The sequence below is a fragment of the Succinimonas amylolytica DSM 2873 genome (assembly GCF_000378405.1).
GTDB lineage: Bacteria > Pseudomonadota > Gammaproteobacteria > Enterobacterales > Succinivibrionaceae > Succinimonas > Succinimonas amylolytica.
On the sequence record NZ_KB899636.1, the window covers coordinates 1,002,657 to 1,060,327 of the forward strand.

Consider the following 57,671-nt stretch of genomic DNA (forward strand, 5'->3'; position numbering starts at 1 on the left):
TGAGAGAACTCGGGTGAAGGAACTAGGCAAAATAGTACCGTAACTTAGGGAGAAGGTATGCTGACGAAAGTGAAGGACTGCGCGTCCGGAGCAAGAGTCAGTCGCAGCGAAGAGGTGGCTGGGACTGTTTAACAAAAACACAGCACACTGCGAACACGGAAGTGGAAGTATAGTGTGTGACACCTGCCCGGTGCTGGAAGGTTAAATGATGATGTCATCGCAAGAGAAGCATCTGATTGAAGCCCCAGTAAACGGCGGCCGTAACTATAACGGTCCTAAGGTAGCGAAATTCCTTGTCGGGCAAGTTCCGACCTGCACGAATGGTGTAACCATGGCCACGCTGTCTCCACCCGAGACTCAGTGAAATCGAAATTGCTGTGAAGATGCAGTGTACCCGCGGCTAGACGGAAAGACCCCGTGAACCTTTACTATAGCTTGACACTGAACATTGAGTACATTTGTGTAGGATAGATGGGAGACAGAGAAACCTGTACGCCAGTATGGGCGGAGTCGACGTTGAAATACCATTCTGATGTGCTTGGTGTTCTAACTTCGGAAGGAGGACAGTGTCTGGTGGGTAGTTTGACTGGGGCGGTCTCCTCCCAAAGGGTAACGGAGGAGCACGAAGGTTGGCTAATCACGGTCGGACATCGTGAGGATAGTGCAATGGCAGAAGCCAGCTTAACTGCGAGACAGACGAGTCGAGCAGATGCGAAAGCAGGTCATAGTGATCCGGTGGTTCTGAATGGAAGGGCCATCGCTCAACGGATAAAAGGTACTCTGGGGATAACAGGCTGATACCGCCCAAGAGTTCATATCGACGGCGGTGTTTGGCACCTCGATGTCGGCTCATCACATCCTGGGGCTGCAGCAGGTCCCAAGGGTATGGCTGTTCGCCATTTAAAGTGGTACGCGAGCTGGGTTCAAAACGTCGTGAGACAGTTTGGTCCCTATCTGCCGTGGGCGCAGGAAGATTGAAGGGGATTGCTCCTAGTACGAGAGGACCGGAGTGAACGAACCGCTGGTGAGAGGATTGTAATGCCAATTGCATAGTCCGGTAGCTAAGTTCGGGATCGATAACCGCTGAAAGCATCTAAGCGGGAAGCGAGCCCTGAGATGAGTCTTCCCAGACCTTGAGTCTGTAAGGACCGTCAGAGACGATGACGTTGATAGGTGAGGAGTGGAAGCGTTGCGAGGCGTGGAGCGGACTCATACTAATGATCCGAGAGGCTTAACCATACAACGCCCGGAAAGTTTGGCGCTTGCGGGTTTGAACGGAAGAAGTGATTTGAGGCGAGATTAGATTTTTAAACCGGATTGCCTGATGAAGATAACGTTCTGGAACCACCTGTATCCATTCCGAACACAGAAGTGAAACGGAACAGTGCCGATGGTAGTGTAGCATTCGCTATGTGAGAGTAGGTCATTGTCAGGCATTATTATTTTATATAAAAGGGTTCGCCCGGCGACCATAGTGCTGTTGCACCACCTGTATCCATTCCGAACACAGAAGTGAAAAGCAGTAACGCCGATGGTAGTGTAGCATTCGCTATGTGAGAGTAGGTCATCGCCGGGCAGTTATTAAAAGAGAAGAGCCTCCTTTTGGGAGGCTTTTTTCGTCACTGGATTTCTGAAAAGTTCTGTTGTACGTTTTTTCTTTTCTTCCTTCTTTTCCTGATTTACCGGAAATTCCCGCTGACTGTATGTAATTATGTATTTCTGTTTGGTAAATGTCAGGCGGGTCAGCCGGCTTTTAGGGTTGATTATCACTGCGGGGATTATGGTAATAAATCGAAAGCCGCTCATTTATCCCTTTCTGACTGATATGTCTGACGCGCTATGAGATCTGGTGCTGACAGGAATTGCCTGACAACGGGTGTTACGTACTCGCAAAAATGTTTATGGCATGATTATTGCTTCCGTAATGATGAGAGATATTTGTTTTGGCGGAGGCGTTATGGATATTAAGTCAGGCACCCCTGATTTTGGTCTGGTACAGGATGTTCGCAGTCTGAACCGTCTTCGCGATATGGGACGGGATGATTCTTATGAAGCCCGAAAGCAGGCGCTTTATACGGCTGCGGAACAGTTTGAGTCCTTGCTGAATCAGTTCTGGTTCCGGGGGATGCGCGAGTCCAATGATGAAATCTGTCCGGACAGTCCTTTGAAAACCTCTGATGGAGGCGTTTTTCAGTCAATGCTGGATGAACAGATTATTACTGGGGTTGCAAAAGCTAATGCCGGAAACAGATCCTCCATTACCAACCTTCTTGTTAAGCAGTTTGCCAGGAGTCTCGGAGATGACGGCAAAAAGATCATTGCCGAGATTGACGGTAATCCTGCCGATTCCAAATATTCCGGCACCGCCGGGGACATTCCAGGGCGGCAGAATTTTGTCGCCGGCGCTTCCGGAATGCCTTCTCCTCTGTCAGAAAGTCCACTTCCGGATCATCTCCGGATGACTGATGCGCGACCGGATGCGAATATTCATGCCAATAATGAAGTACGGGATCGGATTCTTGACATGGAGCTCGGCAGAAGAGGAGGGGAGAATCGTATTAAGGCCTATAGCAATACCGATGATACTCGTTATGATTCTGACATGACATTTGACAGTCCTCGGGATTTTGTTACCAAGCTAATGCCTTTGGCTCGTAAGGTTGCCAGAAAGTTCGGTCTCAATCCTGTGGTTATCGTCTGTCAGGCAGCTCTGGAAACCGGCTGGGGCAAACATATTGGAGCTGACAACAACTTCTTTGGTATCAAGGGTAACTCCTCCTGGAAGGGCCGCACAGCTGTCAAATCTTCGCCGGAATTTGAAAATGGCCGGATGGTTAACGAGCTTTCTTCTTTCCGGGCCTACAATTCTCCTAGGAAGAGCTTTGAGGATTATGCCAGCCTGATATCTACCAATACCAGATATGCCAAAGCAGCTTCGGTCAGTAGTGATCCGGATCAATATTTTGAAGAAATTCAGAAGGCAGGGTATGCAACTGACCCGAATTATGCAAAGAAACTTAAAAGAATATACAGAAATGACGCTTTCAGTGGTTTTACTGAAAACTGATCGGGAGAGAGAGAATTATGTCTGACATGCTGAAAATCGGAACCAGCGGAGTTCTTGCCCAGCGCGCCTTGCTGCAGACTACCAGTAATAACATCAGTAATGTCAATACCGAGGGGTATTCGAGGCAGCGCTCCATAATTCGTACCAACGTTCTGGATCAGGGAACTGGGGTGATTACCACTTCCCGGGTTATTAACACCTATGCTGAACGGGAGCTTCTTAGGGATAATGCCAGGGTGGGGTATTATACCGCCAAAACCGAAGGACTCAGCTCCATTGACAGCATGCTGTCAAGCGATGCCACCGGCCTTAATCCTGTGATTTCCGATCTGTTCGCTTCCATACAGGGCGCCAATTCTGCTCCTACTGAACTTTCTGCCCGTAACTCCCTTATGGGCAATCTGGAGGTTTTTACCAATAGGGTTAACAGTATAGGGAATAATATCCAGGAGCAGTACATTACTAATAACCGCAAGATTCTGGAATCAGTAAACAGGGTTAACGATCTTCTGGAAAGCATTTACAAGTTTAACAGTCAGATTGTGGAGTCCAGTACTGACACCAGCTCTGCCGCTTATCTTCAGATGCAGGATCAGCGGGATCATCTTATTGAAGAGCTTTCGGAAATTATTGATATCAAGACCGTGGATCAGCCAAATGGCTCCTGCTACGTAAACATGGCTTCCGGTCCTACCCTGGTTCTGGGGGATGGCTGTGCTACTCTGGCTGCGCTACCATCTAGCCTTGATGAATCAGAGTACCAGCTGGGTTTTACCTATAACGCCAGCAGGAGCTATACCATGCTCAGTGATGATGTGGGCGGCAAACTGGGGGGGTATTTTGATGCCGGTGATTCTCTGAGAGAAGTGCAGAGATCTCTCGGAAAGCTGACCGTAGCTCTGGCAGACAGCCTTAACAAGCAGAACAAGTCCGGTATTACCCTGGAAAACAATGCCGGAGATGCCCTGTTCAATTTTCCGGAAACTCGGGTTTTTACCAAGAGCACCACTGCCGGCATGACCATGTCATTTATGGAGGGGTATGCCGGAAATGTTACCGGAAAAGACTATCTTATCAAGATCAATGAAGATGGCACCTATGCACTGAATGAAAAGAACGGCAATACATTAACGGAAATTTTTCAGGGAAACACCGCAGACCTTAACGGTACTATTACCATACCAGGGCTGGGTTTTCAGTTGGAGGTGGCCGGAACTCCCTCTGTGGGGGATGAGTTTCTGATCCAGCCTACGGCCAATGTCAGCTACAACCTGAGCATGAAAATCAACCGTCCAGAGGACTTTGCCTTCGCCAGTGTTGTCCGGGCCAGCGAAAATTCCCAAAACCTGGGGAACGCCACCATCTCAATTAACGGGGTTACCAACACCGATGCCACTTCGGCGTTTTCAATGGAGCCTTCCCGCAGCATTTCCGGTGCCAATTTTGCTGCCACTGCTCCGGTAAAGGTGGTAATCAATGCCACCGGAGATTATGAGGTATATGATACCAACGACAATCTTCTTGGCACGACTCTTGCTTCTACCAAAGGGGGCAATATTTTGGCAAACATGCTGAGCGATGTTTCCGATCCGGACAGCCGTGTATATGCGGATCCGGACATGACTCCCGGTTATGATTTCAGCATTACCGGTACTGTCAGAAATGGGGACAGCTTTTCTATAGAGCTTAACACCAACGGTTTTGCGGATAATTCCAACGGCATTATGATGCAGGATCTGGAACAGGCGCAGCTGGTGCAGGGAAAAATCAATCAGACAGTTTCGGCTTCCTACAGCGATATGGTCAGCAATCTCGGCAGCACTATCGCTGTCTCCAATGTTAATCTGGAAGCGGCTACGGCTAAGAGAGATCAGACTCTGACCATTACCGAGGAATCCAGCGGTGTCGATTTGAATGAAGAGGCCTCTAATCTGGTCAGATATCAGCAGTGCTATCAGGCCAGTGCCAGAATAATAGCTGCTTCGCAGACTGTTTTTGAATCACTGATGAGTGCGCTGGGGTAATTGATTATGCGGGTAACTACAGGTTTAAGCTTTGACAGAAGTGTTCGCTACATGCAGGAGTCAAATTCCCGTCTGGAGACACTTAACCGTCAGTACAACACCGGAGCCAAATTTGCTGTAGCTTCGGAAAATCCGATCGGCATGGGTACCAAGCTGCGTCTTGATTCCGAAATTGCCAGTTACCAGCAGTACTCGGTGAATGCCGGACTGGCTTCGGATCAGCTGAGTCTTGAAGAAACGGCGCTGAGTTCCATTTACGAATCCATGCTGCATGCGGTAACCAGCATGCAGGCCGGGGTAAATGGCACCTACGACCAGGCTAATTTCAACACAGTGGCGCAGGATCTGGAGGAAGTGAGAGACATGCTGTTTGATCTCATGAATACCAAAACTGCCGGTGGTGAATATATTTTTAGCGGTAATCAGTCGCTGATACCGGCATTTTCAAAAACCTCTGACGGAGAGTTTATCTGTAATGCCGACGGCGGGCAGAGGCAGGTTAAAGTATCACCGTCTGTAACTATGACCACTTCTGACAGCGCGCTTTCTGTTTTTGAGAAGGCTCAGCTCTGTCGTACTGCTACTGCGGGAACTTCGGGAGTGTCTGTAGCCTATGACAACAGCGACGTGTTCAACAGCTTCGTAAATGGCTACTATGATGTTTATCAGAATAACGACCTCAATATTGCAGTTACCGGGAATACCTATACTGTTACCGGAAGAGGTGGCACGGTGTTGCAGAACGGCACGGTTTCCGATAAAGGAGTCATCAATTTCAGAGGAATGGAGATTACCATGGACTCAGGGGTGAACAGCGCGGTGATTTCCCTGGATCCCCCGGCCAATGACAATGTGCTGAATACGCTGTCCTCCATTATTGACGTTCTCAGGGACGATTCGGTTTCTGCCTATGATAAGGGACAGATGCTGAGAATGGGGCAGGTATCTCTGAACAGTGCCAAGGAAAATGTCAATTTGACGCTGGGGCGGGTTGGATCCCGGCTCAGTAATATAGATGCGGTAATAAGTTCCAATAATGCGCTTTCGGATATCAAGACCGAGGTCCGTGCCAATGAGTGCGAAGTGGACGTTTATGAGGTGGTTTCAGAGCTTCTGCAGGAACAGAACGCTCTCAATGTGGCGCGGCAGACCTTTAGTTCCATTCACGGATCCACGCTTTTTGACTATATTCACTGATTATCAGGATTAATCAGGGACAGGGGATGGCTTGCCCTGGCCTGGGTAGCCGGGCAGGTGTCTTTCTGTGTTCCCGGACAGGTTTTCTGTTTTTCTCATGCTGACTCTGCTTTTTTTCGAGCTTCATTGCGTAAACCATGATTTCTGAGTCTTTCGGACAATTTTCTCATTATGATTTGCTGACTCGTCCTTAATATTTTTCTATTTCCCCGAATTTATGAAACTTAGGGTAACAATTGAGGGGGATCTTTCGGTTGTTGAAAATTTCAAACTTTGTGCTAGAATTGTCTCAAAATTTAGCATTTGCTAACATGATTTAGCAAATGCTAAATTACTGAAAAATATGAACAAAGTATTTAAGGATTAAGAAATGTTGTTCAGCGAATTGAAATCGGGACAGGTCGCGGAAATCAAAGCGATAAAAGCCGGAGAACTTCATGCCCGCAGGCTTTATGAAATGGGATTTCTGCCGCATACCAGGATATCACTGGAGCATGTTGCCACCCTGGGAAGCCCGGTGATTGCGGGGATCAGAGGTTTTTGCATTGTTCTTGGAAAGAAGGATGCGGACTCTATTGAAGTGGAGGTGATTTCAGAATGACGGGGAACACCAGATCCTGCTGCGAAACTCCGGATGTTACCGGAGATGCCTCAGCAAGAAAAGTCATGTTTATCGGCAATCCCAACTGCGGCAAAAGTACTTTGTTTAACCGGCTTTGCAATCTGCATGTCCGGACGGGAAATTATTCGGGGGTGACGGTAGCCCGTCATACTGGAAGATACTCGGACTCTATTCAGATGGTGGATCTTCCAGGTATTTACTCGCTATCCACGGCTTCTGCTGAGGAGCTTATAGCCCGGGACGAGCTGCTTAACGAACATTGCGATCTTCTTGTAGATATCGTGGATGCCACTTCTCTGGAAAGAAGCCTTTACCTGACACTGGAACTCCGGCTTCTGGGACTTCCCATGGTACTTCTTCTCAATATGTGGGACGAAACCGAAAGGGAGGGGATTCAGATAGACGCTGCCGCTCTGGAAAAAGAGCTGGGTATCAGAGTTATCCCCATAAGCGCTACCAGAGGGGACGGTCTCAGGGAGTTTAGGGAATATTTGGAGCACGGAGAATGGCTGCCTTCGGCCCCGTTCTGTCCTGGAAAATCCGAACTGTCAGCCGCTCTTACCGAATTAAGATCGGCGGTATCTCCAGAATTTCAGAACCAGTCCTGTTTCTGGAGCATGAGTGCACTCCTGGGAGACGGAGTTCCCGAGAAATGCTTCCAGGATCCGGAAACGGCTAATGTGGTTGCTAAGTACCGGACTCTCCTGGCTTCAGGCAGTGAAAGCGGCAGTGTTTATGAGGCTGTAGCTGCGGAACGTTACGGATTTATTTCAGATTTTATCGCCCGTCATGTCAGGGTGATCGCTCACCGGAAAACGCTGACACAGCGCATCGATTCGGTGGTACTTAACCGCTTTTGCTCTCCAATCATTTTTATTGCTGTCATGTTTCTGGTGTACTTTGTGTCGGTAACCTGGCTGGGGAGTATTGTCACTGACTGGACCAATGATGAGCTTTTCGGGGAAATGATTATTCCCTGGACCTCTGAAATGATGGAAAAACTTGAGTTTTCCGAGCTGACCACTTCTCTGGTGAGTGACGGTATTATCGGTGGCGTGGGAGCGGTGCTGGGCTTTGTGCCGCAGATGCTGATTCTGTTTCTGATGCTGTCGCTTCTTGAGGAGTGCGGCTATATGACACGAGCCGCATTTTTTCTGGACCGGCTGTTTAACAGCTTTGGACTTAGTGGCAGGGCCTTTATCCCGTACATTATCGGTTCTGGCTGCGGAGTTCCGGCCCTTATGACGGTGCGAACCCTTCCCACCGAAAGCGAAAGAAGAGTTACGCTGTTTACGGCAACTATGATTCCCTGCAGTGCCAAGCTGCCGGTTATCGTACTCTTTGCTTCGGCCATATTCACCGACTATCCCTGGTTTCCGGTGGCTGTATATCTTGCGGCAGTGGCAATAATCATTATTTCCGCTTTGATAATGCAGAAGTTTCAGACCTTCAAAACTTCACCGGCTCCGATGCTGCTGGAAATGCCTCTCTACCATATTCCGTCTCCCAGAGTAGTTTTTCTGACGGTATATCAAAGAGTGCGCGCTTTTATTAAAAAGGCCGGTACCATTATTCTGGCGTGTTCGCTGCTTATCTGGACTCTTTCTTCCCTGGGGTACACCGGTGAAGATGGGATTCACACTGTCTCGGATCCCGATGAGAGTATTCTTGCTGATGTGGCCGGGCCGGTATCTGCAGTGTTTGCCCCCCTGGGTTTTGACGATTACCGGGCTACTGTAGCTACGGTTTCGGGGATGTCTGCCAAGGAGGTTATTGTAAGCACTCTCAGCGTGTTTGCCGGGGCTGAAGAGGATGCCATGGACAGTGAAGATGATGAGGTGGTTACCGGACTTTATGAAAGGGTGCGCAATAACATTTTTCATATTGATGAGATGGGAACAGCAGGAATTCTGGCTGCGCTGTCTTTTGTCCTGTTTAACCTCTTTACTGTGCCCTGTATCGCAGCAGTAGGAACCATGCACCGTGAAATCGGAGGCGGACGTCTTTTCTGGTACGCCATTGCCTATCAGCTCGGCTTCAGCTATGCCTTTGCTTTTATTGTATATCAGATTTCTATGATGCTGGCTGGTTATGGATTCACGTTCTTTACCGGACTGGCAATGGCTCTGACGGCGGCTATTCTGTGGCTCATGTTCAGAAAAGGCCCCTCCCAGAGTGCTGAAATTCCCTTTGTGATGGTGTCCAGATAACCGGTTCAGGTCTCTGAATATCGCCTAGATTGCCGTGTGCTAAGTAAAGCCTTCCTTTTTGTCAGGAGGGCTTTTGTTTTTTCGGGACCATTATCAATTGTTTGTGCAATTGTTTGACTTTATCTGCGCTGCCCGCATATCATACCCCCACGGCAGTGGACAGCCGTCATTGGTATATTCTTGTTTATGGAACATGCGGAGAACAGCGGTGGCGATATATATAGATTCAGAATCCGAGGAGAATTATCTAGAGACCATTCTGATTTTAAGCACCATAAGTCCTTTTGTCAGAGGGGTTGATATCGCCAGTAAGCTTAATATTTCCCGGCCGTCGGTAAGCCGGGCGGTGGGGTTACTGCGGGATAAGGGGCTGGTGATTCTGGAAAAGGGGGCTTTTATCACTCTTACCGAGGAAGGTAAAAGAATCGCCCGGAAGGTGGCGTCCTACCATCGAGTTCTGAGAAGCTTTCTGGTTCATGTGGCATGTATTTCTCAGGAAAAGGCTGATATTGATGCCTGCCGTATTGAACATGTGGTAAGTGCCAGCACCATTCAGGGCATTAAAAGCTTTCTTAAGCGGGAAAATGTTCTTCCCGGCAATACCATTGATTCCTCGCATCTTCCGGAGATTCGGGAGCTTAACGAGTCCGGAGAAAACTATATTGAGCATATCTACATGATGACCCGGGACGGAAAAAGGGTGCGTTCCACGGATCTGGCAAAAACTTTGGAGGTGTCCCGGGCATCCATCAGCCGTGCTATGGATGTGCTGTGCCATCTGGGGCTTCTGGAACGAGGGGAGAAGGGCGAACTTATTCTGACACCGGCAGGAGAGGAGAAGGCCCGCGGTATTTATGCCCGGCATGTGGTTTTGACCGGTTTTCTGGAAAAGATTTTGGGGGTATCTCCGAAAATTGCCGAAAAGGATGCCTGCCGCATTGAGCATATGCTTAGTGAGGAGACCTTTAACGGCATCAGAGCTTTCTGGGAAAAACACCAGGAGTCCTCCTGATGGGGAGTAGAAAGCTGTATGCAGAATTTTGCTGTCCTTCTGTAGTCAGTGTGAATAGATGACTGGAGTTTCTTCTGGTTCTTTCTTCCTTCATTTAGCCTGCATCTTTGCTCCGCCTCCCCCTTACAGCTAATATCCACATCCAACCATCACTCACATTTTTCCGGTTCCGCAATAATTCTGTTTGCTCCGCTCCCGTCAGAAGATTTTCACCTTAGGACAAATAGTGTTTATCTGAATGTTGAAGGTTCGGCTGAAGCCGGTTTTTCTGTAGATATGGCAGAGTATGCACAAAACAGGGCTGGTGTTGTGGACAGGTTTCTTACTGCTGTTGACAAGTTAAGAGACGTGGCTTTCCAGGAGGCTGATTCTGTATTTTCGACATCCGCAATGGCGGTTTTATCTTGTTAACAAATTGTTTTTACCCTGATTCGGGGGATAGGTATGGGTATTACCTGTTGATAACTATATTTTTCAAAAAAAATTCTTCCATGTCAGTTTCAGGCTGATTTTCTGGGAAAGAGGAAGCTGTTCTGTTCAATTTATGCTGCGGTAAATAATTGCCGCTGTCAAAAACATGACTGGCAAAGTCCCCTTATGCCGCTGTTGGTAATTCTTTTTTAATAACAAATCCCCCTTTGGCAAACAAGGCTCCGGAGGAAATATAACTCTGGAGAATTTTCATAAGAATGAGGGCTGGCATGATTCTTTCATAGAGGATAATGCATGGTAATCCGGAATCCCGGATTTTGCCTGAAAATAATAAATACTGAAGTAGCGTATCAGACAGAGCAGGCAAATACGGCTTCAGAGGATAGATAAGCTTAGGAGATTAAAAAATGGCTCTTTATGTAAATACCAATGTGTCATCGCTGAACGCAAATCGTAACCTGGCAAATTCCACCTCCGCTCTAGACGTTTCCTACAAGCGTCTCGCTTCTGGCCTTCGTATCAACAGTGCTAAGGATGATGCTGCCGGTCTTCAGATCTCAAACCGTCTGACTTCCCAGATCAACGGCCTTAATCAGGGAAACCGCAATGCGCAGGATGGCATATCCTATTCCCAGACCGCAGAAGGTGCCATGGACGAAATGACTTCTATGTACCAGCGTATCAGAACTCTGGCACTTCAGTCTGCTAACGGTAGCAACTCTGATGCTGATCGTGCGGCGATTCAGCAGGAGGTAACCCAGCTCTGTACCGAAATAACCAGAATTGCCAATGATACCACCTATGGCGGAACTCATATTCTGGATGCCTCCATTGCTACTCAGACACTGTTTCAGGTAGGTGCCAATGCCAACGAGACCATAGCCATAGATCTGACTTCGGGATTTACTCTGGATCAGACGAAGGCCGTAGTGGCAGCAGGTACTCTTACTGCCGATGAAACGACAGCTCTGGGAACAATTACAGCTACAGGTTTTGATGTAAGTACTCAGGCCAATGCCCAGAATACGCTGATGGTTGTTGATAAGTTTGTGGCTGTAATTGATGCCAAGCGAGCTGAGCTGGGTGCTGTACAGAACCGTCTGGAATCCACTATCAGAAACCAGACCAACGTTTCCGAAAATGTCTCCGACGCCAGAAGCCGCATTCGTGACGCCGATTTTGCTACTGAAACTGCGGCCATGACGCAGCAGAACATCCTGCAGCAGGCATCTCAGAGCATTCTGAGTCAGGCTAACCAGAGACCGCAGATTGCGCTCTCTCTGCTCCAGTCGTAACCGGAAATAACAGTAATGTCTGCCGTCTGATTATCCGGCAGGCAAGCGGAAGCATTTTACCCTTTCTCTCTTGAGCTTTATAGCTCTATCCCTTTGGCCGGCGAGTTTTCTCCGGCCCTTTTTGTTTCAGGAAGGTTGGTGTAGCTGTCGTTTATCAGAGGCGGAGGCAGCATTTTTCCGGCAGATTTTCTGACAGTTCCTTCGGTTCTGGAGCGTTCGGAGTCAAAAACATGACCGGAAATTCCGGCCTCCGGAGTTCACGGTTTTGCGTGTCTTTTCCTCGAGGAGATTTTTTAATCCTTTGAAAATCAGGGAGTGCGGTTTGGCGCATTTTATAGAGATCTTTCAGATGAATATTCTGGCATGATTCTTTCATGGATAATGAAGCCCAGAGATTCCTGATAACGGAAAAATAAAAATGGAATGCAAACATTTTTATGGGCTCCCAGACAAGTTAAGCTCAGGAAATTAGCATATGGCACTTTATGTAAGTACTAACGTGTCCTCGCTGAATGCGAATCGTAATCTGGCTAATGCTACGAATTCACTCGATACCGCCTACAGGCGTCTGGCCTCCGGTCTCAGAATAAACAGTGCCAGAGATGATGCTGCGGGGCTTCAGATTTCAAACCGTCTGACTTCCCAGATCAACGGACTTCATCAGGGAAACCGCAATGCGCAGGATGGCATCTCCTATTCCCAGACTGCGGAAGGCGCCATGGATGAAATGGTTGGCATGTATCAGCGTATCAGAACTCTGGCGCTTGAGTCAGCCAATGGCAGCAATTCCGATGCTGATCGTAAAGCCATTCAGCAGGAGGTTACCCAGCTCTGTCATGAAATTACCAGAATCGCCGAAGACACTACTTTCGGCGGGATCCATATTCTCAACAAGTCTATTACGACGCCAACGGATTTTCAGGTGGGAGCCAATGCAAATGAAATAGTTAGCATTGATCTTACCTCGGGTTTCAGGCTGGACGATGCTTTTATGAAGCTATACAACGATGCCACTTCGACAGAACAGAGTCTTTTAATGAGCGCAGTTCCCAGGACAGTATCCTTTAATCAGGGCGGGACGTCACCTGTATTTGATGTGACTGCTGACTATTTTGCTCCCGAGGGACAGTATGCCATCAAGGTGTCGCAGCTGGCTGACAGCACGGCCGTTAAAAAATCATTTCCTTCATCCGGGGATACCTTTGGAGATGGCGGGACCATGACATTTTCCATTGGCTCCGGAACCGGGGCTCGGTCGTTTATTGTTGCAGTGGCAGATACAGACACACTTGCGGATATAGTGCAAAAAATCAACACGGCCTCTGGAAACTTCGGACTTGCTGCCACTTTAGTCTCCAATGCTGATGGGACATCTTCACTGACACTTACTTCATCTCTTAAGGGGGAGGCCTACAAAAACCTGACGGTAAACACTTTGGGGGCCGCCGAGCTGAGTCCTTTCTCTTTCAGTGTCTCCGGGAGCGGTGCTTCCGGAGGCTGGGATGCCGAAAAGATCGGTCAGGACACGATTGTGGATATTTCCGGAGAAACCCTTAAAAGTGCCGGTAACACTGTATATTCTTCGTCCAAGGGGCTTACTATAGCCGCCAACCGCCTGTCAGACACTCAGGACGGCACACCGAATACCCCGTTTGTGGCCACAGATATCACAGTGAATCCGGAGGCCATGTTTTCGGTGGAAACCGCGGCCAATGCCCAGAACACTCTGGCCGTGGTGGATAAGTTTATTGCCTGTATTGACAGTAAAAGAGCCGAGCTCGGTGCTGTGCAGAACCGTCTGGAATCTACCATCAGAAACCAGACTAACGTGGCCGAAAATATCTCCGATGCCAGAAGCCGTATACGCGATGCCGACTTTGCTTCGGAAACCGCGGTCATGACGCAGCAGAATATTCTGCAGCAGGCCTCTCAGAGTATTCTGAGTCAGGCCAATCAGAGAACTCAGGTGGCCCTGTCGCTGCTCCAGTCGTAACCGGCGTCATACCGGGCAGGGATGTACGGCCCAAAAGCAGGTTTTTGACAGTTTCTTGATTGTCCAGACATAAGCTCTGTTTCTTTTGCCGGAGGTTTTTTTCGGTATTTTGTTTCTGGAAGGGATTTTTCGGGCGTTTTTTTTCTGGACGGCAATAATCTGCCGCCGTCAAAATCATGACCGCCGGGTTTCTGGAATGTGAGGATCTGTACCGTCTCGAAACAGCCGCAGCACTCCTTTCATATCAGTGAACGCAAACATTTATTTCCTGATTTCTGATGACTGGCACGGTTCTTTCATATGAAACTGATGCGGGGATAGCCCCGGAATATAACAATAAACCGAAGGGGTGCGAAAGCGAAGAGCAGTTTCCGGAATCAGACAAGAGAAGAATGAAACAGATGTCTGAAAATTAGGTTTTGGTACCTGCTTCGGAAAGACAGTCAAGCTCAGGAGATTTAAAAATGGCTCTTTATGTAAATACCAACGTGTCGTCGCTGAATGCGAACCGTAATCTGGCAAATTCCACTGCCGCACTGGACGTTTCCTACAGGCGTCTTGCTTCCGGACTTCGAATTAACAGTGCCAAGGATGATGCTGCCGGTCTTCAGATCTCAAACCGTCTGACCTCCCAGATCAATGGCCTCAATCAGGGAAACCGCAACGCTCAGGATGGCATATCCTATTCCCAGACCGCAGAGGGTGCTATGGACGAAATGACTGCCATGTACCAGCGTATCAGAACCCTGGCACTTCAGTCTGCCAACGGCAGTAATTCCCAGGCAGACCGCGATGCCATTCAGCAGGAAGTAACCCAGCTTTGCACCGAGATTACCAGAATCGGTGAGGATACCACCTACGGCGGTACTCATATCCTTAACAAATCCATTACTACCTTGACTGATTTTCAGGTAGGTGCCAATGCCAATGAGGTTATCAGCATTGACCTTACCGACGGTTTCAGAATGAACGATGTTTATACGACCATTTATACGGATGCCAATACCACTGCTGCCGAAAAGACCCAGCTGGACAGTGCCGTGGCCAATACCGGAGATACATCTGCCCATGCCGCCGGCATTCACTTTGATGTATCAAGCCAGACTGCAGCCCAGGACACACTGGCTGTGGTGGATAAGTTTGTAGCAGTGATTGACGCTAAGCGGGCCGAGCTTGGTGCCGTGCAGAACCGTCTGGAATCAACCATCAGAAACCAGACCAACGTTTCTGAAAATGTCTCTGACGCCAGAAGCCGCATCCGCGATGCCGACTTTGCTACTGAAACAGCGGCTATGACCCAGCAGAATATTTTGCAGCAGGCTTCCCAGAGCATCCTGAGTCAGGCTAACCAGAGACCGCAGATTGCGCTTTCACTGCTTCAGTCCTAACAGAAAATAACAGTAATGCCTGCGTTCTTTTTCCGGCAGCTTTTTACCATTTCTCTCTTGAGCTTTATAGCTCTATCCCTTTGGCCGGCGATTTTTCTCCGGCCCTTTTTTGACTTAAGAACGGAAATATTGCCGGAATTCCGGAAAATCTGTTTTCTCAGGCGATAAAGTCCGGACATTTGTTTTTCAGTTACGGCATGGTATAAAGGTGATTAAAATCACATATTTAAGATATGTTTTGCAGGAAAAGAGTTTTTTTTAATCTTTTACTAAAGTTTAAATTTTTTTGTCCGCTAAGGGTATGTCTGAAAGTGTATTTATTGCATAATGAACAGGCGGAGGACTTATCCTCTGGTAACTTGATAGAAATACGGGTGGTGGAAATATGATTGATGCGGTAGTTAACAGTTCAGCCGATTTCCTTGCCAAAGGGAAAATACAGAATTCTCCGGCAGCAGAGGTAAATCATGCTGTGAGCACGGAGACCAATTCCAAGACCAGCAAGGCCACTGAGGTTCAGAGTCAGGCCAGGGCAGTCAATGACAAGGATAAGGTTACCGGAACTCTTGTTGAGGAACAGAAAAAGGCAGCTGAGCTCGAAAAAGAAGCGAAGCTGAAGGAGCTGGCTCAGGAAGAGGCTGAGGAAGACGGCGGTATAAAGACTCAGGAGGAGCTTGACAAGATGGCCGAGGCTATGTCCCAGCTGATTCCGGGATACGGTCTCAGCTTTGCCATGGACAAAGATCTCAACGAGGTGGTGGTTACCGTAACCAACAAAACCACCGATGAGGTTATCAGACAGATTCCCAGAGAAGAATTCCTCACTATCGCCAAAAAGTTTAACGAGCTTTTACAGGAATTCAGCGGTAAAACCTCCGACGAGGATCTGAAGGGTGTTTTCATGGACAGCCACGCGTAATATGCGCTGGCAGAAGGGCACGGTTCAGTGAATAGATTTTTAGAGGAGACAGTACTATGGTTTCATCGGTAACTTCGGCAGGCGCGGCCTCCGGCATTGATTTTGAAAGCATTATTTCAGCCAGTGTTGCCGCCAAGAAGGCATCCCTGAGTTCGCGGATTTCCTCTAAAAAGGAAAATACCCAGCTTGAAATCACCGGTGTCGGTCTTTTGAAGAGCAATCTGACTACTTTCAAGGATCTCCTGGACAACATGACTAAGGAGAATGCCTTTAACAAAAGAGCGGTGACCTCTAACCAGAGTACCACGGATCCGGTATTCAGCGTGGAGACCAAGGATTCTGCTGCCAACGGCAACTACAATCTGACCGTGAAGCAGCTGGCTCAGAGCACCTCCTTTAGTACCAGCTTTTCGTCGCTGGAGGAGACATTCGGCAGCGGTGGCAGTCTGACCTTCGCCATCGGTTCCGGAGATGATGCCAAGTCTTTCAGTGTTGAGGTTGGCGAAGGGGATACCCTTAATGATATCCGCAATAAGATCAACAACAGTGCTGACAGCTTCGGGGTGACTGCCAATATTATCACTCTGCAGGACGGCACGGCAAAGCTGGTGCTGGATTCCTGTAAAACTGGAGAGTCCTACAGCAACTTTTCGGTAACAGCCTCCGGAGACGAGTCTCTGAATGCCTTCAATGCCTCTATCACCACTGATGAGAACGGCAACAAGGTAGCTTCCGGGGATTCCTCTATGAAGCTGGTGCGGGCTGGTCAGGACGCACTTCTTGATGTGGATGGCGATACCCTTTCCAGCAGCACCAATGTCTTTGATGACACCATCAAGGGACTAAAGATTACGGTGAACCGTCTTTCCGATACTGAAAAGGTAGAAAGCGAAAACGGCACAGAGACTGGCTTCAAGTCCAATACTCTCAGTATCACCACTGATACCAGTTCGCTCAAAAAGATGATGAACGAATTTGTCAGTACCTACAATGAACTCAGAACAAATCTTGATAATCTTACCAAGAATAATACCTACTCCGAGGGCAAGAGTAATGATGATGGCGGGTATCTGGCAGGTGATTCCACCGGCAAGACTATCAAAAATGCCATGTCCAATCTTCTGACATCGTTTACCATTGGCGGAGAATCCTCCGGACTCAGTCTGTTTTCTCTGGGCCTTGAGGTTGACAACAAGGGTAATCTGTCGGTCAACAGCGAAAAGTTTGAGGATGCCATCAATAACAAGTATGACCAGGTAGTGGCGGCCTTTACCGGCAAGAACGGAGTGTGCGCGAAGCTGTCGTCGAATCTGGAAACCTATACTAAGACCGGCGGTATTCTTGACCTCAGAAAGGATTCTCTTAATTCCGAGCTTCGCAGCATTGAGAATCAGGAGAATGCCAATTCCTCCTATCTGGCCAAGTACGAGGAATCACTGAGAAACCGTTACGGCAATCTGGATACCATGATTGGTACCATGAATACTTCTCTTTCGTACCTGACTTCCGCTCTGAGCTCCATGAACGTTAACAACAGCAAATCGTCATCCTAGCGTGTTTCTGTTGCTGATTATGCGGATCTGCTTGGGTTTTTGGTGAGTGAGATGAGATATAATGCAGCACCGGCGGGTGCTGTATTTTTTCGTGAAGAATAGGTTTTACAGCTTTTGCCGGGCCCCCTGATGTCAGGTTGGGTGCTGTTTTCCCCGGTAGCGGGGGAATGGTTCGGTTTAGGCGTGATGAACGATTCACTGACGGAGCATAGCAATGTACGGACGAAATTTAAAGGCATACAAAACCACCAATCTGGAAGCTGAGATTTCTGTTGCCGATCCTCACAGGATTATTTCCATGCTCTATGAAGGGCTGTTTCAGAGAATCGCTCAGGCCAAGGGAGCTATTGAAAGAAAGGATTATGCCTACAAGGCAGATCGTATTGAAAAGGCTATTGCCATTGTTACTGGTCTCGAAACCGGTCTTGACATGAGTCAGGGGGAGATTTCCCAGAATTTCATGGATCTGTACGAATACGTCAAGCAACGGCTTCTGGATGCTTCCCTTAAGCTTGATACCGCTCCTCTGGATGAAGTTATCAAGTTGTTAATGCCCATTAAGCAGGCCTGGGACGGCATTTCCATGGAAGACAAGGAAAAAGCCTTTGCCGAAAGAGCTCGTTTGGATTCTGCCGAAGGTGCGAACTAGGGTAGGCTTAGCGGGATATAAAAGGCGAGGACAGGATTCTGCAATCGGGAGAAGCGGTATTGGCTAGCGGCGCTACGGATAATGTTTCTGACGGGAGTGGACTGCCCCGGCTGGAGCGGCATCTCAAAAATATGGAATCCCTGATGGTGGATTTCAATACTAATTTTACGATAATAGAGCAGGAGAGCAACGAGTTTTCCAGGATCTTTCCGGCAGTTGTTGATGAAATGATCCGGGCCGGAGAGATCGCCGAGCTGAGAGTCATTGAGCTTCGCATGAGGAAGATCCTGGACGAGTTCATGAGACTTCGGGCCGAGACTCAGGAGGAACTTCTCAAGTGCCGGAGATCTGCCCGTGGTATCAGCAGTTACCGCATGAACGACGGCCATCGGCGTTTCTGATTTTTGTTCCTGGCAACACTGCCAGTACCTGTTTAATAGCTTTTGGCCGCGTTTCAAGCTAAGCTTAGGTTATTCCCGTTTTTCCTGGCATGTTCTTCATTTTTCAGATCAGCCCTGTTCCTGATTTTTTTTCGGGGAATCTGCCCTGCCTGTGAACAGGCATCTCATGGCGTTCATTACCGCCAGGATCATAACACCTACATCGGCAAATACTGCCAGCCACATTCCAGCGAGCCCCAGAGCTCCCATAAGCAAGCATCCGGCTTTGATTCCGATAATGAACCAGATATTTTCCCGAACGATGCGGAGACATTTTCTGGAAATTCCGATTGCTTCTGCGATCTTGCCGGGATCGTCGTCCATAAGAACCACATCGGCGGCGGAAACAGCGATATCTGTCCCGAGCCCGCCCATAGCGATACCCGCATCTGCTCTTGCCAGCACGGGAGCGTCATTGATGCCGTCTCCCGCAAAAAGCACCTTCCCTTTGCTTTCAGAGATTATCTTTTCTAAAAATTTCAGCTTATCTTCAGGCAGAAGTCCGGCATAGAATTCCTTAATATTCAGCTTTGCAGCGATATCCCGGGCGGCATCTTCAGTATCTCCGGTGAGCATGGCAATGCGGGAAATGCCGCAGTTCCTGAGGGCGGAGAGACCGCGGGAAGCTCCGGACTTCAGGGAATCGGAGATTACTGCATAACCGAGATACCTGCCATCAAGGGCTGCATGTACTAGAGTGCCTGAAACGGCGGTGCCGCCGGATAAAATGCCGCGCTCCTGAAGGAGTTCCTGATTTCCGGCCAGGACTGCAAACTCTTTTCCGGGGGAACCTGAAAGTTCTTTAAGGCGGCATTGTACTCCACGCCCCGGAATTTCCCGGTAATCAGAGGTTTCATAGCGGAGAGCCCGTTCCCCAAAAGCCTTTTTAACTGCCCGGGCAGCCGGGTGATCCGAACAGCGTTCTGCATGGGCCAGAACGCTGAGAAGCTCCTCCTTGTCTGTTCCAGCGGCGGAATGAAGATCTGTTACCTCAAAGCTCCCGGTTGTCAGGGTACCGGTTTTGTCGAATACCACGGCATCAGTATTTGCCATAACCTCCATAAAGGCGGTACCCTTAATTAAAATTCCCTGCCTGGAAGCTCCGCCTATACCGGCAAAGAATGAGAGCGGGATGCTGATTACCAGAGCACAGGGACAGCTGATGACCAGGAACGTCAGAGCACGGTAGCACCACTCGTTCCAGTTTCCGGACTGCCCCAGGGCGGTGAGGATTAATGGTGGCAGTAAAGCCAGTGCCAGGGCGGCATAAACCACGAGCGGGGTATAGATACGGGCGAATCTGGTTACAAAGCGTTCAGAGCGGGATTTCCGGAGACCAGCGGTTTCGATAAGCTCCAGTATTTGGCTGGCTGCGGAGTCATCGAAGCTTTTGGTTGTTCTGATTTTGAGGTATCCGCTGAGATTTATCGTCCCGGAATGCACTAGGGTGCCGGGTTTTGCATCCCGGGGGAGAGATTCGCCGGTAAGAGCTGCTGTGTTAATGCCGGAATGTCCTTCGATGACGATCCCGTCCAGAGGGATGCGTTCGCCGGGTTTTACCGCAATAAGAGACCCCACAGGGACCTTCTGTGCCGGCACTGCTTCGGGTTCGCCGTTTTCGTTAAGGACGCCGGCAGTTTCCGGACGAAGATCCATAAGGGAGGTAATATTTTTACGGCTTTTGGCGACGGCCCAGTCTTCGAACAGTTCGCCTGTCTGGTAGAAAATCATGACGGCCACGGCTTCAGTGTATTCACCGGTTTTCAGGAAGGCAATGGCCAGAGCTCCGATGGTAGCAATGCTCATGAGCAGGCATTCATCGAAGGGCTCGCGGTTGAGAATTCCCAGGAGGGCTCGTTTCAGAACATCATAACCGATTAGGAGGTAGGGGATGAGGTACAGAAAGAGGAGCAGGCCTCCGGAAGCAGAAGAATAGAAAATTCCTGCTATAAGCAAGATCGCGAGACAGATTCTGAAAAGGCGGAGTTTTTGTTCCCGGTTCATAGCGGCGCACCCCTGTTTACAGGAAGATCTCAGAGTCAGGAACGGCTTTTTTGCAGTTTTTCCGTACTTCTTCCATGATGGTGGCGGTGTCGGGGAGACTGCCGTCGGCAGGTTCTGAGAATTCGACGGCCATTCTGAGCGCCATAAAGCTTACGGAGACTCTTTTAACACCGGGGGTTTTGCGGGCGGCGGTTTCCATTTTGAGGGCGCAGTTGGCGCAGTCGGTCATGATTTTGTAGATCTTTTCCATAGCGGTACCTCGGAATATTGATAGAATAGTTGAGTATATGCTCAACAGTTGTATTATACTCCCGGGGAAAGACGGGAGCAATAGGAGGTGCATATTCTGAAAAGCCAGAATGACTGGTGCGGCTATGGGCGTACGTTTCATACCTTGGTTTATCGGTTGAGAGTATCCTGATTAATTTTTAAAATGGAGAATGGTATTAAGGGAATTTTTATAATAATAAATGCTGCTATTATTATTTTTTTGCTTAGTGCAATGTTTTTTAGATAGTAATTTGGGTAATGAAGGTTGTTGCTATATAATCGTAGTAATATCAGCAGAGATTTATAGTACTATGTCTATAAAGAACATGGTGTTTGTGAGGATTTCAGAACAGTGGTGATTGTATGGCGGGATGGAATTTACAGCGCGGTGTGATTACTGATTATAATCCCGACGAAGAGAAACTGTGGTCTTTATTCAATTATGTCTTTTCCGATGCCTGTTCAAAGCGAAATACATACAAGTTCGGATTTATTAAATCATTGCTTGATAATGCCTTTAACGGTATGGAAAATTCAGAAGGGATATTTTTTTCCTATAGTCAGATTTTTGCTCGTTTCGCCGAGAACTACTGGAATCTTGTTGTTAAGTATGATTTGAGGCAGATGAGATCTGATGGAAAATCGGTTTATTCTAATGTAGAAAAAATATTAAAAGAAGCTGTTGATAATTCTGTATGTGCATTTCTCGAATTCAGCTCACTTGATGTAATAAAGCAGTCATCAGTTATTTCCAGGGTCGCATCAGAGTGTCGGAAGTACGTGGTGGGTGCCCTTTATAATGATTTTGACGGTGTAATTTACTCATTTGATTTAAAACATGATGGTTTGGTTTTGAATTATCGGGTATACGAATTTATGCTTAAATATAAGTCTGAACTTGAACGTCTGAATTATTATTCGTGGGCAAAATTTCTTGAATCTGTTAATGAAGACAATGCCGTTGTGCATCTTCTCAATAAATTGGAATTTGCAACTCCAAGACGTTCGGATCTGTCGATCTATAGGGAAATTCTCAGAATGGAGTTTGAGGAAAATACCTGTTTTTATTGCGGCAGAAAACTCGGTAATAAGATTCATGTTGATCATTTTATTCCCTGGTCATTTGTCAAGGATGATAAATTATGGAATTTTGTTCTGGCATGTCCTGCCTGCAATGAGAGAAAAAATAACCGCCTGCCGAACAGAGAATTTCTTGCGGTAATTGAAGACAGGAACAAACAGATTATCCGAAAAACTAATAATAGGATTGTACTGAACGAATTTAGCGGATATTCTGATGATTTACTGATTAAAATGTGGAATTATGCCAAAATGAGCGGTGTTAAAGAATATTCCCTCAAAACATGAATCTGCTGACATCTTTCAGGAGAATCTAAGCGTCATCTGTTACTTTTAAGGGACTGCTCTGGTATTGATGGTATACTGCAAAAAAATACCGGAGTCATGCTCCGGTATCATTCATTATATTCCAAAGGGGCTGTATCCAGTTCCCTCCAGCGCTGTTTAAAGCTGATTAGTTATCGCTAACCTGGGGAATGTCAGGATTAACCCCGTTATTGCCCTTATACTTAGCTTTCAGTTTTTTCAGGTTTTCTTTTTCCTTCTCCATAATTTCCTGGTAGTTATTAATTACTGCGCCTACAACCAGGTTGATGAGCAGGAAGGCCGCAAACATGTACCAGAGAATATGGAAGCCGGTAACCAGTGCCGGGGAAGCCTGAATCAGATTGAGTCTGGAAGCGGTTACCAGATTGTAGCGGAGGTCGGTCCAGTCGTCGCCGGTCATGCATCTGAGCAGGGAAAACAGAGCTTCCGGGAGAGTGCCGTACGGATCATCGGAATTAGCCGGGGCATGAGGAGCTATTTCATAGAGCTGTACCAGAGCCTGCTGCTGTTCCGGAGTGGCGGTGGCGGCGTTGGGCAGTTTGAAGAAGTAGATGCCGGCGATGGCGAAGACGTACATGAAGATAAACATGACCAGGGCGTTGTAGGTCAGGGATTTCAGTGACCGGATCATTACCGATATTATCAGCCGGAATTCCAGGCTGGTCTTGAAAATCTTGAGAATTCGGAATACGCGGAGTACTCGAACCGCGGTGATAACCGAGGAGTTTGAGGAAATATCCTCAGGAATGTAGCCTGAGATTACGATCAGAAGGTCAAAAATGTTCCAGCCGTCCTTGAAGAAATCCTTCAGGGATTTACGAACGATAAACCTCAGGACTATTTCGATGGTGTAGATGATCAGACAAGCCATGTTTATGTTTTTGATGGCCTCTGTGGACTGATAGGTTTCTGCGCCGATAGCTGTACAGTTAATGAGGATAACTCCCATTATGAACAGTTCGAATTTTTTATTGTAAACAAAGCTGTGAATTTTTTCTTTAAGTGCAGGGTTCATGATTACCTCCTTTGAAGCCGGAATTTTATCACAAAATGGACAGAGGACTCACCGAAGAATTCCAGCAAAAAAAAAGGCCGCATGATGCGACCTTTTCACAGAGCAGTACGCTTAAAGCTTTTGCAAAGCTTCACGAACCTTCTTGCTAAGAAGTCCCATATCAGTCTTGCCTGCAGCCTGGGGTTTCAGTATCGCCATGACCTTGCCCATGTCGGACATGCCGGCGGCATCAGATTCCCTGACAGCATTTGAAATCAGATCATCAACCTCCGCTTCGGAAAGCTGGGGAGGCAGGAAAGCCCTGAGTACATCAGCCTCAAAATTTTCATGATCCGCAAGATCAGTACGGCCGGCAGCGGCGAACTCCTTTGATGATTCCTCGTGCTGCTTTATCAGCTTGACCACGAGAGAAAGAAAGAGAGAATCGTCCACTGCATCGATCCGCTGATCCACTTCAACTTTCTTAACCTCAGAGAGCAACATACGAAGGGCGGCAGTGCGCTCCTTATCTTTTGCCAGCATTGATTTTTTCAGTGCGGCATTCAAATCTTCGCGTAATGACATATCTCCAAGACCTCAAAAGATTTCAGCAGGATTAATACAGACGGCTGTGGCGTGCGTTCTCGCGAGCCAGCTTCTTAGCCTGACGCTTGGCAGCAGAAGCCTTCTGACGCTTGCGAATGGTAGTAGGCTTCTCATAGAATTCGCGGCTGCGAACATCTGCAAGAATACCAGCCTTTTCACAGGCGCGCTTGAAACGGCGTAATGCTACGTCAAACTGTTCATTTTCACGTACTTTAATAATTGGCATGAGCCATCACCTCGATAGAATATTAAAAATTACGCAGATCTCCACGTGAATAGAGAAACTGCAGAAAATAACGCTGCGCGGATTTTAATATTAAACGGTCATAAAGTAAACGTTTTTTAACGGTTTTTCTGGTATTTTTTGAGAGAAAGTCTCGAAGAACCCTGAAAAATTGTGAAATGTCCTCCGGGGGCGCCGGAAGTAGCTCCTGCGGTTTACTTTTCTGCTATGCTGCCATTTCCGCCGTATTCCCACAGTTTCCCCATAAGATAGTATAATTCCCTGTTTTCTGATTTTAAGGGGGGTCGTCCGTATGCGTATTCTTGGAATTGAAAGCTCCTGTGATGAAACCGGAGCAGCGGTATATGACGATAAACTGGGACTTTTGAGCAATGCTCTCTATTCTCAGATAGCCATGCACGCCGAATATGGCGGGGTGGTGCCGGAGCTTGCCAGCCGGGATCATATCAAAAAGGCGCTGCCGCTTATCAGTAAGGCTCTAAATGATTCCGGATCATCACCAGCCGATATTGACGCTGTGGCCTATACTGCTGGGCCTGGTCTCGTGGGGGCTCTCATGGTAGGAGCTGCGGTAGCCCGCAGTCTTGCCTATGCCTGGAACCGGCCGGCCGTTCCGGTGAACCATATGGAGGGGCATCTTCTCGCCCCCATGCTGGAGGAACGTAAGCCGGAGTTTCCGTTTCTGGCGCTACTGGTGTCTGGCGGTCATACCATGATTATTCAGGTGGCGGCTCCCGGTTCCTACCGGATTCTGGGGCAGTCTGTGGACGATGCTGCCGGAGAGGCCTTTGACAAGACGGCAAAGCTTCTGGGAATTCCCTATCCCGGAGGACCTCTCCTGTCCCGGCTGGCGGAGCAGGGCGTTCCCGGCAGATTCCATTTTCCGAGACCGATGGCAGACAGTCCTAATCTGGACTTTTCATTCTCGGGCCTGAAAACCCACGCAGCCAACACTATCAGGGAAGTAGAAGATTCCCAGCAGGCAAGAGCCGATATTGCCAGAGCATTCGAGGAGGCTGTTACTGATATCCTGGCCATAAAGGTACGAAAGGCCCTCAGGCAGACCAGTTACAGAAGATTGGTGGTGGCCGGAGGTGTCAGTGCCAACAGGGGTATCAGAAAGGGGCTTGCCGATCTTATGACGGAGCTAGGAGGCGAGGTGTTTTATCCCAGAACGGAGTTTTGCACCGATAACGGCGCCATGATCGCTTATGCGGGTATGTTCCGGTTCAAAATGGGGACTCGGGCGGATTTATCCGTGGAGGTACGCCCCCGCTGGCCGCTGGACACTCTGGAGCAGAATAATGGCTGAGATGTTTTCTGAAAAAGCTTTTGCCGCCTTTGGATCTTCTTGGGGGAAAGCGGACTATGACACCGTGCTTATTCGGGATCTCAGAACACAGTGCATTCTGGGCATCCTCCCTGAGGAGAGGGTAACGCCCCAGACGGTGGTGTTCAATGCCGAACTTTATACGGATCTCACCCGGGCTCTTTCCTGCGATGACATTTCAGAAACCCTGAACTATGCCCGTGCCGCGGAAATTATTACCGCCACTGCCGCCAGTGTCAGAGCCGGTACTGCGGAATATCTGGCCGGAAGAATCATCGCAGCTCTTCGGCAGGAATTCGGAGAAAGGCTTCAGGGAATTCTTCTGGAGATTCAGAAGCCCGAGATTCTTCCAGATGTCTCGGGAGTAGGAGTACGGGTCAGAAGAATGTTCGGAGGCGGTAATGACTGAGGTGTATCTTGCTCTTGGAAGCAACATAAAGAGAACCGCCAGCCTTGTTCATGCCGTAAAGCGTCTTTCCGGAGTTCTTGTGAGCTGGAAGTGTTCCCGGGTTTACAGGAGCGTTCCTCATAACAATGCCCGGGGGCCGGAGTTTTTCAATGCTGTGATAGCCGGCTGTACGGATCTTTCTCTTCCGGATCTTTTTAATTTTACCAAGGCTGCGGAAGCCGAAATGGGCCGGGAAAACTGGATATCTCCCGAGGGAGAAACGTTCTCGCTACGGTGTCTGGACATCGATATCCTGACCTACGGGGATACCGTATCCGTAAATCCGGAGCTCCCGCGTTCGGATCTTACCAATTATTCCTTTGTCATTCAGCCGGTTCTGGAGCTTAAGCCGGATTTTCGGATGCCGGGAAGAGACGGATTTCTTAGAGAACTGGCGGATCCGGCATGTCTGAGGCCATTGCCTGTCGTTCCGGAATTGGATCTGGAACTGCTGTCCCGGAGCTGATCTAAGGGAAATTGCGGTGTCCGTAATTATTTAAAACTGTTGGGTGTGCAATCATGGATTTCTATCAGGCTTTTATTCTTGCAGTGATTCAGGGACTAACCGAATTCCTCCCTGTTTCCAGTTCGGCTCATCTAATTCTGCCTTCTCAGCTTCTGGGGTGGCCGGATCAGGGGCTGGTTTTTGACATTTCCGTTCATGTTGGGACGCTGCTGGCAGTTCTTATCTATTTCAGAAAGGAGCTCCGGCTGATGGTGGCGAATCTTCTGTGCTGGCTGTTCCGAAAAGATGCTCTTGATACCGACGGCCGTTTGCTTCTCTGCGTGCTTCTGGGAACGGTTCCAGTGGGACTGGCGGGGCTTCTGTTCAAGGGATTTATCGAAACGGCTCTTCGCAGTGACTACGTTATTGCTGTAACTACCATTGTGTTTGGCATTGTTCTTCTGATTTCGGAAATCTATAACCGCCGGGCTCTTAAAAATCCGGAGCGGGAGAACAGAACCTTTGAGCTGATGAATTCCGGTACTGGCGGTTCGGCAGCCTCCGCAGATCCTAAAGAGTCGTCTGCCATGGCAGCTTCGGAATCTTTGAAGACTCCCGGCTATGTCGGACATATTACGGAAACTGTAAAGGATCGGGATAATGTCCGAGCCTTTGTTCTGGCGCTTATTATTGGCTGTGCCCAGGCGATAGCACTGATTCCGGGAACCTCCCGATCCGGTATTACCATGACGGCCGGGTATTTTCTAAGAATGTCTCCGGAAAATGCCGCCCGATTCAGTTTTCTGTTGTCTATCCCGGTGATCATTCTCTCAGGACTTATGGGAGTTAAGGATCTCATTACTGGCGGTGCCGGGACTGAAGGCGGTGCCGGTATTATGATGATTGCCGTGGGCACTCTGGTGTCCTTTGCGGTGGCGCTACTGGTGATTAAGCTTTTTCTGAAGTTCCTTACCAGAATTGGCCTGCTTCCTTACGTCATATACCGCATTCTTCTGGGGATAGCCCTTTTTGCCGTGCTTGGTGCCGCTGATTAATCCGGTGCCTGGGAGGATCTGTCCGGGGTTTAGTCAGAACAGCTCCTCTGATATTCCCTGTTCTTTCCAGAATCTTTTTAGCCATTCCTGTGCTGCGGCAATGACCTTCTGTCTTCTTCTGGAAAGCTCTGTCTGAATTTCCGCGCCCTGAAAGCCGTCCTGAATTACCGGGGCGGGGGTGATTTTTCTGGCCTGGTTGAAGAGGTACACCAGATTGTAACTTTGGGTAAAATGCTCCGGGGTTTTCTTGTCCCGGCCGCGAAAGTCGGCGGTGAGACATTCTGCCAGAATGAAGATGTTTTCCGGCTTCTTGTAGCCTCCCATTTTGAAAAATACCCGATCCAGAATAGCCGGATCCTTGCTGTTAAGTCTGGTGTAGCTGTGGTTTTCGGAGATTTTTACGGCAAAGTCCCGGTAGAGGGACGGAATTTTGAGAGCCGCGGCCATGGCCCTGATTCGGGGGGCTCCCTTTTCAGTATGCTTTTCGTGCCGTGGAAGGCTTTCCGGAGGAGTTTCCAGCTTCCCGAAATCGTGAGTCAGCATGGCAAATCTGGTAACCGGATTCCGAGTAATACGGGAAATTTCCCGGAGTGTAAGCATGGTATGGTCAAATACGGTACCTTCAGGGTGAAAGTCCGGAGGTTCCGGGATACCGTGAAGGGCGGCAATATCGGGCATGACACATTTCAAAGCCCCGGTTTTTTCCAGAAATATGAAGTACTGTTCCGGATTGTCAGTAGAGAGTGCCTTTTCCGTTTCAAGCCAGATTCTTTCAGGTGTCAGTGCTTCAAGTTCTCCCGAAGCGGCCATCTCGGTGCAGAGTTTTTCCGTTTCCGGCGCTACCCGAAACCCCATCCGGAAAAAACGGGCATAGAATCTGGCTAGCCGGAGCACCCGGAGGGGATCTTCAGAGAAGGCCGGTCCCGCATGTCTCAGAATGCGGTTCGCAATATCCTGGGCTCCGTTCAGGGGATCTACCAGATTGCCATGTTCATCCTCGGCAATGGCATTGATGGTGAGATCCCGGCGTTTCAGATCCTCAGTTATGGAGATGTCCGGAGAAAAGTCGCACACAAAGCCGTTATAGCCATGTCCGCTTTTTCTCTCGGTGCGGCAGAGGGCATACTCCTCTCCGGTTTTTGGGTGGATAAATACCGGAAAATCGTGTCCTACCTGCCGGTAGCCCAGCCGGAGAAGATCCTCGGGAGTTGCTCCTTCAACGCAGTAGTCGCGATCCTTGCCTTTGATACTAAGAATTCTGTCGCGGACAGCGCCGCCTACCAGATAAATCCGCATTATTCCTCCCGGGTGTTGAGCATTTTTGTTTGAGATAATTCATGATAAAACCCGTTTACAGTGTAAAATATCATCCTTCTACGAACAACTGAATATTATTCGGTATTCCTCAAGTTTTGCATGATAAAGGTTGAGACCATGTACAAGAGTTTTTTCGGACTGAACGAGCTTCCCTTCAGTATCTCTCCGAATCCTAAATACTTTTATCTCAGCAGCCACCATAAGGAGGCCCTGTCCATGCTGCGGCACGGCATCATGGATTCCGGAGGCTTTGTGCTGTTCACCGGAGAGGTGGGAACCGGAAAGACGGTGATTTTAAGGACTCTTCTGAACTCCATGCCTGAGGATATTGCTACTGCCGTTATCTATGATCCTGCGCTGCCGCTTCTGGAAATGCTGGAGAAAATCTGTGAAGAGTTTGGCATTCAGATTCCGGACAATGCCGGTAAAAGAGCGCTGACCGATCTTATCAGTGATTTCCTCAAGGGACTTCATGCACAGGGGAAAAGGGCTGTTCTCCTTATAGACGAAGCTCAGCTGATTCCTGATGAAGTGGTAGAGCAGGTAAGACTGCTGACCAACATTGAAACCGACAATAAAAAGATTCTGCAGGTGATTTTGGTGGGGCAGCCGGAACTTCAGGAAAAATTTCGTCAGTCCCATATGCGTCAGGTGGCTCAGCGTATTACCGCCAGATTTCACCTGCTGCCGCTATCCCTGGAAGAGGTTGATGCCTACCTCAGATACCGGATGCAGGCTGCGGGATGTGTGCAGATCATTTTTTCGAACGCTGCGGTCTCTGAGCTTTACCGTTTTTCCCACGGTATTCCAAGAATAATCAATGTGGTAGCTGACCGGGCACTTCTGGCGGCCTTTGTGGATCGTTCCCCGAAGGTGGAGCGTCGCCATATGCAGCGGGCGGCTCGGGAGGTTTTAGGAACCAAGACTCTGCCGGAAAGGGTGAAGGAGAGACTTCAGGTGCTGCAGTTTTCCGGAAAGCTGCTTCCTCTGGCGGTTACTGCCGTGCTTATGATCGGGACGGGCTATTTTTTGGGAACCTGCACCGGGAAGTCCCTTAATGATTTTTCAGAGCGGGAGGTTATTCAGGAGCTTAAGACGGATCCGGATGTTATGGCCCTTGCCGAAGAGCTTCAGGAGCTCAGGACCCGGCAGAAGAATTTCGAGACAGTAAAAAGAGAGCAGACCCGCTTTGCTGCCGATATCCTTAACAACAGCTTTGAGGAATCATCCTGGAAGAATCTGGTACAGCTCTGGGGAGTTACCAGCATTCCGGATGATGCACGGGAAGCCTGGAAGTATCTCGGTGCGCTGGGCTACCGCTGTCTCAGGGGCAAGTCGTCTCTCAGCGATCTTGAACGTTACAACGTTCCGGCGGTGGTGCAGCTAATGGATAAAAAGCTGACACCGTTCTATGCCGTGCTTCTTAAAATGAACGAGCAGTATGCAGTGATTCTTATGAATGGCCGGGAGTGGATCATGCCCCGGGAATGGCTGGAGGATTCCTTTGAAGGAGACTTCACCCTGATCTGGCCTTTGCCGGACGGTTTTGCCGAGGTGGACGAAAACAGCTCCCATAAGGCTCAGGAACAGGTCTTTAACATGCTGAGGCGTTATGATTCAGGTGATGAAACCGAGTTCAGGACCTGGGATTCCGATGTGCAGAATATGGTTTCTGCATTTCAGCGTGATTCAGGTCTTCCTGAAACCGGAGTTGCCAGTATTGAAACCCTGTGGGCTCTTCTGCCGTATGCAGACACCGATAACCCTCTCTACAATCAGTACATTCTGCCGGAAGATCTGGAACGGGCCAGAAGAGGAGAGCCCGTTTCCGCAGGAGAGGTTCCGGAAGCTTCCCGTTCCGGAGAAATGACAGATGACGATAATACCGGAAATCCCGGTCATGAGCCGTCTCCGGCGGATCTGGCGCTTTCGGAAATTCTGGAAGGCTCTGATTCCTCTACCTCCGGAGGCGAGGGAGCAGGGGCGGATTCTGAAGCAGACCTTTCACCAAAAACTATAAAGGAGCCCCATAATAATTCCGGGCCCGGGGGGACGGAACAGCCCCGGAATGTTTCTGATAGTGTTTCCGGTTCTGAAGCTCCTGAAGCCGTGAAATCCGGTCATCACGATGGTTCCGAACAGCAGCTTTCTCCGGAAAAGAATCCGGAGCCTGATGCCGGGAAAGATAAGTCTTCCCAGAAGGTTCCGGAACCGGTAAGCGGCACCGTCATGGCAGCTAATCCTGCGGAAGTACGGGATCGCACCCTGAACGGGGTTAATCTCAGGACCGAAGCACTGACAGCAAAGCCCGAGGCAGATTCGGCCAAGAAATCTGGCAAAACTTCCAGTGCGGGAAAAACGTCAGGAAAGGCTCCTGAAAAACCGGCAGAAAAGCCGCACGGGAAATCAGCGGCTGCAAACAGGGCGGCTGACAAAAAAAATGACAGGCCTGCTGATAAAAATAATGAAAAAGTCCCTGAGAAACCAGCGGAAACGACAGGTGGGGCGCCGGCTATGAATGCTCCTGCCGCTAATACTCAAAAATCCCAGCAGAAGGTGCTGTCGAGTCCGGGAGTTCCCGGGGGCGAAGCGCTGCCTCCCGCTTTCAGAGGGGAGGCTGATATGGGGCTGGACATGCTTAATATTCTGGAGAGCGAAGCCAGCAGATCCGGTGTTCCTCTGAGCACGGATCAGGAAACGGTCAATGCAGAAAATGGAGGAGAGTGATTATGTCATTGTTTTCAGAAGCGGACAGTCTCAAAAACGAAGCCTCCGGCATTGATCTCATGCCAGGAAGGGATGCCCGGATTGTATGGCTGTGGAGAGCCGTTTTCGGGGGGGTGGCAGTGCTGACTCTGTCCTACGGCTATATTTTGGGATACCGCAGCAACAGCAGTGAATACAGTGCTTTTTACGAACAGGAGAAGGTTCAGGTGCTGGAGGGGCTTCGGAAGTCTGCTGACAGTATCCGGGTAGCCATGGAGTCTGATGATGCCGAGGATTATCCATTTATAGACAAGCCCCGTATTCACAATTTCAATATTCGCTACAGCGAGGATGATTTTGCCAGCACCAGCGGTGATCCCCGGAGGACCGACTCTGCTGCGAAGTCAGGCAGGGATGATTTTTATGCTGATGAATACGAGACCTCCATTCCCAAAAGCTCTCGGGATCGGAAGAAGGATGATACGGCAAATTCCGGAATCGAAATAGCCGCCAGACAGGATAAAAAGAGTCCGGCCAGACAGCCTGACACCAAACCCAGACAGGAGAACCGGGTTGAGACCAAAAAGCCTTCTGTTCAGGATCTTTTTTATGAAGCTGTTGAAAGCACCGGCGGCATGGAATCCTTCCAGCCGGAGGCCGGACGATCCCAGAAGGCCCGGGATCGTAAAATGTCTCAGGAGGCCATCCCCCTGGGATCACTTCCGGACAGTATCAAAAACCAGATTCCTTCATTTGTCTACAATGCACACAACTATTCTACTGACAGCTCTCGCCGTTCAGTAACTCTTAACGGAGTAAGCGTTAAGGAAGGGGGGCGCTTCAGAAATCTGGATGTGGTGAAAATCGGCGAGGATTATGTGGTATTCCGGGTGCAGGGACAGAGCTTCAGCTGGAAAGCTATGGACGACTACCGCTAAGGGGGAGAGCTGGAAAGCGCATTGTTCTCGATAGAACGTCAGTTGGTATTATTGAGCGGTTAGATAGAAGGCCGACGCCATAGGATTCCCGGCAGCGGCCATTATGGGAGGGAAGCAAGGAATGGGTATACTTCCAGTATCTATTAGTAGTAATCGTCCCGCTTTCTTCTCGGACGGGGCAGATATACCAGAATCACCCCGATAACGGCGCCGGCACCGGCGATGAGAGCTCCGTTTTTCCACCAGCGGATCTGCATTTCCTGTTCCCTGGTCTTAAGCTGGGCGTCAAGATCGGCCTTGAGAGCCCGGGCTTCCTTGAGCTCTTCTACCTGGGACAGCTGTTCCTTCTCCAGCGCGGCGTGGGCTATCTTGAGCTGCTCTAGCTCCTTCTTTTTTTCGCGGAGCTCTCTGGCGTTTTCGCTGTCGATATTGTCAAGCTTGTACTTGAGCTCGGCGTTTTCACGGGTAAGCTCTTCAACCTGATAGCGGTAGCTCTTTTCTTCCTGGATATATTTCTTGGGAATCCATGCTTCCTGACCGTTGGGCTTGATTACCTGATAGTAGTCCTTCTTTTCGGAAATAAACTCCAGCCGGTCTCCGGGGTGAACAGTTCCGGTAAGCTTGTACTCTTTGCCGGGACCGCGGGTAGTCCAGATGCCTTCGTTTTCCGAGACATACACGAATTTTGCTCCGGCGCGGCTAGCTGGACGCGGATTGTCTGTCTGCTGACTGTCAATGCTGTCTGCGCCGGCTGCCGGGGCTGGCTTTTCAGCAGCCGGGACTGGGCTGTCTTTATTGCTATCTGCGATTTCGCCGGGCGCAGAAACCGTATCTCTGGCCTCGGCTGCTTTTTTGGCCATAACGGCATCTCTGGTCGGAATTTCTATGGTTTCCGGCGCCGGTTCAGCCAGAGCAGTTTCTGCCATCAAGATTCCTGCTGTAAGACCTAGTAGCACGGCTGATTTTAGTTTTATCATGTTTGCCTGTTTTCCATCTGTCTATCAAAAAGTGTGATTATTCTACTAAAAATGATGACAAAAGGCTATTGATGGTATCTTTCCCGGCTTCCGGATGGGAGGCTTACGAAGAGCATGGAATCCGGAAATCTGCAGTAATTTGCAGTAATTTGCAAGACTTGCCAGAGGGATCAAAAAAGGCATGACCGTTTGTCTAAAACGATCATGCCCCGAACAGCCTTATGCTTTCTTTATCAGGAGATGGCCAGAAGCACGGTTTTCATGATGAAGTAGACAATGATGGCGAAAAACGCTCCGGCCGGAACAGTTACTACCCAGGACACCACAATGTTTCGCACGATATTGAGATTTATGGCAGCAATGCCTCGAGCCAGTCCGACGCCCATGATGGCTCCCACCAGAGTCTGGGTGGTAGATATGGGGAGTCCGGTTCCTGAAGCCAGAACCACAGTACCTGCCGTAGCCAGCTGCGCTGCAAATCCGCGGCTGGGGGTGAGAGCTGTAATTCCCGAACCTACAGTGTTCATAACCTTGTAGCCGAAGGTGGCCAGACCTACCACCATTCCCAGAGCCCCCAGAAGAAGAACCCATGACGGAAAGGACACGGCTCCTGACGGCATTTCTCCGTTAGAGGAAAGAATAGCCGCCACCGAAGCCAGAGGTCCGATAGCGTTGGCCACATCGTTGGAACCGTGGGCAAAAGCCATAGCGCAGGCGGTCATCAGCATTAGTACGGAGAACAGCTTTTCGACATTGGCATAATGCTTCTTGGCTTCCAGAGTCTGATCGAAATGTAAAAAACTGAACAGAATCTTGGCAACAATTCCGGCACATATGGAAATTCCCAGTCCGAGAAGCCAGCTCTCACTGGCGGTAAGTTCAATGTTTACATGCTTAAGCCCCTTGTCCAGGGTTACTACCGAAATTATGAGAACGGTGAGAAAGACGTAGTAGGGAGCGATTCTTTTGGCATGCTTCAGGGGATGAAACTTGCAGAATATAAAACGCTGTATATGCACAAACAGGAAGAATGAGAATACTCCGGCGATGACCGGGGTGATGACCCAGGATCCGACAATTCCCCCGAAGGCATCCCACTGTACGGCTTTGATTCCGGAAGCCACCACACCAAAGCCCACCAGAGCTCCGATAATGGAGTGAGTGGTGGAAACCGGCCAGGAAAACAGTGTAGCTACTATCAGCCAGAGTCCGGCTGAAAGCATGGCGCTTATCATTCCCAGCACCAGATCCTGAGCGGGAATAGTGCATTCCGGAGAGAGAATGCCATCCTTTATGGTGGATACCACCTCGCCGCCAGCCAGATAGGCTCCGAGGAATTCAAAAATAATGGCGATGACGATTGCCTGTCTCACGGTAAGCGTTTTGGTGCCCACCGATGTTCCCATGGCGTTGGAAATATCGTTGGCTCCGATCCCCCAGGCCATAAGGAAGGCAACCACAGCGGCAAATCCGATAAACATCCCGCTGTGAGCTAACATAAATTCCATGGGTGACACCTATTATGCTTTTGAAACCATGGCTTCCAGTCTGGAGCCTACTCGTTCGGCCTGATCCGCAAGGTCTCCGATTTTTTCCAGGACCTTGTAGAGGAAAATTGCATCCACAGGATTAATTTCGTTTTCTCTGAGGTACAGCTCGTGTCTCAGATTTATCTGGATCTGGTCGGTATCATCTTCAATCATGTCAAGATCCCGCACCATGCTTTCCACTACTCTGATTTCCCGGCCGCGGAATCCTGTTTCCAGAAGATCATCAAGCTGGTGAATTACCTTTACGGCAAGCTCGGTGGCATCGAGACAGCGGTTGATGTACTTCATAAAAAGCTCTTTGACCTCGGTGGGAATATGAAGCTGCCGCCCTACCATGATTCCGGCGATATCCTTTGCCCGGTTGGCAATTTTGTCCTGCTGGTTCACCAGATCCAGAAGATCGGTCCGGGCCAGAGGCATGAAGAGAGAATTGGGGAGATTCAGACGGATTTCGCGCTTCAGGAGATCCGCCTCCTTTTCCTTGGCGCTGATTTTCTGCTGACAGGCCAAGGCCTTTTCCCAGTCGTCAGAAAAAACACATTCAAAAAATTCCGGAAGATCCTTGCAGCATTCATGAACCTTCTGAATATGGTGATACATCGGTTTGAGCGGGGACTTGGCAAACAGGCTTAGAAAGTTTACCGGCATGGGCACCTCCTTATACAGAAAACCGGTCATATTTTACCTTTCCTTCCGTATCTGAACAATAAAATTATCCCCGTCCGTCCGAGGGCCGAAATTCCTGCGTAACAGGGCTATTTTGCAGGACGGGGATATGCTCTTCCGTAATGTTCTGTGAGGTGTAATGCAATTAGCAATTGCCTGTAAATATCTTATGCAAAGTTGGTACCAATGCGCACTATGATGTGAACATATCTACCGCTGTGCGGGTATCAGGGAGCTAAGAGCCGGCGCGGGCATCAGTCCAGGCTGTTTAGAGCAGAAGCCGCAACGAAGGTCATGGTTAGAGTGAAGGAGGCGGCAGGAAAGGTCTTCTGGAAAAACAGCCAGAGCTTCCTGAAGCTTTAAACTGTTTCAGGGATTTGTCGCCTTTTCACGAGATCCGCTGGGTAGTTGCGCTGGAAAGTCAAAAGTCTGAGGGCGCTTGCAGGTGAGCTGTATGGAGAAGGAACGCTATTATCTGAAAGCAAAAGCAGCAAAATTGTATATCACAGCTGACGGTGATGGGAGTAACGGTGATCGTTACAGTTTTTGGCAATCCGAATTTCAAAAGCTTGCAAATGACCGCGGCTTTCCAATATTTAGGATTCCCATTTTTCTCCGGGAACTTTGGTGCCGTTTTTGTGGCCTAAACGCAGGAAATATCATAAAGGGCACGGATAATCTGTTTTCTGTCTGTCTGAGATTCCCCCGGAAACGGGACTTTTTCTGGAAGTGCAAAAAACGCTGCCGAATCGCTTTATGGTTATAAGAATCAGCTGAAACCTTCTTTGCTGTACTCTGGTTGCGTGGATTCTCTGGCTGATCCAGAGGGGCTGTAGCTATCAGCGTTAGGATTGATCAGCCTGATAATATGTTGCTCTGGTATACGAGCTAGTTACCAGAAACCAGCTGCTTATTGTGATAGAGTTAAGAACAGATAATCTGCCGGTGCAGCAGATTAGGATGCAGGACTGATTCAGGAGCTGCACAGACTATCATTCATTACAGCAGTCATTATCGGCATTAACTATAATTTCAAAACCAGGCCCGCCGGCGTCTGATTGAAAATCGGTCTTAATATTTATCCTCAGGAGGCATGTGCATGGCACAGGAAACAGAAGTAAAGTTTATGGTGGAATCCGGAAATCCCGGAGATGTTATTGACTGGGCGGAGAGTGCGGGGCTTCTCAGTGGAAGACCTGTGCAGCTGCATCTTGATAATTATTACTACGATACCCCTGACTTTATACTGCGTCAGGCTGGAATCGCTCTCAGGGTCAGATGTTCTGATGACAGCTGGGAGGCCACCATAAAGACCCGGGCCGGAGGAAATGAGGGAAAAACCGGAGGTGTGCACATTCATCCGGAATACACTGTTCCTTTGCCGGGGCAGCCGGAATATCCGGATCTTGGTATTTTTCCGGGGGAAATTTTTAGAGATCTTCCTTCTGGAGAGATTCAGGAAAGACTGACACGAATCATGAGTCAGAGATGTGTGCGTACCATTTTTAATGTTTTCGGTACTACACCGCTCCATGAGGACTTTATTATCGAGATCAGCTTTGACGAAGTTGTTTATCAGGGGAAAAACGGCGATATACCTGGAAGGGAACTGGAGCTGGAACTGAAGGAAGGTGGTTCCGGAGCTCTTCTTTACGTTGCCGCCATTCTTCTGGAAGCCGAAAAGGCCAGGGAAATGCCCCTGAAGCTGAGAACGGGGTCTGTTTCAAAAATGGAGCGTGCGGCCATTTATGCAGGACTTGCGGAGGCTGGAACGCCCTCCGGGGGAGACCTTTCGTCGGATCGGGGGATCTGTCAGACACTTGCGGGGCTTGAAAGACGCTGTTTTCTGGAGAGCGACAGTATCAGAGCGGCTCAGGCTTTCAGGGATCTCGGAAGTTTTTTCAGGGAGATTTCCGAATCCCCCGTTTCGTCGTCTTTGCGGGATAATCTGAAGATTCTGGCCAGAGACTATTATGACAAAAAGCTTCCGGATCTTCCTCTGGCCGAAAGAAAGAAAGCTCTGAAGCTTATGCTGACAGCTCCGGATCTGGTACTGGCTCGGCTCAGACTGGAGCTGGAGAAGAGTCTCTGATAACCAAACCGGCTATTTCAACCGAGGACATTTTCATGGCGATTACAGACGAGATGGCCGCTCAGGCGGAAAAAAATCTGACAAGACTTTTTGATGGGGTTAAGGATCCGGATCTTGAAGTTCTTGAAAAACATCGGGTGCTTATCCGGGAAGTTTTTGCCTATTCAGATTATGTGTCCTGGTATGCCATTAAGTGGCGGAGCCGTTTTGTCAGAATGCTGGAATCTGGAGAATATGAATGGTCGCACCGCTATGAATCCTACAGATCGGAGATTCGGGTGCTGATTCGGGATGTTTCAAACCTGGAATCTCTTAAAAAGGCGGTGCGGGAATTCAGGAATGACAAGATGGCGGTTATTGCCATCAGGGAGATTCTTGGCAAATCAACTCTTAACGAAAGCCTTATGCACTCGTCTTTACTGGCCGAGGCGGTGGTAGTGGAGGTTCTGGACTATCTTTACAGACTTAATGCCGGAATCAGCGGCATCCCGGTTTCGGCATCTTCCGGAGCTCCCCAGAAAATGCTGGTTATCGGCATGGGCAAACTGGGCGGGTACGAGCTGAACTTTTCTTCAGACATTGATTTGATTTTCTGCTATCCCGAAAGAGGCGAAACTATAGGCGGGCGGAAGCCGGTGGATAACCAGGTGTTTTTTACCCGCCTGGGACAGCAGCTTATCCAGGTGCTGGAACAGAAGACCGGGGATGGTTTTGCCTATCGGGTGGATATGCGGCTTCGGCCGTTCGGGGACAGCGGTCCCCTGGTAAGTTCCTTTGCCGCCCTGGAGGACTATTATCTCAGACATGGCCGTTCCTGGGAGCGCTATGCCATGGTCAAGGGACGGGTGCTGGGGGATGAGACTCCCGAAGGCGAGGAGCTTATGGACATGCTCCGTCCTTTTGTCTACCGGAGATATCTGGATTTCGGGGCTATTGAGGCACTTCGGAAGATGAAATCTCTTATCGAGGCGGAGGTGCGCCGGCGCCATTTATTCGGTAATTTCAAACTGGGTGAGGGCGGCATTCGGGAAGTGGAGTTTGTAGCCCAGGTATTTCAGCTGATGCGGGGCGGGCGGATTAAGGATCTGCAGGAAAGAACCTTGCTTAGAGTGCTGGTTTCCCTTCGGGACTGCGGCTGCATTGATGAGGCCTCCTGCAGGGTTTTGAGTCAGGGTTACGTCTTTCTCCGCAGAACAGAAAATCTCCTTCAGGAAATCCGGGACGAACAGACGCAGACTATTCCCCAGAACAGTCTGGATCGCTCACGGCTTCACCTGGCTATGGGGTTTGATACCTTTGAAGCGTTTTATGACAGGCTGACTGAGGTAATGCATGAAGTGCACCGGGAGTTTTCGGCAATCATTTCCGAGCCCGCCGAAGAAAAGGACGAAGAAGATCCGGTATTCATGGATCTCTGGCTGGTAAGTCTGACTCCTGACGAAATAGAGGAGCTCCTCGAAAAGAATTTCCGGGATGTGTCGGATATTCCGGGACTGGCCACTGAGATCGTTCATCTTAAAAAGGAGCTTCACAGCCGGAGCATTGGTCCCAACGGCCGGGAGATACTGAACCGGCTGATGCCGTATTTTCTGGGACGGCTGGCATTGTTCGACGAGGATGTGCTGCCTACTTTTAAAAGAATCTCCCGGCTTATTTGGTGTATCTGCCAGAGAACCACCTATATGCAGCTTCTTCTGGAAAACAACGGGGTGGCCGAACAGGTTCTGAAGCTATGTCATGAAAGTGAGCTTATTTCCGAACAGATAACAGAGCATCCCATTCTTCTGGATGAGCTTCTGATTCCGGAAAATCTCTACCGTCCGGTGAATCCCCTGGATTATGACAAGGAGCTTAGGGAGTTTATGCTCCGGATTGAGAATGACGATCTGGAACAGCAGATGGAGGCACTGCGGCAGTTCAAGCTGATTCAGCTGCTGCGGATCTGCGCGGCAGATCTGGCAGGCGTGCTTCCCCTGATGAAGGTCAGCGATTATCTGACATTTCTGGCCCAGTCCATCCTGAATGAGGTGGTGAATCTGGCCTGGAAGCAGGTCACTGACAAATATGGAGAGCCAGGCAATGCCAGAGTTCGGGGCGATCGCGGCTTTGCGGTAATTGCTTACGGCAAAATGGGCGGCATCGAACTGGGGTACGGAAGCGATCTGGATCTGGTATTCATGTCAGACAGTTCGCTGGACGGAGAAACCTACGGTAAACAGGTGGTTTCCGACAGAATGTTCTATGGCAGGCTGGCGCAGCGCATTATGCATCTTTTTAGTACCAGGCTTTCTTCTGGCATTCTTTATGACGTGGATGCCAGACTGCGTCCCGAAGGAGAGTCGGGACCACTGGTATGCACTCTTAATGGTTATGAAAACTATCTGGAGAAGCGGGCATGGACCTGGGAGATTCAGGCTCTGGTGCGGGCTCGGGCTGTCGTTGGTCCCGAGAGAATGATCGGTGAATTCAACAGAATCCGGGACAGGTTTTTGAGAAAGCCCCGGGATCCGGAAGTGCTCAGGAAGGAAGTGGCGGACATGCGCGTAAAGATGTCTCAGAATCTGAACCGGGCCCGGCCGGGATTTTTCGACCTTAAGCACAGCCCGGGGGGAATGATTGATGTGGAATTTACCGCCCAGTATCTGGTGCTGGCCAATGCTCCTGGAAATCCTGATATGGTGCTGTGGAGCGACAATATCAGAATTTTTGAGGAATGTGTCCGTCTCAATCTGTTAAGTCCCGAAGACGGTAATTACCTCAAGGAGGCCTATCTGGCCATCAGAAACCGCTATAACCGCCAGGCGCTTCTGGGAAAGTCGAAAGTTGTTCCGGATACGGAGCTGATACCGGAACGGGAACATGTTGCAGCGATCTGGAAAAGAATTGTCGGCGGGGTTTCCCATCATCAGGGTACCTCTGTAAAGAAAAACTCCCCGTAAGCGTACATAAGACGTATTTATGAAGATCCCGAAGCTTGCTTAAATCGGTCATCGGTTACATAGAAATTAAGCTGCCTGACAGCTCTTTCGAACAGGATCTTACATACTCGCACCTTAGTTTCCTTCCGGGCACAACGGAGTTTCTCCGGTTCGTATTAGGTCTTAAACCGTCTTTTTAAGGCTTCAGGGATTCTTGACAAAAGTGCTGGTGAATCCGTACCATATCACACAAAAAAAATCGGGATGTGCTGAAGGAATTTGCAATGGAAGCGAAGATCACAAATAACAATCTTCCTGCTAATCAGCACGATACTGACCATTCCAAACTGGATAACCTTTACTCGTTAATCGAAAAACTTACATCAACCATTCAAGAGCAGACCTCAACCATTCAGAAGCAGACTGAAGCCTTTCAAAATCAAGCTAAGGAATTGTTAAAAAATAAAGTTTAATTATCTATTAGTTTTTACCCGCCACAGTGTGCTATCATAGTGATAGTCATTGGAGGGTAGAATGATTCCGGAAAACACTAGAATTTTTGTAGGGAAAGTACTCCCTCAGCTGGATGAAAAACAAAGAAGAATTTTTCTTGGAGCTTTATCTGAAATGCTGGGGAGAGGAAGTGTCAAGGATCTCCATGAGCTAACACAGATCTCTCAGGTCACAATCATTGAGGGTAAAAAAGAGTGCGCAAATATAGAACCGAATCCTAAGTTCAAAACAACCGGTAAAAACAGGAGCGCAAGCGGTGACAGGGTAAGAGCAGAAGGTGGTGGAAGGAAATCAATCCGTGAAAAATACCCTCAGGTTATAGATGAGATAAACCTTTTACTGGAAAACAGTACAGTAGGAAATCCTGAGAATCCATTGTGCTGGACCACCAAAAGTCTTCGTAATATTGAGGCTTCACTCAAGGGAAAAGGAATGTCTGTCAGTTATGTAACCATTGGTAATATTCTAGAGGAGATGGGGTACAGTCTGCAGCAGAACCGGAAATATACAGAGAGCGGAAATGCAGGACCTGATCGGGATGCTCAGTTTCAGTACATCAACAATAAAGCCAAAGAATTCATGAACAATAAAAACCCGGTGATATCTGTTGATGCCAAGAAAAAAGAACTGATTGGCAGTTACAAGGATCCGGGAAAAGAATATGCCCCGAAAGGCAATCCGGCGAAGGTAAATGATCATGATTTTGAAGGTCCGTGTGGGAAAGCCTGCCCTTACGGCATTTACGATTTAAACTTCAATGAAGGGTTTGTCAATGTCGGGTTGAGCGCCGATACAGCAGAGTTTGCCGTCAACAGCATTCGGGAGTGGTGGCGAACAATGGGAGTTGAAAAGTATCCTGAAGCCACATGTCTGTATATCACCGCTGATGGAGGGGGAAGTAACGGCAGACGTAATAAACTATGGAAGACCAGCCTTCAGAGTTTTGCAAATGAAACAGGTTTGAATATCCACGTGTCCCACTTTCCGCCTGGTACCAGCAAGTGGAACAAAATTGAGCACCGTATGTTTGCCTTCATCAGCAAGAACTGGCGTGGGAGACCATTGGAAACAGTGGAGATCATCATTAATTTAATCAGTGCTACGACAACCTCGTCTGGATTAAAGGTTGCGTGCAAGTTGGATGAAAAAGTCTACGAGAAAGGAAAAGTGGTGTCTAATGAAGAACTTAGCGGGATAAATATCACCATGGACGACTGGCACGGTGAGTGGAACTATATCATAGCTCCCACAAACCAACAAAATTAAATTTAATTTTTAACAATTCCTAAAAAAGTTGAAGAACAGGAGAATAGGATCAGCGAGCTCCTGGATTTACTCAAAAAAGCAGATTCCGAGCTTTCAGACAGCAAAAACTCGTTAAAACCCTGAAAACGCTCCTGTCTTCCAAAGAGGTTGATCACAACTTCCGCGTATTTTAGGTAGGAAGCAAAGGAGCTGCTGGCGTCAACTCAGTTCCTATAGGCACAGATAATGCCTCAAAAATGCTGCGCTCGTTTTTTGATGCATTTTCTATAGTCCATGTTCCATTTCTTCTTATTGCTTTTACTGATGATGCGGTCATCATGACCTCTGGCATATAAACCCCAGATAATGAACTCTGCCTGAGTCTTTCATGAATGGCTCCGCGGATCAGTGTTGACAGCAGCATCATGAATGCAAGTCCCTGCAGCTCTGCCCAATCCTGCACGCCCAGCGCGTTGAAATCCATCTGATGCTTCAAATAGTCATAAAAGGACTCAATGCTCCATCGAGTTTTATAGTATTCGTAAATCTCCTGAGGCGTCCCGCTATGTGTCGTTTCCAAGATGATGACACCGAACGTCTTTTCTGCAGCTTCAAGTTTGGTTTCGGTATATCCGGGAAGCTTCTTCTCCAGGCACTCAAGATAGTTTGCTTTCTCACAATCAGCTTCATGAAGATTTCGGAAATAGATGGTTCTGGTTCCGCCTTCATCGGAAGCAACCTGATATTCAACTGCGCTCTTGATAGTATGCAATCCTTCCCTGCGTTTATAGACAAATGTTTTCAGTCGGCCTCTGCTGCGTTTTAGCGCATTCTGGTATGAGGTCATGTTGGAGGATACCGGCATAATATATGTGGCGTTTTTGCCCGCCAGAATCTGCTTTAATTCCGGAGAATAGAAGCCGCGATCCATTAAATACAGGCAGTCTTCTACAATGACATCTTCAATAAGTTCCTTGACTGATGTCTTGTCGTTTTTGCTTCCGTCAAACATTTTCATTGCAACGGGACGGCCTTTCGTAACATCGAACGCTTTAAGCAAATTTATCTGTTCGCAGCCTAACTTCTTATACTTGTAGCCGTATTCCGTCATTCCATCCAGCTTTGAGTATCTGGGAATAACATGACCGTCTATTGCAATTTCTTTGGCGCTTTGAAGAAGGATATCCTGGAACTTCCTTGCTTCCGTGTCTCTTCTTCCAAGATTTTCCAGAATGTTGGAAACGGCCCTTCCTCCCATTTTAAGGTCTGGATAAGCAACGGAGAGAGAGCTCTTCTTGTACAGGAGGGAAACAGCGGAAACAGGCCGAAATCCATTGACGGCGTAAATCAATGCTAAAACCCAGATTCTTTTCGCATTCTCATCCTTTCTGAACGCCTGGTAAAATTGCTCCATTACCTCCCTGGCGCACTCTTCCGCTAATTGATATGCGCCATATTCAAGAACTGTATATCCAAGCTCTTCATTAGGTATATACCCGTTCTCCAGAGTGATTTTCCCCAGAATTCCCTTCGTTTTGGTATGCCATTTTCCGGTTTCAGGGTCTTTCACGTTTTCCATTGCATAAACATAGAATCCGCCATGAATCTTCTTAACCATGGTTCCCCTGGGCTTGTGCTTCAGAATTTCTGGTGGAACTGTATATCGTCCGCTGGAACTAGTCATTTGCATATGCTCTTTTGTATACCTACAATATACCTAAATTATTGACCATTTCAGACAAAAAATCAAGCCTAAAAAAACAAAAAAACGGCAAAAAGCCGCTTTTTAAGGATATTTGAGTGTTTTTACGTGATAAACGCTTACGCGATAGACGAGCTATAGCAATCTTGAAATTTGGATTTCATACCTAAATTCCGCCGATGTTGTGTGTCACCACATCTATAAAAACCAATGTTTTTTATCTACACTCTGATTTCGACAATGGACTATACAAATACCTGGTTCCAACTTACATGATCGGGCTGCCGAACTTCGGAAAAGTTACTTCGTGTTCAGACCATAATCTGGATCTTCGGAAATTTTCTTTTCACCCAATAGTGTTCTGGCGTTCTCCATGTTTATAGAATAGCTGTTTGACGATAAATCATAGCTACTGTTGTAATAATTTGATGACGTGAGTCCCATGACTGATAGCATAAGATCAAATATGAGATCATTTGTGAAGCACGTGTCGATACGTTGGGACAGAGTGCTGACGATTGTATCGTTTTGCTGGATGTATTTCTCAGAAAAGCCCACTATAAATGGAATTCGAACCATATCGAACACAAAATGCGTAGTATTGTGATCATTTCCCATCTGACGGGGATCTGCCCCATGATCGGAAAAATAACCAAAAAATTTCAGATTGGTATTGGCTGAGAAATGCTGGAAGAACCTATCAACAACGTAATCGGTGTAGTAGATGGAATTGTCATATTCATTAATGATGTCTTCTTCATCGAAAAATCTGCTGAAATCTTCGGGGAATCTGTCTAGGTATTTTGTATGACTTCCCATCAGGTGAATTATGACAAGAGAATCTTTCTCAATATTAAATTTCTTTGGAACGATATCAAGAATGTCCAAATCAAAGATTTTGCCGCCTTTATGGGATTCCGAGACGAACTTGATGTTGTCGGCGCTCATAGATATGGCAGTTAACGGCGTAACGATCATGCTGTCCCCAGACTGATTGCTTAACCAGTACGTATCGAAACCAGCCTTGCCGGCAATATCGATAATCGAAACGGCATGAGATAAATCCTCTCCGTTGTACTGATTTACGTTCGTCAGGGCGTTTGTTACGCTTTGAACGGTATGAGTAAACGAGGAATAGGCGTTACGAAACGAAATAAACCTGAAGTTGTCCTTGTTTTCAGAAATTCTTTCTCTCATACGAGGTGTGGTATCGTGCTTATAGCCATATAGGCTCAGGTGGTTACGGGTGGCAGATTCTCCGATTATCAGTACGTAAACTCCCTTTTCCTGATCTCCAGAAGATACCGCTCCTGAAAATTGGATATTCTTTAGGGCAATATCCCGGTTTTTTACAAAATCTCCGTAAGACCTTAGCATATAGCACGAAAAGGCAAGAACCTGCTTGGCTTGACATCCGTATCCTTTCCCGCTCTGAACCAGTATTCCCAGAGACATTACTCCCATGAAAAATATAATAAAAAGTGATGAAACGGTTCTGAATATTCTTCCAGTGATAATTTGCTGTGAGGTCTGGTTGTTCATGTTACTGTCAGTTTTGCTGTATGTTCTGTGAAAAACTCTTGTTATGAACCATCCGCCTGTCAGTATTGCCAAAAGTGCTACGGAGAACACTGCAAGCTGTGTTCCGGAAAATGAGGTTTCCAAATATGTCAGCGCTTCCCTTGGATTGGTCTGTGCAATGGCCAGAATGATATCTCCCTGAAGAATGCCACCGTTCGCCACAAAGTATAAATAGAATGACAGGGCGTAAAGCAACGCTGCAAAGTACAGGACGTCGCATATATATGAGATGACAAGCCTTACACGGTGGTGGGTTAAAGCTTTTTCAGGAGCAAGCTTCAAATAAAGAACCGAAAAGTAAAAGAAATTTCCCACCATAAAGGAAGCCAGGTATTCGTGTGCGGGAATCTTGTGTCCACATAGTAATCCCAGCGCCGGAATCAGCAGGTACAGAAAGGTCAATGGAAGATACGATGCCAGAAATTTTCTGGTAGGTTTAACAGATGAATAAACCAGGATGGCAAATAATATGGTCAGTTGGCATATGAAAGAATTTGACAGGGCATCACAGCCATACTTAAAGATTGTTTTGTATGTGAAAAATACTGACGTGATAACCAGGGCTGCAGACAGAAGATGCTTTTTGTGTAACAGAGTCATGAGGATTTAAAGGAGGAATATGGAAATAAAACAGTGATCAAAAAAGCCCTTTCACTTCATTTTTAAAAATCCGTGAAAGAGCTAAAACCCAGAGTGTTTTTCTTCCCTATGTACCTGAAGCGCTGATGAGCAGACGTTCCGGAACATCAGGAAACATCAGAAGGGACTCTGTTACCACCAGGCTTCAACCTGAGAGCCCAAAGAGAACTGGTAGTTGTGATGGTTTAACTTTCTGTCTCCGGCTTGGTCAAATTTGCCACCGAACTGATCCCCTCCCTGATAGGATGCGTAGAAACGTATTGCAGGACGAGCCCAGAAACCCTTTCCGGGAGTAAATTGTTGAGCCAGGGTAACTTTATAAAGATCAGGATCCTTGGCTTCAAATTTATCCCATGCACGAGGATTTACTGAGGTATTAACAGTTTTCATCTGGGAATAGCCTAACTCTAAAGTGGTTCTGGTGAATTCTGTCCATTTATATTCGGGGCGTAGTACGATTGCATATTCCCAGCCGCTTCTCGGGTATACCCAGGTATTTTCCATGTTGTGAGTGTTGGTGTCATAGTGTGCCCACATTAATGCGTAACCTACACCAAAATTGCCGATGTCCATAACACCGTGATCGGTAAGTCTTACACCGTTGGTATCGGCCGTTCTGGGGTCATAATATTCACCAGCGTGGTTTGCATTATCAATCTGCCCGACATAGCCAAAGCCGTTGGTTCCCCACTGAATTACAAAATGATTGGTTAAATTCAGACTGTCGGTATTGATACCAAAGGTATGATCCAAAGTAGCCAAAACACCGGAATCTGCATTTGACAACCGTGTGTTATCCTGCTTCTTCTGATACTTTGACACCCACGGCAAGCCGTAGATAAGGTTAGCGTCCAAGGTACCGAATCCAACAGGTATCTGACGCCATTTAAAGTCCAGTTTATAAACATGACGCCAGTTTTTACCTAAATCAAGGCTACCGAATGTGGTGTCTGAACCATCATTCTGTCCCTTGATAACAGCAAAATCCAAATTTCCAAGGCCTGTATCTATATTTTCGATACCAGCTCCATAGCCTTCATCATTCAGATAATAGAAGTCCATGATGTGGATATCAGAACGGTTGTAATATCTCTTACCACCCCAGATGGTGTAATTATCCGTGTCATATTTCACAAACAATTCACGAATGGAGTTTCTCTGGCCGCTGTTATGATTAATACCATCATTGTATCTGTTACCGCCAAAGGCATCTCCCTCACCCATGCCGATATTCTGGAATGAACCACCCTGACGATCAATTTGGTTGTCGTCTTCTTTGGTACCATACATAACAAGGGTGTGAACAGAAAACTTATTGTTAGCCTTGTTGTACACATCCTGGCTGAAAGAAAGTTCAGCATAGGTATCGCATTCATCACCAAGACGGCCAACCTTGTGACCGCGCTTTCCATTGCCACCACAGTAAACATCACCACCACGCATGGAAGCCTGAGCGCTGGCACGGAAATACCCGTGGAAATCAACTGCGGAAGCAGTAACTGAAGCTGCAAGAGAACCAGCCGCGAGAGCAATGCCGGCAGCTAAAGGAAGCCATTTTGCCTTCATAATAATTCCTTTTCCCATTAGGGATTAAACATTATATTTACTCAGTCTTTTGTATATTTAAGACCGACGTCATCCGTTTATGGTTTTAACACCCTTGGAATAAGTCTTTCAGGTCTTCAGTTTTGTTTTTATTGTCCGGTACATAGTCTCAATACTGAAAACGGATGTTGCTAAATTGTTTTTAAAAAAATTATGTTTGATGGTGAAGTAAACTCCCTGCGGATCTGCTTCCGGCGAATTCCGGAAGCTTTGTCCGTAATCTCTTTTTTGAAACGGTGGTGTTACTAATTTGTGACTTGGAATGCCGTCCGAAGGATGATACCGGGGAATATCTGTGGAATAGATAATGATAGCGGCGGTGATAAATGGTAATTGTTGGTATGTATAACTGTAGAAAAACAACATTTGCAAAGAAGAAAGAACTTATCGGCAACTATAAAAACAACGGGGCGGAATACAGGCCAAAAGGAAATCCTGTTAAAGTTAACGATCATGATTTTGGAAAAGATCGTGCGGCACCATATGGGGCATATGATGTGGCAAAAAATGAAGGCTTTGTTAATATCGGATTGAGTGCTGATACCGGAATTTTTGCATCCAACAGTATCAGGATGTGGTGGGACTCAATGGGGCGTGAACGCTATCCTGATGCGAAGGAAATATTGATTACAGCTGATGGAGGAGGAAGCAATGGTCGCCGAAACAGACTGTGGAAAAATGGACTACAGGATTTTGCCAACGAGTCAGGATTGACAGTTCATGTATGTCATTTTCCTCCAGGAACGAGTAAATGGAATAAGATAGAACATCGCATGTTTGCTTTTATAAGTAAGAACTGGAAAGGGAAACCTTTAGAAACAATAGAAGTGATTGTAAATCTAATAGCTTCAGCAACGACATCTCCAGAAGGTTCTTCAGGATTGAAAGTAAGGAGTTGTGCATAAATAACCTTTACAACTTTTTATAAGTCTAGCCCTATTATGCTATCATGACAATCAACTGTAACGTTGATGTCAATGAGGCTGATATGGTAGAGCTTGACGAGGTTGCAATAGCAACAAAAATTAAAAAGATGCTTCCATTCCTGAATGAATTCCAAAAGCGGATATATCTTGCTTCAGAAGCAGAAATTTTGGGTTATGGCGGTGTTTCGAAAATCAGCAAGGAAACTGGAGTTTCCAGAGTGACCATAAGCTCGGGAATAAAAGAACTCAATTCCCTTGATGGAGAAACATCTGAACAATTGCAAATCAGGCTCCAAAAAGAGCGAGTAAGAAATGAAGGCGGGGGGAGGAAGCGTGTCGAGGAAACGCAGCCTGGGGTAAAGGAAGCCTTGGAATCAATCATAAGTGAAAGCTCCTTTGGTGATCCGCAAAGCCTGCTGAAGTGGACTACGAAGAGTCTGAGAAATCTTGAACAGGAAATGAACCGCAAAGGATTTAATCTCAAATACAGAAAAATTGGTTACCTGTTGAAAGAACTGGGATATAGCCTCCAACTGAATCAGAAGATGAATCAAGTGGGGCAGGAACATCCTGACCGTGATGAGCAATTTAAGCATATCAGCAGCAAGGCAAACTCCTTTCTTGAACAAAACTTTCCTGTGATATCAATAGATTGCAAAAAGAAGGAGAACATAGGAAACTTCAAGAACAACGGTGCAGAGTATGCTCCAAAAGGCACTCCGACAAAAGTTCTTGATCATGATTTTTCGTTGCCTGAACTTGGAAAAGCTGCTCCTTACGGGATATATGATATTGGTCTGAATGAAGGCTTCGTAAATGTCGGAGTAAGTTCGGATACCGCGCAGTTTGCCGCAAATTCAATACGTTCATGGTGGTATGAAATGGGCAAGGAAAGATACCCGGAACCCAGTCAAATCCTAATAACCGCAGATGGTGGCGGAAGCAATGGATCTCGAAACAGACTGTGGAAATATGAACTTCAGCAGTTTGCAGACGAAACTAAACTGGCGATCAGCGTTTGCCATTTCCCGCCAGGAACATCAAAATGGAACAAAATTGAACATCGGCTATTCAGTCAAATTACAAAAAACTGGCGTGGGCATCCCCTTGTTAGTTTGCAAGTGATAATAGATCTTATTGCCGGAACAACTACAGCGACCGGACTGAAAGTGGTGGCAAAAGCGGATGAAAAACAGTACTCAACTGGAATCAAAGTGTCTGATGAAGAATTTAAATCTTTGAACATAGTTGGTGATGAGTTTCACCCTGATTGGAACTACACAATCAGCCCGAATTTGTAAAGTTTATTTATGCACAGTTCCTAACATGTGTTGTAGATCCTAAAGATTACCCAAATAGTATAAAAATATCAGATGAAGAATTAAACAAAGTGAATCTATCACAGGAAGAATGGTATGGTGAATGGAACTATATAATAAAACCTAACTCAGACGATAAATGTAAAGATTAAATTTCTATAGTTCCTTAGCTTCTGCTAAATATCATGATACCTGGATGGAGCGTCAGGAGACGGGGTGGTTTTAAATCTGCGGTGTACCCACATATATTGAGGTACAGCCTGCTTTATCATGCCTTCGATGATTTTATTGCATCTAGCGGCATTTTCGGTCTCGCTGTCTCCAGGAAAATTATCGAGAACGTCGTCTATTGCCAGCCGGTAGCCCTGATAATCGGGGAGTCTTATGGTGTATGACGGCTGCACCACGGTGTTTTTAACCCTGGCAAATCCGGAAGTTCCTGTTACGGTGGCTGCGTCGGGTACTGCAAAGAAGGGAACGAATACTGCTGCCCGGCGGCCGTAATCCTGATCCGGTGCGTACCAGATCGGCAGCCCCTGCATGAGTGCCTTGATAATGGGTTTGATTTTGCGGCGATCCACGAGATAGAGATTGGATCTGGTACGCCCCTTTACCTGCAGATATTCAATAACGATGTTGTCATTGGGTCGGTAGACACCAACTCCCTTTTTTATATAGGTGCCGTAGATCCGGGCCATAAGTTCAAGAGTGACAAAATGACAGGTGAGCACAATGATGCCTTTACCGCTTTCCGCAATTTCCCGGGCCTTTTGTTCCTGCTCAGGATCAATGTGAACCAGACGGCGCAGTCTTTTTTCCGGCCAGTACCATGCCATGGCTGTTTCGAAGATTCCCATGCCGCAGTTGGCAAAGTGCTCCCTAACCAGATCTGATACTTCGGTATCGGTGAGTTCGGGCATGGCGAGGCGAAAATTCTGCTCGGTTATTTTTCGGCGTCTCTTAAGAATATGCATGCACAAAATACCGAGAAAACGTCCGAATTTCATGAACAAAGGGTAGGGGAAAAGAATGATGAAACGTACCAGAAGCATTAAAAACCAGTCCTTCCAGTACTGCGGCAGGAACATCTGCCACATGAGATGAGGATGTTCCTGTGCCTTGCTATGGTAGGCTGAGCTGGTGCTGCTGTTTTGTGTATGGTCTGACATTGTTGACATTTACCTGAATTGAAGTACCCGGATTATCAGAATGCCCTGAGATCCCTTACCGAAAATCGTTTAATTAAAGTCGGCGTGAACACCCGGGACTGAACCTGGGTATCCTGTTCCCGGATGATGGCAAGACCGATGGCGAAGGCCGACATGGCCATGGCGCTTACCGGGTTCATGATAGTGGTGAGCCGGGGATGAAGGTAACGGCTTATGGCCGTATTGTCAAATCCGATAATAGAAACATGCTCCGGAATCCGGATGTCGTTGTCGCTGAGAATGGCCATAGCTCCTGCGGCCTGCATATCGTTGTAGCAGGCGATGGCAGTAAACTGCTGACTGAGGTTCAGAAGAGCCTCTGCTCCCTGTTCGCCACCCTGGGGAGTAGGATCCGCACTGACCACCAGTGCCGGATTAAACGCAATACCGGCTTCCTCAAGTGCCCTGACATATCCGCGGAATCTCAGGTCAGCATCTGTTATCGGGTGACTGGATCTGATGTAGGCGATTTTCGAGTGCCCGTTCTGAATGAGGTGTTTCACGGCCAGGTATGCTCCGCCCTCGTCATCCAGATAGACGCATCGCTCCTCGAAGCCCGGAAGCTTTCTATTAATAAGTATCATGGACTTCTGGTTTGCCATGTATCTGGTAAGCACGTCATCTCTGAGAAGAACTGTGTGGGCGATGATAATCCGGCATCTCTTCTGGATAAGCTCCTCAATGCACTGCCGTTCTCTTTCCGCATCGTGATAGCCGGCATTTACAATGAGAGACATGCCTTCCTTTGTCGCCGACTGATCCACTGCCTTGACCATCTGTCCGAAATAAGGATCAGAATGATCGGCGATGCTCATTCCGACAAGCTCGGAATCCTGCCGGGAATTCAGTTTCGGGGAGATTACCGGGTGGTAGTTAAGCTCATCCTGTGCTTTGATCACAGCCTCCCGGGTTTCCGGAGTGACTCTGCTGGTATTGTTGATAACCCGGGATACCGTTGCCACGGAAACCCCGGCAAGTTTTGCGACATCTTTAATGGTAGCCATGATAAAACCTCGTCAGGTTTTTTGGAGATGGTGCCTTAAGGCTACTAGAATTTATGTAATATTTCAATTGTGTTACATTTTTTGTGTGAAAATTTTCATGAAAATTGCACATGAGGAGAGGTTGAGGAATGGTTGCGACTCAGGGATAATTCCTGCTCTCGGCAGTCATTTTCAGAATGGCGGAATACCTGGCCATTCGCAACGCTGTCTCTGGGGTATAATATCGGAGTTTAGGATTCAGTGCGGAGTATTCATATGTCCGGTGCCAATAAAGACAATAATCATGCCGTTATGTCAGACCCAGATCTCAGAAGGGACGCCGAAAGCTTTTTAAAGGGAGTGCTTCTGGGGGGCAGTGCCCGGGTGCTGAAACATTCGGAGAGCCCGGATACCGGAGTTGCCGCAAAACCGGAGAATGCTGATTTGCATGATGATGCTGACAGCGCCAGCTCAGGGAAACGGGGGCAGCCCGCCAGTGTTTCCGAGAAGCTTAGTCTGGACGGACTCAGCGAGCTGGCTTCAAGGATCGAAAAGGCTACCGGGAAAAGAATTCGCTCCTATCGTGAGATTCAGGAGGATTATCAGAGGACTCTCAAAGATGATATCGCCCGCATGGAAAACGAAAGGTACCGTAAAAAGCTGGAAAGCCTGATGCAGAACTGTGAAATCAGCGATTACTGGGAATTCAGCAATATGGACGATGACAATAACCCGGCTTACCGCAAGCTGATAGAGTTCTGCCTCAACTGGGTTCAGGATTTCAGGACTGCGGAAACCGAGGGAATGGTGATGTCGGATTCCCGGGGAATGAAATATCGTTTTACTCCGGGAACGCTTCTGTGGCTTTACGGAAATTTCGGGGTTGGAAAATCAATGCTGGCCGGGGCCATTGCCCATAAACTGATGCGGGAGTATCTGGTGCAGGTAGAGTTCCGCCAGTGGTACACCATTTATACCAGGTTGCAGATGCTCCGCGACAATGAGAAGGAATATTACAATTACCTGGAGATGCTTCAGACGGTGCAGCTCCTGGTTATTGACGAGATTGCCGTAGATAATACGAAGCTTTCGGATGCCCAGATGCGGGATCTGGGAATGATTCTGCGTTCCCGGAAGAACAACGGAAAAAATACCATTATTATTTCCAATGCCAACCCTGAGGTAATTCCCAGACTTATCGGAGATTTCTGCTGGGAGTCTATCAAGAACTATTCTCTGATTTTTCCCTATGAGGTACCGGGAAGAAACCGGCGGGTTAATAGTCTGGGAACCTATACGATATCAGGCTAGCAGTTTTGGATGAGGATGTTAACTGCACCTTACCCAGGGGAATCGGGCTTGTAACAGCCCGGTTGAGATAACAGATGTTGATCCTCCGACCACTACAGATAGGAATTACTGCCTGAAGTGGCGTTACCTCGCAGGGGGATGGACAGCACCTTGTTATAGTAGAGCTTGCTCTCCTGTAGCTGCACCAGGTACTTTACCATCTTTAATATGGTTTATTCCCATGTGGTGCAGTCATAGTTTAACAAGATAAGGTACTATACATTAATACTGGTAGAGACCCAATATTAAAGAAGGAGTACGGCCTTATCCCACTGCTCGGGAGCAGTGGGATAAGAGCTTGGATTTTTTTATGAAAAAGAAACCGGCAGGACAGAGGTCGGCACTGGCCTTTGATTTCGGAGTTAAGAGTATTGGCGTGGCCTTCGGGAACGAGCTTACCGGAAAGGCGTCCCCGGTTACGGCTATAAAAGCACGGGACGGTATTCCTGATCAGGCCGCAATGGAGCGGGTGTTTAAGGAATGGGCTCCTGACTATGTGGTGGTAGGGCTTCCTCTGAATATGGACGGCTCATTTCAGGAGGTTACCTACAAGGCCCGGAAGTTTGGAAACCGTCTTTCCGAGCAGTTTCGCATTCAGGTGTTTTTTCAGGATGAAAGACTGACTACCAAGGAGGCGCGGGCAGAGCTTTTTGATGCCGGCGGTTTTCGTGCCCTGGGGAAGGGGGATGTGGATGCCCTCTCTGCAGTGTATATTCTGGAAGCCTTTTTTCAGAGTGCTGTTCCCGATGAACCGGGCAGGTGATGAAATATAGTGGCCTTTATCGCGGGTGTTTTTTCTTCGTTATTCTTTTCATCTTATTTCCTTTTTTATTCTTCTCGTTCGTACCTGGCCTCAGGATGGGAATCAGCCCCCTGATAAAATGATCGTCATGATGTCAGGCACTTATTAGCAGTTTCGTTCGTATCAAATACATTTTATATGCCGTTTTAGACAGGTTTGTTGTAAAAATGGGAGATGGCTTAAATATTGACAATTTGCATGACTGTAATTGTGAATGAATCGGGAATCTCAGGAATGTCAGCTGGAAAATCATACACAGGGAGGCTAATCTAACCTAGGACTCGAATTTAGAGGAGGCTTTATGGCAACCAGAATTAACCGTGCTGCAAAGGCCCGTACCGCTGAACTTGCAGAAAGCAGTGAAGTTGCGTCCGGCGTGTTTGACGATGATGAATCCGTTTCAGGCTCCAAGAAAAGAAAAAAGAGTCGCTGGCGTGAGATTGAAGCAATCAGAAGAAAGTTCCAGCTTCTTAAGGCTCTGAAGGAAATCAATCCCGATTTTGATCCGTATTCCAGTCAGGAATATATGGAATTCTGAACACCGCAAAAGGCCTCCGGTAATGTACAGGGGGCTTTTTTATGCCGTGCTGATGGTAATGGCAGCTTTTTATGACGGTGCTGCCAGTGGTTTTGTTTCCTGTGCTTGTTCTGGGCGTTATCTGTCAGTTCGGAGTGCTGGATTTCGTCAGGATTATCTCAAGAAGCCTTTTGAGGTAGAGAAGCCTGTCGTCGGGTGTCATTTTCAGAAAGGCGTCATCCGATATCATAGATGACTCGCCTGAATTCCTTTCATAGTGGCCGGATAAAGCCTCTGTTTCTTCTGCTGTGCTGTTCCCGGGATAGTACTTTTCTGTCATTTTTTTCTTATCCTCATCCGGCATTTTCTGCCAGGCAATTACACCTCTGACCGTATCAGGGAAGGGAATTGTCTTTGGAATGTGAAATTTTACTGCTGCTGTAGTAACATCTCTGCCGCAGGCGGTGAGTTCCGCACAGGCTGCCAGGATCACTTCAAGATTATTGTTTCTTGTCATGTTCATAATAGAGATAATAGTGGAACAGGAGGAATTATGTCTTCTTTTAAAGAACTTGAGACTATTTTATCAGAAATGGAAAACGAGCTTAAGAATCTGGGGCTCTGGGATGTTCCCGAGCCGGCTACGGAGGCTTTTAAGAGTGAAAGTCCTTTTTATCTGGATACCATGAGCTTCAATGAATGGCTTCATTATGTACTGATAAGGAGGCTGCGGGACGTTATTGCGGCTTCCGGGAAGCTTCCCGGGAAGGTCCGGATTTTTCCGTATGCCTATGAATACTACAATGAGGATCGTTCCAGATATATGGGGCTTCTGAGAAGTATACACCGGCTGGACAGTTTTTTTGAGAGAACGGCAGCGGCTTCCTGAGGTTGGTGTTATCCCCGGGAACAATATTCCGGGGAAGTTTAGGAATGAGGGAGCTAAATTATGTACTCGCTCTTCTTCATGTCAATTCAGAAATATGTTACGGCTTTTTCCTTTCTTCCCTCTATATCATAATAATCATACTTTCTGTTCGATCTCATTATCTTCTCATGCTGTTCTTGCAGTTGTTTCGAAGAACGTACGATGATACGGATAAGGAGGGGATTTTTTCCTGGTAATCGTACTTGTTAGTTATCCGGAGAAGAAGTTGTCAAAATTTTTTGCATTCTCAAGCTCGGGACTGGATGTCTGATGGGAGAGTTTTGAATGGAAGTCGGGATTGGTGGCATTCAATATTTAGGAAATATGCTATGAAGCTTTATTGTGCAATGTCTTAGATGTTTGAAAATGATGCTGTGATGACAGTAGTGACTGTGCCGGATAGTGAAAAATGGAAAATTTCAGTAAGAATGAAATAAAAACAAAATTTGAAAGACGTTTTCAAACACACTGCTGACTTGGAGTCTCAAAAAAAGTTCCGTTTTTTGATAAAAAATTTGCCGTAACAGGGGGTAAAAGTGGCAAAAGTTAACGTTTTCAAATAGTGAAATATTTTGTAAACACTGTGTGAAAATACTTTCTATAGAATTTTCTCATGGCAATTTAAATGTTACTAGATGGTTATCCTTTAAAATGCAAATTTACGTGATTATTGCTAATAAATGCCAAAATGTGATCTGAATCAATATACGTTTTCAAAAAGTAAAAGTATAATGTTGTCAAATCTTACGGAGAGGGTGGTCCTCAGAAGCAAGATTTGAAATTTGGTTTAAATATAATGTTTAACCCTAAAGGGAAAAGGAATTATTATGAAGGCAAAATGGCTTCCTTTAGCAGCTGGCATTGCTCTTGCTGCTGGTTCTGTTGCTGCTTCTGCAGTTGATTTTCACGGTTATTTCCGTTCCGGTATTCAGGTTAGTGGTCGCGGCGGTGATGTATTCTGCGGCGGTGACGGCACTGCAGGTCACAAGGTAGGTCGTCTTGGCGACGAGTGCGATACCTATGCCGAAATTGCTCTTGGTCAGGAACTCTACAATAAGGCTAACAGACAGTTTAACATTTACACCCGTATGGCTTACGGTACTCCACAGTCTGATGACGGTCATGATACTCAGTGGAACGACTGGCAGGCTGCCGGTAGCTCAGGAAATGGGAATGCAGGTCCTTGGGATGGTGGCCGTATCGCCATCCGTGAGTTCTGGGGCAACTACGTAACCGACGATTATACCCTTTGGGCAGGCAAAAGATTCTATCAGCGCAAGGATATTCACATTTGGGATATCTATACTCTGTCAACTGCTGGCTATGGTGTTGGTATTGAGAATATCAATGTTGGTGTAGGCAACATGAACTTTGCTGTCATGAAAAATTCTACAGCGGATAGTGCTTCTGATATTTATGGTGATACCACCTACAGGAATAGTTACAACTTCGATCTCCGTTGGAATGGCATTGGTCTCGGTTCTTTTGGTTCTCTTGACGCAGCTGTTATTTACGGAATTCCCATGGTATCTAAGTACCAGGAAAAGCATGCAACTGGTACCTTCAATGAGGACTCAGGTGTTCT

The 57,671-nt window shown here is 47.7% G+C and carries 44 protein-coding genes, 2 rRNA genes, 5 pseudogenes and 2 other annotated features (1 of these 53 only partly in view); of the genes and pseudogenes, 36 read left to right on the forward strand and 15 right to left on the reverse strand.

Going from position 1 to position 57,671, the window contains the following annotated elements; all coding sequences use genetic code 11:
* Positions 1-360 (forward strand) — a sequence feature (23S ribosomal RNA rRNA prediction is too short).
* 9 nt (positions 361-369) lie between these two features.
* Positions 370-1,226: a sequence feature (23S ribosomal RNA rRNA prediction is too short), on the forward strand.
* A gap of 94 nt (positions 1,227-1,320) precedes the next feature.
* The 17 genes and pseudogenes from rrf (F557_RS0104450) (at position 1,321) to F557_RS0104550 (ending at position 18,762) form a co-directional block, all read left to right on the forward strand.
* Positions 1,321-1,435, forward strand: a 5S ribosomal RNA gene (rrf, locus tag F557_RS0104450).
* A gap of 26 nt (positions 1,436-1,461) precedes the next feature.
* A 5S ribosomal RNA gene (rrf, locus tag F557_RS0104455) occupies positions 1,462-1,576 on the forward strand.
* A gap of 381 nt (positions 1,577-1,957) precedes the next feature.
* The gene (locus F557_RS20990; RefSeq protein WP_169335157.1) at positions 1,958-3,067 is read left to right on the forward strand and encodes a glucosaminidase domain-containing protein; all 1,110 of its coding nucleotides are present in this window, start codon (positions 1,958-1,960) and stop codon (positions 3,065-3,067) included.
* A 17-nt stretch (positions 3,068-3,084) separates the two neighbouring features.
* Complete coding sequence (flgK, locus tag F557_RS0104470; protein WP_019001043.1) at positions 3,085-5,091, forward strand: flagellar hook-associated protein FlgK; 2,007 nt, start codon at positions 3,085-3,087, stop codon at positions 5,089-5,091.
* A gap of 6 nt (positions 5,092-5,097) precedes the next feature.
* Entirely contained in the window at positions 5,098-6,288 is a 1,191-nt protein-coding gene (gene flgL, locus F557_RS0104475; RefSeq protein WP_084761444.1) for a flagellar hook-associated protein FlgL, read from the forward strand.
* Positions 6,289-6,658: 370 nt separating this feature from the next.
* Positions 6,659-6,889, forward strand: coding sequence for a FeoA family protein (locus F557_RS18805; protein ID WP_019001045.1), 231 nt, complete (start codon positions 6,659-6,661; stop codon positions 6,887-6,889).
* The gene (feoB, locus tag F557_RS0104485) at positions 6,886-9,120 is read left to right on the forward strand and encodes a ferrous iron transport protein B (protein ID WP_019001046.1); all 2,235 of its coding nucleotides are present in this window, start codon (positions 6,886-6,888) and stop codon (positions 9,118-9,120) included. Before F557_RS18805 ends, feoB begins: the two co-directional genes overlap by 4 nt.
* 208 nt (positions 9,121-9,328) lie before the next feature.
* Positions 9,329-10,132 carry a metal-dependent transcriptional regulator gene (locus F557_RS21710; protein WP_211209514.1) on the forward strand — a complete coding sequence of 268 codons (804 nt, stop codon included), beginning with the start codon at positions 9,329-9,331 and terminating at the stop codon, positions 10,130-10,132.
* Between the two features lie 839 nt (positions 10,133-10,971).
* A pseudogene (locus tag F557_RS23615) lies at positions 10,972-11,478 on the forward strand (flagellin N-terminal helical domain-containing protein); the annotation flags it as partial.
* An 81-nt stretch (positions 11,479-11,559) separates the two neighbouring features.
* Positions 11,560-11,859 (forward strand): annotated as a pseudogene (locus F557_RS23620) (flagellin); the annotation flags it as partial.
* 475 nt (positions 11,860-12,334) lie between these two features.
* Positions 12,335-13,243 (forward strand): annotated as a pseudogene (locus F557_RS23625) (flagellin N-terminal helical domain-containing protein); the annotation flags it as partial.
* 330 nt (positions 13,244-13,573) lie between these two features.
* Positions 13,574-13,852: pseudogene (locus tag F557_RS23630) on the forward strand (flagellin); the annotation flags it as partial.
* 464 nt (positions 13,853-14,316) lie between these two features.
* A complete protein-coding gene (locus tag F557_RS0104525) occupies positions 14,317-15,240 on the forward strand; it encodes a flagellin N-terminal helical domain-containing protein (RefSeq protein ID WP_019001053.1) in 924 nt (307 codons plus the stop codon).
* Between the two features lie 385 nt (positions 15,241-15,625).
* Positions 15,626-16,159: a flagellar protein FlaG gene (locus F557_RS0104535; protein WP_019001055.1), complete on the forward strand. Its 534-nt coding sequence runs from the start codon at positions 15,626-15,628 to the stop codon at positions 16,157-16,159.
* Between the two features lie 56 nt (positions 16,160-16,215).
* Entirely contained in the window at positions 16,216-17,712 is a 1,497-nt protein-coding gene (fliD, locus tag F557_RS0104540) for a flagellar filament capping protein FliD (protein ID WP_019001056.1), read from the forward strand.
* A gap of 214 nt (positions 17,713-17,926) precedes the next feature.
* Positions 17,927-18,361 carry a flagellar export chaperone FliS gene (gene fliS / locus F557_RS0104545; RefSeq protein WP_019001057.1) on the forward strand — a complete coding sequence of 145 codons (435 nt, stop codon included), beginning with the start codon at positions 17,927-17,929 and terminating at the stop codon, positions 18,359-18,361.
* 59 nt (positions 18,362-18,420) lie between these two features.
* Positions 18,421-18,762: a hypothetical protein gene (locus F557_RS0104550; protein ID WP_019001058.1), complete on the forward strand. Its 342-nt coding sequence runs from the start codon at positions 18,421-18,423 to the stop codon at positions 18,760-18,762.
* 108 nt (positions 18,763-18,870) lie between these two features.
* Here the strand turns inward: F557_RS0104550 and F557_RS0104555 are convergent, their stop codons facing one another.
* Entirely contained in the window at positions 18,871-20,805 is a 1,935-nt protein-coding gene (locus tag F557_RS0104555) for a heavy metal translocating P-type ATPase (RefSeq protein WP_019001059.1), read from the reverse strand.
* 16 nt (positions 20,806-20,821) lie between these two features.
* Positions 20,822-21,055 carry a cation transporter gene (locus tag F557_RS0104560; protein WP_019001060.1) on the reverse strand — a complete coding sequence of 78 codons (234 nt, stop codon included), beginning with the start codon at positions 21,053-21,055 and terminating at the stop codon, positions 20,822-20,824.
* A 383-nt stretch (positions 21,056-21,438) separates the two neighbouring features.
* Here F557_RS0104560 and F557_RS0104565 point away from each other — a divergent pair, with 383 nt between their 5' ends.
* Positions 21,439-22,443 carry an HNH endonuclease domain-containing protein gene (locus F557_RS0104565; protein ID WP_019001061.1) on the forward strand — a complete coding sequence of 335 codons (1,005 nt, stop codon included), beginning with the start codon at positions 21,439-21,441 and terminating at the stop codon, positions 22,441-22,443.
* A 166-nt stretch (positions 22,444-22,609) separates the two neighbouring features.
* On the opposite strand, the gene F557_RS0104570 is transcribed toward F557_RS0104565, so the two are convergent.
* From F557_RS0104570 to rpsU, 3 genes are all read right to left on the reverse strand, one after another.
* Complete coding sequence (locus tag F557_RS0104570; protein ID WP_019001062.1) at positions 22,610-23,497, reverse strand: ion transporter; 888 nt, start codon at positions 23,495-23,497, stop codon at positions 22,610-22,612.
* Between the two features lie 111 nt (positions 23,498-23,608).
* Entirely contained in the window at positions 23,609-24,061 is a 453-nt protein-coding gene (locus F557_RS0104575) for a GatB/YqeY domain-containing protein (RefSeq protein WP_026297752.1), read from the reverse strand.
* A 31-nt stretch (positions 24,062-24,092) separates the two neighbouring features.
* Positions 24,093-24,308, reverse strand: coding sequence for a 30S ribosomal protein S21 (gene rpsU, locus F557_RS0104580; protein ID WP_019001064.1), 216 nt, complete (start codon positions 24,306-24,308; stop codon positions 24,093-24,095).
* A 310-nt stretch (positions 24,309-24,618) separates the two neighbouring features.
* Here rpsU and tsaD point away from each other — a divergent pair, with 310 nt between their 5' ends.
* From tsaD to F557_RS0104600, 4 genes are read left to right on the forward strand one after another with little or no spacing between them, the layout of a single operon-like run.
* Entirely contained in the window at positions 24,619-25,638 is a 1,020-nt protein-coding gene (gene tsaD, locus F557_RS0104585; RefSeq protein ID WP_019001065.1) for a tRNA (adenosine(37)-N6)-threonylcarbamoyltransferase complex transferase subunit TsaD, read from the forward strand.
* Positions 25,631-26,065, forward strand: coding sequence for a dihydroneopterin aldolase (locus F557_RS0104590; protein WP_019001066.1), 435 nt, complete (start codon positions 25,631-25,633; stop codon positions 26,063-26,065). Before tsaD ends, F557_RS0104590 begins: the two co-directional genes overlap by 8 nt.
* Positions 26,058-26,570 carry a 2-amino-4-hydroxy-6-hydroxymethyldihydropteridine diphosphokinase gene (folK, locus tag F557_RS18815; protein WP_019001067.1) on the forward strand — a complete coding sequence of 171 codons (513 nt, stop codon included), beginning with the start codon at positions 26,058-26,060 and terminating at the stop codon, positions 26,568-26,570. Before F557_RS0104590 ends, folK begins: the two co-directional genes overlap by 8 nt.
* Positions 26,571-26,623: 53 nt before the next feature.
* Positions 26,624-27,604 (forward strand): undecaprenyl-diphosphate phosphatase, encoded by a 981-nt coding sequence (locus F557_RS0104600; RefSeq protein WP_019001068.1) that lies wholly within the window; start codon positions 26,624-26,626, stop codon positions 27,602-27,604.
* Between the two features lie 33 nt (positions 27,605-27,637).
* On the opposite strand, the gene F557_RS0104605 is transcribed toward F557_RS0104600, so the two are convergent.
* Positions 27,638-28,900 (reverse strand): multifunctional CCA addition/repair protein, encoded by a 1,263-nt coding sequence (locus tag F557_RS0104605; protein WP_019001069.1) that lies wholly within the window; start codon positions 28,898-28,900, stop codon positions 27,638-27,640.
* Positions 28,901-29,038: 138 nt separating this feature from the next.
* Here F557_RS0104605 and F557_RS20995 point away from each other — a divergent pair, with 138 nt between their 5' ends.
* The gene (locus F557_RS20995; protein WP_019001070.1) at positions 29,039-31,648 is read left to right on the forward strand and encodes an AAA family ATPase; all 2,610 of its coding nucleotides are present in this window, start codon (positions 29,039-29,041) and stop codon (positions 31,646-31,648) included.
* 2 nt (positions 31,649-31,650) lie between these two features.
* Entirely contained in the window at positions 31,651-32,565 is a 915-nt protein-coding gene (locus F557_RS21000; protein ID WP_019001071.1) for a general secretion pathway protein GspB, read from the forward strand.
* 143 nt (positions 32,566-32,708) lie between these two features.
* On the opposite strand, the gene F557_RS0104620 is transcribed toward F557_RS21000, so the two are convergent.
* The 3 genes from F557_RS0104620 to F557_RS0104630 form a co-directional block, all read right to left on the reverse strand.
* The gene (locus tag F557_RS0104620) at positions 32,709-33,491 is read right to left on the reverse strand and encodes a TIGR04211 family SH3 domain-containing protein (RefSeq protein WP_019001072.1); all 783 of its coding nucleotides are present in this window, start codon (positions 33,489-33,491) and stop codon (positions 32,709-32,711) included.
* Between the two features lie 284 nt (positions 33,492-33,775).
* Positions 33,776-35,050, reverse strand: coding sequence for an inorganic phosphate transporter (locus F557_RS0104625; protein WP_019001073.1), 1,275 nt, complete (start codon positions 35,048-35,050; stop codon positions 33,776-33,778).
* A gap of 12 nt (positions 35,051-35,062) precedes the next feature.
* A complete protein-coding gene (locus F557_RS0104630) occupies positions 35,063-35,740 on the reverse strand; it encodes a TIGR00153 family protein (protein WP_026297753.1) in 678 nt (225 codons plus the stop codon).
* Between the two features lie 1,117 nt (positions 35,741-36,857).
* Here F557_RS0104630 and F557_RS0104640 point away from each other — a divergent pair.
* The 4 genes from F557_RS0104640 to F557_RS0104655 all read left to right on the forward strand — a co-directional run bounded on the left by F557_RS0104640 (position 36,858) and on the right by F557_RS0104655 (position 42,547).
* Positions 36,858-37,850: a CYTH domain-containing protein gene (locus F557_RS0104640; RefSeq protein ID WP_019001076.1), complete on the forward strand. Its 993-nt coding sequence runs from the start codon at positions 36,858-36,860 to the stop codon at positions 37,848-37,850.
* Between the two features lie 35 nt (positions 37,851-37,885).
* Positions 37,886-40,789, forward strand: a complete 2,904-nt coding sequence (gene glnE / locus F557_RS0104645; RefSeq protein ID WP_019001077.1) for a bifunctional [glutamate--ammonia ligase]-adenylyl-L-tyrosine phosphorylase/[glutamate--ammonia-ligase] adenylyltransferase — start codon at positions 37,886-37,888, stop codon at positions 40,787-40,789.
* A 263-nt stretch (positions 40,790-41,052) separates the two neighbouring features.
* A complete protein-coding gene (locus F557_RS0104650; RefSeq protein ID WP_019001078.1) occupies positions 41,053-41,241 on the forward strand; it encodes a hypothetical protein in 189 nt (62 codons plus the stop codon).
* A gap of 61 nt (positions 41,242-41,302) precedes the next feature.
* Entirely contained in the window at positions 41,303-42,547 is a 1,245-nt protein-coding gene (locus F557_RS0104655; RefSeq protein WP_019001079.1) for an ISAzo13 family transposase, read from the forward strand.
* A 169-nt stretch (positions 42,548-42,716) separates the two neighbouring features.
* On the opposite strand, the gene F557_RS0104660 is transcribed toward F557_RS0104655, so the two are convergent.
* From F557_RS0104660 to F557_RS0104670, 3 genes are all read right to left on the reverse strand, one after another.
* Entirely contained in the window at positions 42,717-44,210 is a 1,494-nt protein-coding gene (locus tag F557_RS0104660) for a transposase (protein WP_169335158.1), read from the reverse strand.
* A 318-nt stretch (positions 44,211-44,528) separates the two neighbouring features.
* A complete protein-coding gene (locus F557_RS0104665; protein ID WP_169335159.1) occupies positions 44,529-46,091 on the reverse strand; it encodes a phosphoethanolamine transferase in 1,563 nt (520 codons plus the stop codon).
* A 489-nt stretch (positions 46,092-46,580) separates the two neighbouring features.
* Complete coding sequence (locus tag F557_RS0104670) at positions 46,581-48,014, reverse strand: carbohydrate porin (RefSeq protein WP_019001082.1); 1,434 nt, start codon at positions 48,012-48,014, stop codon at positions 46,581-46,583.
* 410 nt (positions 48,015-48,424) lie between these two features.
* Here F557_RS0104670 and F557_RS18830 point away from each other — a divergent pair.
* The 3 genes and pseudogenes from F557_RS18830 to F557_RS23635 all read left to right on the forward strand — a co-directional run.
* Positions 48,425-48,949 (forward strand): annotated as a pseudogene (locus F557_RS18830) (ISAzo13 family transposase); the annotation flags it as partial.
* A gap of 92 nt (positions 48,950-49,041) precedes the next feature.
* Positions 49,042-50,280: an ISAzo13 family transposase gene (locus F557_RS0104680; protein WP_019001084.1), complete on the forward strand. Its 1,239-nt coding sequence runs from the start codon at positions 49,042-49,044 to the stop codon at positions 50,278-50,280.
* Positions 50,250-50,450 carry an ISAzo13-like element transposase-related protein gene (locus F557_RS23635; protein ID WP_157617744.1) on the forward strand — a complete coding sequence of 67 codons (201 nt, stop codon included), beginning with the start codon at positions 50,250-50,252 and terminating at the stop codon, positions 50,448-50,450. Before F557_RS0104680 ends, F557_RS23635 begins: the two co-directional genes overlap by 31 nt.
* A gap of 24 nt (positions 50,451-50,474) precedes the next feature.
* Here the strand turns inward: F557_RS23635 and lpxL are convergent, their stop codons facing one another.
* Both lpxL and F557_RS0104690 read right to left on the reverse strand, forming a co-directional pair.
* Positions 50,475-51,467, reverse strand: coding sequence for an LpxL/LpxP family Kdo(2)-lipid IV(A) lauroyl/palmitoleoyl acyltransferase (lpxL, locus tag F557_RS0104685; protein WP_157617745.1), 993 nt, complete (start codon positions 51,465-51,467; stop codon positions 50,475-50,477).
* Between the two features lie 35 nt (positions 51,468-51,502).
* Positions 51,503-52,510: a substrate-binding domain-containing protein gene (locus F557_RS0104690; RefSeq protein ID WP_019001086.1), complete on the reverse strand. Its 1,008-nt coding sequence runs from the start codon at positions 52,508-52,510 to the stop codon at positions 51,503-51,505.
* Between the two features lie 255 nt (positions 52,511-52,765).
* Here F557_RS0104690 and F557_RS21005 point away from each other — a divergent pair, with 255 nt between their 5' ends.
* The 3 genes from F557_RS21005 to F557_RS18840 all read left to right on the forward strand — a co-directional run bounded on the left by F557_RS21005 (position 52,766) and on the right by F557_RS18840 (position 55,179).
* A complete protein-coding gene (locus tag F557_RS21005) occupies positions 52,766-53,800 on the forward strand; it encodes an ATP-binding protein (protein WP_019001087.1) in 1,035 nt (344 codons plus the stop codon).
* A gap of 349 nt (positions 53,801-54,149) precedes the next feature.
* Complete coding sequence (ruvX, locus tag F557_RS0104700; protein ID WP_019001088.1) at positions 54,150-54,602, forward strand: Holliday junction resolvase RuvX; 453 nt, start codon at positions 54,150-54,152, stop codon at positions 54,600-54,602.
* 340 nt (positions 54,603-54,942) lie between these two features.
* On the forward strand, positions 54,943-55,179 hold the full coding sequence (locus F557_RS18840) for a DUF3545 family protein (protein ID WP_019001089.1): 237 nt from the start codon (positions 54,943-54,945) through the stop codon (positions 55,177-55,179).
* Between the two features lie 124 nt (positions 55,180-55,303).
* Here the strand turns inward: F557_RS18840 and F557_RS0104710 are convergent, their stop codons facing one another.
* A complete protein-coding gene (locus tag F557_RS0104710) occupies positions 55,304-55,675 on the reverse strand; it encodes a hypothetical protein (RefSeq protein WP_157617746.1) in 372 nt (123 codons plus the stop codon).
* A gap of 36 nt (positions 55,676-55,711) precedes the next feature.
* Between F557_RS0104710 and F557_RS0104715 the strand changes: the two genes are divergently transcribed.
* Together F557_RS0104715 and F557_RS0104720 are read left to right on the forward strand one after the other, a co-directional pair.
* Positions 55,712-56,047, forward strand: a complete 336-nt coding sequence (locus tag F557_RS0104715) for a YqcC family protein (protein ID WP_019001091.1) — start codon at positions 55,712-55,714, stop codon at positions 56,045-56,047.
* 866 nt (positions 56,048-56,913) lie between these two features.
* Positions 56,914-57,671: the 5' portion of a carbohydrate porin gene (locus tag F557_RS0104720; RefSeq protein ID WP_019001092.1), read on the forward strand. 589 nt of this gene lie beyond the right edge of the window; the window shows 758 of its 1,347 coding nt (coding positions 1-758); it begins with the start codon at positions 56,914-56,916; its stop codon lies beyond the right edge, outside the window.

Excerpts from the sequence above, each read along its gene's own strand:
- F557_RS20990 (WP_169335157.1), top strand. The coding sequence starts at position 1,958 with ATGGATATTAAGTCAGGCACCCCTGATTTTGGTCTGGTACAGGATGTT.
- flgK (WP_019001043.1), top strand. The coding sequence starts at position 3,085 with ATGTCTGACATGCTGAAAATCGGAACCAGCGGAGTTCTTGCCCAGCGC.
- flgL (WP_084761444.1), top strand. The coding sequence starts at position 5,098 with ATGCGGGTAACTACAGGTTTAAGCTTTGACAGAAGTGTTCGCTACATG.
- F557_RS18805 (WP_019001045.1), top strand. The coding sequence starts at position 6,659 with ATGTTGTTCAGCGAATTGAAATCGGGACAGGTCGCGGAAATCAAAGCG.
- feoB (WP_019001046.1), top strand. The coding sequence starts at position 6,886 with ATGACGGGGAACACCAGATCCTGCTGCGAAACTCCGGATGTTACCGGA.
- F557_RS0104525 (WP_019001053.1), top strand. The coding sequence starts at position 14,317 with ATGGCTCTTTATGTAAATACCAACGTGTCGTCGCTGAATGCGAACCGT.
- F557_RS0104535 (WP_019001055.1), top strand. The coding sequence starts at position 15,626 with ATGATTGATGCGGTAGTTAACAGTTCAGCCGATTTCCTTGCCAAAGGG.
- fliD (WP_019001056.1), top strand. The coding sequence starts at position 16,216 with ATGGTTTCATCGGTAACTTCGGCAGGCGCGGCCTCCGGCATTGATTTT.
- fliS (WP_019001057.1), top strand. The coding sequence starts at position 17,927 with ATGTACGGACGAAATTTAAAGGCATACAAAACCACCAATCTGGAAGCT.
- F557_RS0104555 (WP_019001059.1), bottom strand. The coding sequence starts at position 20,805 with ATGAACCGGGAACAAAAACTCCGCCTTTTCAGAATCTGTCTCGCGATC.
- F557_RS0104560 (WP_019001060.1), bottom strand. The coding sequence starts at position 21,055 with ATGGAAAAGATCTACAAAATCATGACCGACTGCGCCAACTGCGCCCTC.
- F557_RS0104565 (WP_019001061.1), top strand. The coding sequence starts at position 21,439 with ATGGCGGGATGGAATTTACAGCGCGGTGTGATTACTGATTATAATCCC.
- F557_RS0104570 (WP_019001062.1), bottom strand. The coding sequence starts at position 23,497 with ATGAACCCTGCACTTAAAGAAAAAATTCACAGCTTTGTTTACAATAAA.
- F557_RS0104575 (WP_026297752.1), bottom strand. The coding sequence starts at position 24,061 with ATGTCATTACGCGAAGATTTGAATGCCGCACTGAAAAAATCAATGCTG.
- rpsU (WP_019001064.1), bottom strand. The coding sequence starts at position 24,308 with ATGCCAATTATTAAAGTACGTGAAAATGAACAGTTTGACGTAGCATTA.
- tsaD (WP_019001065.1), top strand. The coding sequence starts at position 24,619 with ATGCGTATTCTTGGAATTGAAAGCTCCTGTGATGAAACCGGAGCAGCG.
- F557_RS0104590 (WP_019001066.1), top strand. The coding sequence starts at position 25,631 with ATGGCTGAGATGTTTTCTGAAAAAGCTTTTGCCGCCTTTGGATCTTCT.
- folK (WP_019001067.1), top strand. The coding sequence starts at position 26,058 with ATGACTGAGGTGTATCTTGCTCTTGGAAGCAACATAAAGAGAACCGCC.
- F557_RS0104600 (WP_019001068.1), top strand. The coding sequence starts at position 26,624 with ATGGATTTCTATCAGGCTTTTATTCTTGCAGTGATTCAGGGACTAACC.
- F557_RS0104605 (WP_019001069.1), bottom strand. The coding sequence starts at position 28,900 with ATGCGGATTTATCTGGTAGGCGGCGCTGTCCGCGACAGAATTCTTAGT.
- F557_RS20995 (WP_019001070.1), top strand. The coding sequence starts at position 29,039 with ATGTACAAGAGTTTTTTCGGACTGAACGAGCTTCCCTTCAGTATCTCT.
- F557_RS21000 (WP_019001071.1), top strand. The coding sequence starts at position 31,651 with ATGTCATTGTTTTCAGAAGCGGACAGTCTCAAAAACGAAGCCTCCGGC.
- F557_RS0104620 (WP_019001072.1), bottom strand. The coding sequence starts at position 33,491 with ATGGCAGAAACTGCTCTGGCTGAACCGGCGCCGGAAACCATAGAAATT.
- F557_RS0104625 (WP_019001073.1), bottom strand. The coding sequence starts at position 35,050 with ATGGAATTTATGTTAGCTCACAGCGGGATGTTTATCGGATTTGCCGCT.
- F557_RS0104630 (WP_026297753.1), bottom strand. The coding sequence starts at position 35,740 with ATGCCGGTAAACTTTCTAAGCCTGTTTGCCAAGTCCCCGCTCAAACCG.
- F557_RS0104640 (WP_019001076.1), top strand. The coding sequence starts at position 36,858 with ATGGCACAGGAAACAGAAGTAAAGTTTATGGTGGAATCCGGAAATCCC.
- glnE (WP_019001077.1), top strand. The coding sequence starts at position 37,886 with ATGGCGATTACAGACGAGATGGCCGCTCAGGCGGAAAAAAATCTGACA.
- F557_RS0104650 (WP_019001078.1), top strand. The coding sequence starts at position 41,053 with ATGGAAGCGAAGATCACAAATAACAATCTTCCTGCTAATCAGCACGAT.
- F557_RS0104655 (WP_019001079.1), top strand. The coding sequence starts at position 41,303 with ATGATTCCGGAAAACACTAGAATTTTTGTAGGGAAAGTACTCCCTCAG.
- F557_RS0104660 (WP_169335158.1), bottom strand. The coding sequence starts at position 44,210 with ATGACTAGTTCCAGCGGACGATATACAGTTCCACCAGAAATTCTGAAG.
- F557_RS0104670 (WP_019001082.1), bottom strand. The coding sequence starts at position 48,014 with ATGAAGGCAAAATGGCTTCCTTTAGCTGCCGGCATTGCTCTCGCGGCT.
- F557_RS0104680 (WP_019001084.1), top strand. The coding sequence starts at position 49,042 with ATGGTAGAGCTTGACGAGGTTGCAATAGCAACAAAAATTAAAAAGATG.
- lpxL (WP_157617745.1), bottom strand. The coding sequence starts at position 51,467 with ATGTCAGACCATACACAAAACAGCAGCACCAGCTCAGCCTACCATAGC.
- F557_RS0104690 (WP_019001086.1), bottom strand. The coding sequence starts at position 52,510 with ATGGCTACCATTAAAGATGTCGCAAAACTTGCCGGGGTTTCCGTGGCA.
- F557_RS21005 (WP_019001087.1), top strand. The coding sequence starts at position 52,766 with ATGTCCGGTGCCAATAAAGACAATAATCATGCCGTTATGTCAGACCCA.
- ruvX (WP_019001088.1), top strand. The coding sequence starts at position 54,150 with ATGAAAAAGAAACCGGCAGGACAGAGGTCGGCACTGGCCTTTGATTTC.
- F557_RS18840 (WP_019001089.1), top strand. The coding sequence starts at position 54,943 with ATGGCAACCAGAATTAACCGTGCTGCAAAGGCCCGTACCGCTGAACTT.
- F557_RS0104710 (WP_157617746.1), bottom strand. The coding sequence starts at position 55,675 with ATGACAAGAAACAATAATCTTGAAGTGATCCTGGCAGCCTGTGCGGAA.
- F557_RS0104715 (WP_019001091.1), top strand. The coding sequence starts at position 55,712 with ATGTCTTCTTTTAAAGAACTTGAGACTATTTTATCAGAAATGGAAAAC.